Source organism: Bacterioplanoides sp., assembly GCF_965219715.1.
Classification (GTDB): domain Bacteria; phylum Pseudomonadota; class Gammaproteobacteria; order Pseudomonadales; family Oceanobacteraceae; genus Bacterioplanoides.
In genome coordinates this window covers 3,782,844-3,839,036 of sequence record NZ_OZ244785.1, presented here as the reverse complement: position 1 = coordinate 3,839,036, position 56,193 = coordinate 3,782,844, and the positions used below count along the sequence as shown (strand labels likewise).

Here is a 56,193-nt window from a genome sequence, read left to right as displayed (position 1 = left end):
AAATCACACAATCTGATTGAGTTAACGATTCAGGAGCATCTAATGAGTAAGAAAATCAAAATTGTCAGCTTTAAAATTTGTCCGTTTGTACAACGGGTAACGGCCTTACTGGAAGACAAACAGATTCCGTACGACCTTGAATACATTAAGCTGAGCGATAAGCCCCAATGGTTTCTTGATATCTCGCCGACCGGACAGGTTCCGGTATTAATCACCGAGAATGATCAGGCATTGTTTGAGTCTGATGCGATTATTGAATACATCGACGAAACCACCGCAGCACTACAACCCAAGTTAACAGCGGAACAGAAAGCGCTGAATCGCGCCTGGAGCTATCAAGCCAGTAAACACTATCTGGCACAATGCTCAACCATGCGCAGCGTTGATAAAGCGACACTCGATCAGCGCCTGGGCAATCTGGCCAAATCGTTTGCCAAAGCCGAACAAGCGCTGGCCAGTCGTACATCTCAGGGCCGTTACTTTAACGGTGATGAGTTAAGCAACGTCGATATTGCCTGGCTACCGTTATTACACCGCGCCGATATTATTCGCCGTCATCGTTGTTTCGATATGTTGGATGGTTTTCCACGAGTGCAACAATGGCAACAAGCGCTATTGGCGACGGGCCTGGCGGAAAAATCCGTGGCTGATGATTTTGAATCGGCGTTCACTGACTTCTATCTTTCCGATCAGACTTACCTTGGTAAAGGCGAAGACTGCACAGACCCGGAAAGCCCTTGTGGTTCAACTCAGGGCAGCTCGACCTGTTGTTAACTAGCGGGAGTTAAAGGTATGCAATCGCAATGCTGCCAACCAAAACACCCGCTGGGTAAGCGGGTTTACGCCTTAAGTGAGCTGCTGATGAGACTGCAGCGCCAGCGGGCTGGCGACAGGTCAAATTGACATTTATGCCAGTGGCGGGTAGAACAACCGCCGACGAAATGCTTCAGGCTTCGTTCTGCCTCAGCAAGGTCAATCCGGTTCAGGACACGCTGTGAATACAATCACTATGTACATCCGTGTACATAGCCCTTTGGGCAGCTGCGCTGCACAAAACGGCTATCCTGCCGTTTTGTCCCTGTAAGCTCGGCTATCGCGTCCATGCGATAGACGGCCCTGAATCCAGACTCACCTTACCGGCAACGAACCCTCGAAGCTTTGTGGAACACCGGTGAAACTCCGGGGCTGTACCCGCAACTGTAACAGCAGAATTTTTCTCTGCTGAAGCCAGATACACAAACGTCCCTTATTGCTCTGCTGATGATAAGCACGAGCCAATAAATGCACCGGGCGGGAATACTCGGTACTGGACGGTATACCGGCAACGTCTTGGTTGCGGTGGATCTAAGCAGTACTACTTCTCTCCCTCAAGCCCAACTGACTTGAGGTACTTATGTTAACTCCTATACAGCTGTTGCTTTCCAAACAGATGTTGTTATTAAAACAGGTCGCTGTTCTGTTATTACTGATCAGCACCGTGTTATTCAGCAGCACACGACTCGTCCAGGCCAATACCGCCGACAATTCTGCGATTAAAAGTCAGGATTATCTGTTGGTATTAACCTCCCAGCGTAATGCAGAAACCGTCGCCGAAGCGGCACGTTTATTTAAACTGCAATATCCACAATTATCGGTTCAGGCCCGCACCGACGGTCAGATATATGAAACAGACAACAAACAACGTGCGCAGCTGATATTAAACGCCCGGGCGATTATTGGTGCCGGTTTATTTGGCCCGGCGGTGGCAGAGTTATCATCTCTGTTTAAACAATTTAAGAAGCAACAAAAGCCGTTACTGATTTTCAGCAGTGACCACCGTCTTGTTGGAGTGAGCGAACTGGCTGGGAAAAACTTCTTCAGCAACCAACAACAGGTTCGTGAACTGGGTAAACAACGCGCCACCGATAACTTCGAGACCTGGCTGAATGACATCAAACAACAAAACCCGGCCCAGGCTAATTGGTTACAGGCCCGCGCTTATTGGCAAGCGGGTGGTGCAGAAAACAGCAAAGAATTATTCAGTTGGGTTTTCCAACAAACCGGTGCAGAAACCCTTGCTAACGCTGCGGCGCCACAACCACGACTACGCTGGTTTGCTAACGGTAAAATCCAGAATCAACTGCCCGCTTTAACAGCAGAACCCGCCTCAGAAAAGAAACCACTGGTAGCCATTCTGGATCACGCCGGTGGCGGCCGCCCGGCAGATGCCGCGTTATTACGAAAGTTATGTGCACAGATAGAAGAACAAGGTCAGCAATGTATCGCATCGTTAGCCTACTGGGGTGAAGCCGGTGTAAAGGCGGTTGAACAACTGCTGCCCTACAAAGATCAGCTCAGCGTCATCGTTATGCTGCAGGACTTTGTTATTGGTGGCGGCGAAGGCCGTGAGCGTACCAATGAGTTATTACAGCAATTAAATGTGCCACTGTTAAAGGCGATTAAGTTACGTGACCGCAGCGCGCTGGAGCATCAATTGTCGGCCGACGGTTTAGCCGCAGAGAAGGTTTATTACCAGGTAGCCATGCCGGAACTTCAGGGCGCATCGCAACCGTTAATTATTGCCAGTGCCGGTGAGCAAAAAAACGATCAGATCAGCGGTATTCGTATCCAGGCGATTGAGCCGAAACAAGATGGCTTAGATGCGTTAACGTCACGTTTATCCCGCTGGGCAACACTGCAACAAAAAGCCAATGCCGACAAACGTATCGCCATTGTGTATTACAACCACCCTCCTGGCCGTCACAATATTGGTGCCGACAACCTCGATGTACCGGCGTCGTTATGGCAAATTCTGAATCAGTTAAAAGCCCAGGGTTATAACGTTGGCGAACTGCCCGCCTCCCAGGAAGCCTTGCTCGATCAGATGCAATTACGTGGTGTTAACCTGCCCCGTGACGCCAATGCGCTAAAAAATATGTCAGACCAGATCCAAACCATGGCGCCGGTGGATTATCAGAGCTGGTTTAATCAGTTACCGGATTCCGTTCGCAACGAGATGATTAATGGCCCGTTTGGTTTATTACACGAGCAATTAAAAGCCGCCGTTGTTGCTAAAAAACCAGAACTGGCCGATGGCCTGTTACACCACACCTTTGAAGAAATGCATCACTTGTTAGAAGGGGTTGATCACAAAGGCCGCGAGCGTGCATTGGCGTTAATCGAGCAGTTAGAAGTGTGTTACGTACGTACCGTCGAAACCGCCGAACAAATTAATAACGGCCAATACCCGGCTTGTTTAGATAAAGAAGCGCCACAGTTAATTACCGCATTACAAAAAACCGGTATCGAAGGTTTAGGTGGCTGGGGCCCCGCTCCCGGTAAAGTGATGACCTTTAATAATCAGCTGTTATTACCGGGCCTGCAGTTTGGTAACGTGTTTATTGGTCCACAACCACCACGCGGCTGGGAAATTAACGAAGAGCTTTTACACGCAAACCTGGCGTTCCCACCACCTCACCAGTACCTGGCGTTCTATCACTTCCTGCGTAACAAATTTAAAGCCGATGCTTATGTGCATTTAGGCCGCCATTCGACCTATGAGTTTTTACCACGCCGCAGCGTTGGCCTGGGTGAAGACGATTATTCACGCATTATTGGTTCCGACATTCCGGGTGTTTACCCCTATATCGTTGATGGTGTGGGTGAAGGGATTCAGGCCAAACGCCGTGGTTTAGCGGTGATGGTTGACCACCTGACACCACCGTTGGAAAGCACGCCGCTGTATGACGAGTTATTGCAACTGCGTCAGTTAATCGAAAGTTTTGAAGCCAGCCACGGTAGCGGTAACGAAGCCGTTGCCGAACGCCTGGTACAACAAATCGTCGAGAAAGTAGATCAACTGGAATTACGCGATGAACTGGCACAAGCCATGTCTGCCGAGCTGGCAGTAATGGGGATCAGCTTTGAGGAAGTTGACGACGATATGCTGGTTCACGAAGTGGGCCATTACCTGACGGACTTACAGGAACGTTTTATGCCGTTAGGCCTGCATATCTTCGGCAAAAACTGGAACGACAATGCCGTCGAAATGATGCTGCAGTCGATGCTGGGTCGTCACTCAGATAAAAATGGCAAACCACTAACTGCTGAGCAAAAAGAAAAACAATCCGGCTGGAAAGATCTATTAAAACAATCACCGGATGCTGAAATGGCTGCCCTGATTAATGGCTTAAATGGCCGTTATGTGGCACCGGGCCAGGGTAACGACCCGATTCGCAGCCCGGATAGTTTGCCAACCGGACGTAACTTCTATGCACTGGATTCCAGTTTAATTCCATCTAAACTGGCCTGGCAGCTGGGTAAAGAAATGGCTGCCGATGCACGCAAAAATAATCCACAAACGGCCGATAAAAACGAAGCCATTATTTTATGGGCTTCTGATGTCGTGCGTGATGAAGGTGTGATGATTGCCTTTGGCCTGGATATGTTAGGTCTGGAGCCGGTATGGAACAGCCGAGGCCTGGTAAAAGGATTAAAACGTCAGACACTGCCCGAAGGTCGTAGCCGTCGCGATATGGTATTTACCAGCTCAGGTTTATTCCGTGATTTATATGGCCAGCAAATGTCATTGTTAAATCGCGCAACGTTAATGGCACTGGATGCTTCGTCCGATACCATTCGCAAAGATTACCCGGCGTTAACCCTGGCCTTATCTGAAGCGCTTAGCCTGTTAGGCAAGGATGCAAAAGGCGGCTCGGAATCACTGGAATTTAACCAGGTCGCTAAACACTGGGTTAATCAGGCGCGCGTATTATTGCGTGATGGCGTAGCCGAGAAAAAAGCTGGCATTATCGCCAGCATGCGGGTATTTGGTGATGCACCGGGCAGCTACGGTGCCGGTATTAACCGTATGGTGGAACGTTCCGGTGCCTGGGAAAATCGCAGCGAACTGGCCGATGTCTATATTCGCCGTATTGGCCACAGCTATGGTTTAAAAGACTTTGGCGCTCCGGCACAAAAAGCCTTTAAAACTCTGCTCAAAGACGTAGAAAACACCTACTTCGGTCGCTCCAGTAATTTATACGGCTTAATCGATAACAACGACGCCTTTGATTATCTCGGTGGTTTAAGCTTGGCAGTGGAATCCGTTAGCGGCAAAGCACCGAATAACTTCGTGCTGGATCACAGCGACCCACAAAACTTTAAAGCCCGCCCGTTAGGGTTAGCCTTACGTCAGGAATTACGTGGCCGCTTCTTAAATCCGGAATGGCTGAAAGGCCTGATGGAACACGGTTACGCCGGTGCCCGCACCATGGGTAACGAATTCCTCGAATACCTGTGGGGCTGGCAGGTGACGAACCCAACGTTAGTCGGCGACTGGGCCTGGGAAGAAGTCAAAGCTGTGTATATCGATGATAAACACCAGCTGAAGCTGGATGAGTTTTTACAGCAAGGCCATAACGTTCATGTAAAAGCTAATATGCTGGCTATTATGTTGGTGGCGATTCATAAAGATTTCTGGAATGCCGACCAACAAACCGTACAACAGCTGGCGAGTGAATTTGCAGAGCTGGTTGCTAAAAACGGTTTACCGGGCAGCGGTCATACCGATCCGGATAACCCGATGTTAGGTTGGCTGGAACAACACCTGAGCAGCGAGCAATGGCAGGCACTGAAACAACAGATTGACCTGGCTCGCCCGGTTGATGAGGACGCAGGGCAAGAAACGGAATATACCCGTATTGCTGAACTGGAGGTTACCGCAGAAGAGCTGGCAGCTGCGCAGCAGCAAGCTGAAGAGCCTCAAAACCAGCAACCAACTGAACAAGCTACTCAGCAAAAGCAGGATGAACAACAAAACGATGCTGAAGCTAGCCAACAGCAAGCCTGGATACAATTTGCCCTGGTTGTGTTTGCGATATTTGTTGTGTTGATTGGTTTTGTCCGTAGCAGACGGCTGTAAGCCTTAGTCCGCCTATTAAAGCCTCTGAATCATCTTACGGCTGATTCAGAGGTTTTTACATTAATAAATCGATCGGGCTGGTCGTACCGGCAAAGTGCTGGCCTAACATATATCTGAGTGGTGGAAACATCACTATGGCCGAGTAATTCCTCACGGTTCGAATGTCTCGCCCTGCACGCAGTAATTCAGTTGCAAAACTGTGCCTGAAGGTATGGCATGAAATCCGTTTGGATGACAAACCTGCATTTTTTACTGCTCGTTTTAATGCCTTTCTGGGCACCGACACATCCAGGTGATGACGACATAAAACTCCTGTTGTTGGATGTTTACACAACCTGCTGGACGGGAAGATAAACATCCACGCAGCTTCTCGATATGCTGAGGGATATTTACGTCCTAACGCTCCGGGCATGGAAGGCCCAATTCCCTGCTTATTATCTTCTGTCTGAATATACAAAGCCCGCTGAAAATATTCTTCAATAATGGGTTTCAGTTTATGTGGCAATATCGTGACCCGATCTTTGGCACCTTTTCCATCAAATATGGAGAGCGAGCCTTGATCAAAATTAAAGTCTTTAATTCGCAGACGTAAACATTCAGAGATTCTCAACCCTGATCCAAACAGCAGGGAGAAAATCAGCCGCTCCCTCGGTTCACAACATTTAAGAATCTGATTTACTTCTTGTGAAGATATAACAATTGGTAGGTGCCTGGGGCGCGTAGCAAAGCTAAAACCAAGCTCCCCCAGGGGTTGGTTCAAATAGTTGTTATAAAGGAATGCTAAAGCATTCAAAGCAACCTTCTGTGTGTTGATTGCAACATCACGCTGATTTGCCAGAAAGTTCAAAAACAAGATGACTTCTTCCGGCCCCATAGCAGAAGGATGCTGAAGCCGATGATAACGAATGAAAAAGCGAATCCAATAAACATATGTGTTCTCTGTACGAATGCTATAGCCGTGAAGCCGCATGTACTGGCGGATTTCTGTCAAAAACTTACTCTTGGCCATACGCTTCTCCAAATGTAAAGAGATACTGTTTAAACATACAGTATGATTTCTTATTTTCAAGCCATGACACTGTAGTTCGTTTTCGTGCTTGCCCGCATTCCCCTCTGGTGATATTTTAAACACTAAAGAAATCAGTGGCTTACGGACGTGGTTTACAAGATAGTAGACATCCCGTAGCCGAAATAGTGTGCGCGCACGCTTTTCTGGAAAGGAGTTGTCTTGCTAAGGAAGGTTTCTCAATGAAATCAGTTAGTTACACGACCAGTCTCGAAAGACTCTCGCCAGAATATCAGGCACGCACACGAATAAGCTGTTATGCGCAAAGGGATAGAATGTGATTAAACAGATAGTTGAAATAAGCACTCTTGCTGTAGCGGTTCTTGCATTAGTCTTGTCGTCCGTAAGTTATGTTAGAGAAAATGAAAGAGCCGAAACGATAGCGGAGCGTGAAGAGACTCGGGCTCGTGCACAGGTAAAGCCTTTACTATACATTGTGGAACGGAGATATGATGCCGGTTATGGGGTAAGGCTAAAAAATGCCGGAGTAGGTCCTGCATTTATAACTAATGCAGTTTTCCAAAAAAATGGACAGAAAACTCATTATCTTGTAAATCTTTTTTATGGGCTTGAAGTCGAGAAATGGGATGATTATGTTTCTTTACCATCCGGAGCGATACTAGAGCCAGGAAAATCATGGGATCTTGTAAAACTATCTAGTAAAGATCTAAAACCCCAATATTTGAAATTCGAGAAGGGCATCGAATTTGAGATTCAATACAAAGATATCTACGGCAACCCAATGGAAGTAGTTAAAGGTACACTTAGCGGAGAATAATTCGCGCATAACAAATCCTTCAAGCCGACACGCAAAGCGTGCGGCTTAAGGAGGCGTTACATTTCAGGTAGGAATCTGAGAATTTGAATTACTACGAGCTAACAGACGATATTAACTTTCCCAATAGGTGGTACTTGGGAGATATCGCTTTTGCAGATAACTGGGAGTTAGCGCTGAAACTCGACCCTGAAAGAGAGTATGAAATTGAAGTTTGTCGCGATGGTTCAGAAATGGATTACACGTGCAATGAGGCATATGGAGTAAGTGTTGTAAGTAAGAAATTTAAAGACGCTCTTTCTAGTGTTGCTGATATTGAATTTGCTAAAGTAAATATTATTGGTAAAAAAACTGACAGTGAGTTCTATATTATGGCTGTGCCGAAAGAGCTTGCGTGCATTAATGAAGAGGCATCAGAATTTCAAAAGTTCGAGGTAAACGACCCTGTTCGTCCTGATAAAGCTGGTGAGTATCGGGGCTTCTTCAAAATGGTGGTCGATCCTATGAAATGTGAAGGCTCCAATATTTTTAGAATTAAGGGCTTTAGCATAGCTATTGTCGTAAGTGATCAAGTAAAACAGAACTTAGAATCAGTAGGGATTTTAGGGGCAGAGTTCAAGAGCTTATAGCAAGTAAAATGTAACAAGTCAAAGCACGCGGACTTGGTAAAGCTGTCACCTTTTTTGTTCCAAAAAAGCCGCCAACTTCACCAAGCCGGTGTTTGAGGCGTTAGCTGAATCAGGAATCCGATGAATGTTAAGATTACTAGACTTGGAGAATCAGCATTGTTCATTGAAGCTTGTATATACTCTTAGTGACGCACTCAAGAATGACCCAGAGCGTATCAAGTTAGCTCAAGAGTTAACACTAGATGAATCAAGGCCTCACATGGGATTGAAGGGGCGGCATGGTTTATTTGGTAGCGATGAATGGTGGAACTCTATATACAGTAAAAAAATGAAGCTTAAGTTTGTATCGGGCGTGATATCAAGAACCTATTACTCTGGAATGGATTCCGATAGAAGGAACAACGCATATGAGCTAACTCTGGCTGACGGCTCTCTTCATCAAGAGGGCTTCTATTACAATGATACAAAAGATAAATATTTATACGAGATTGGGAAAAAAGTTTTAATTGTATATGCTCAGGACGAATTGAAAAAAGACAATGGGAGAGGGAAATATTCCGAGACACCTATAGAAATAGCCATTTCATATGATATTGTCCCACTAGAGACGAAACCAGCTAACAAGTTGCTGCAACGGATCAAAAAAAGCTTCGCTTTTTTTACCCGTTGACCAAAGCGTTATGTAGCTTTAATTATCAAGGATTGAACTTTGTTTGAAGAATTAAGATGCCCATCTAAAACTTGTTATGGCTGGGTGTGTGAAGTAGAAGAATCTCCTTCTTCAAAATTTTATGGTTGCGGTAGCTGTGGGCATGTTTGGCACAGCATTGAACAGCTTAATGTAGCTATCGATAAGATTATCTCGCAGTATAGTTATCGTAAGAATGTTTATTCTAAGTCTGGTTCAAACTGGCAAGCAGTCGATCTCGATGATGAACCTGAAGGTTACGAAGAATTAGTCGTTTCAGAGTGGGATGATGAATAGCAACATAACAAAAGCATGTTGCGTAAACCACTGCGTGGTTCGGACGGTTTTTCCGCTCGTTCCTCGCTACAAAACCGCCACAAATGCTAGGCGTTATGCATAAAAATACTGGTAGAGCTTTGACATGATTTCAGGTTTTACGATTTCCGGGTATGACGATGATAGGCCTGAATGGTCGGATTTTATTGATCTTAATAGTATTCCCGATGATAAGTACTGGATTAGATCTAACATTGTGCCGAACAAAGGTGAATACAAGATCGTTAATTCGGATCAATCATTAAAGAAATTATACCCTCAAAGATTTTGGACTCTATTTTCACCTGCTCTGTCATTTTTCAATGGCTGGGAAGATCACCCTGAAGAGATTGAGGAGTCATCCTTGGCTTGCTTGGAGGTATCCGAGGAAGTTAATAAGAACAATGGATATTGGTCCAGAGTCGAGATTATTGATGCTATAGCTGTTAAAGATGTTTCTTCTACTTTACCTGAATATAGTGGTGCTACGAGTCATCTTGAGAGAATACAATCCTTAGATGTCTTAGAGCATACCGAGCTAAACGATGAATGGTTTTACTTTTGCGGTAGGGATTTGGATCATGATTATCAGGGAAACTGGATACTCATTCATAAGCGTGAAAGGAAATACCATCTTGTACTTTATGGTGCTTGGGACTACTCCAATGAAGATAGATTATATTTAGGTAATGTTCTACTTAGTGAAGGTTTCTTTAACAAGCTTCGAGAGCACGTCAAAAATGCATAACAAAGCCAGCCAATTCGCCAGCAAGCTGGCTGGACTCGTTACACTCGCCATTGCTGGCAGGCGTTATGAGGTATAGGAGAGAGTCATCCACACCATAGCATCCAATATATTCTGGGGATTATCATATGAAACTTGAGTGCCCTGAATGTAAAAATCGATCAATCGATAAAGGGTTTCTTAATTTGAGAGCAGCCCTCTATTGTACTAATTGCTTTGCTCGTTACGAATATAAAGAGACTCGCCCGTGGCTCCTACATGTCACATACATCCTTTCGCTAAATTTGGGAATATTCTTAGGCCTTTATTCCTCAAGTTGGATCGTTTTTGGAATCACAGTATTTATCCCAGTAATTCTGGTAGATATGGTTTTCCCTAGTAAAAAACAGTTAAATTTAGTAGGTTTAAAGGCAATTCTAAAAAATGACAAAAACGACTCATAACAAAGCCAGCCAATTCGCCAGCAAGCTGGCTGGACTCGTTTCACTCGCCCCTGCTGGCAGCGTTATGAGTCTTAAGATGTTCTTAATATTTAGAGGAAAGCCGAGTATTGATAGTTGTCGTGACGGCGGTAGTATTGTCGCTAGCTACAAAACACTCTTCGGCAGTAAATACATTTTGACACTCCCAATTAAGTGGGGGGGCACCAGAGAAGATATGAAGGTTGTTGCCTATAGAGAGCCGAAACTTGAAAAACGTCTAACTCAAAAGAAAATATCTAAAGTGAGTGGAAAGCCATACTTCATGAGTTCTCTCTTAGAAGTGGACTTGAGTAAAAAAGATGCTTTGAAAATCGCAATTAGAATTCGGAAAGCTCTTACTAATACCGATAGCTATGATTTAGCATTGGATCTAGTACATGGAATAGAAAGTAATGGTCATTTGCGTGACTCATAACAAACAGTTGGTGAACGCACCTTCGGTGCTGGGACGGTTAAACTTCGCTCGTTCCTCGCTACGTATCACCGCCCCACAACAAAAGCGTTAGGCTTCTAGAAAGATATGGCTAAAGTAATCTATTTCTTTGACAGAGACGATAAATATTACCAGTTGTCGAACTTCGCTGGTTTTGGCTTCAAGCTAGATGGCTATGAATGGCGGACTATGGAGCATTACTTTCAAGCTATGAAGTTTGAGGGTACCCCTCAGTTCGATAAAATTCTTAATTCCGGGTCACCAAAGCAAGCAAAGGATTTGGGGCAGTCCAGGGCTACCCCAATTCGCTCTGATTGGGATCTGGTAAAAGAAGAAATAATGACTCGCGGGCTTCGTGAAAAGTTTAAAGACCCAGAATTAAGAAAAATTCTATTAGGTACAGGAAAAAAAGAACTAATAGAGAACTCGCCCTATGACAAGTATTGGGGTATTGGCCCAAATGGTAAAGGCAAGAACAGGCTAGGCGTATTGTTAATGGAACTAAGAACGGAGCTTAAACGTGAAAAAGCCTAACAAGAGCATCATGATCGCAGCCTTCGGCTGCTGGGACGGTTTGCATTTCGTTCGTTCCTCACTGCATGACAACCGCCCCATATGCTGGCGTTATGTGTAATCAGGCTCTGAGATGAATCAAGAAAAAGTAAATGCAGCAGCTATCGCTGCAAAAGAATTAGCAGACTTCATGCAGAGAATGGAAATGCCTCGCTGGTCTGAGCGTTACAGAAATATTGAAAACGAATTATCAGCAGGAAATGTTGAAATCGCAGTCAACTTAGAGTCAAAAATTTTCAAGGGCGGCATGGGTGGCTTGTATGATCTTTATATTTCTGTTGGTAACGGCCACCCAACAACTGACCCAGATGCAGATAATGAACTTTTAAATAAGCTAACAGGCAATGTGGCTACAACATTTTCAGCATTACGTAAGGTGTTAAAAGGGTATGCCAAGTAAACACATAACAAGCAAAGGCAGCATCGCCCTACGGGCTGGACGCGCTAACGCGCGCCGCTGCTTTGGGCGTTATACCGAAGAGATAAAATGGACATTATTGAAGAATACGAGAGAAAGGAATTAGAGCGTATCAAGGCTGGTTCTGTGGATGGTGCACATTCCACTACTTATATTGAAAGAGTGAAACATCTAAAAAGGGAAAAGAATCATGCAGAAGCAATAGCACTACTTTTCAAACTCATTGATGCAACGGAAAGAGAATCTTCTATTACTGGTTTAGGCGTCGCTCCCTGGTATTACGAGCAACTAGCCATTCTTTATCGCAAAGAAAATTTCATTGCAAAAGAGATTGAGATTCTAGAACGATACAATAACCAAAATAAAGCGACTGGGGCTAAACCTTCAAAACTAAACTCTAGACTTGAGAAAGCATGAAGAAGTATCGAATCGAATACAGAGAGAAGTACCATTACTCACCTGTAAGCTATTGGGTTCATAAGAACATGGAAGATTGTCACTGGATGCGTTCAAAAACATTCGAACCTCCCTTGCCTAAATCGATTCCATGTAAAGGCTACCCTTATCTTGTGATTGATGCTCTGGGAACAGAGTTAACTTTCTCATCAATAGATGAAGCCAAACATACATATGATGTATTATCTCAGCGGAATATGCCTTCGACACAAGAACTGTGCATAAAAAGTGGGAATGATGCTGGCCCCAACTCACATTGGTTGAGTCGATTTCCTAGCCATCTTAAGCCGTGGAGAAAAAGGGAAAGGTATCTAGGTGTACTGAAAAGTGGAATCAATGAATTTAAATCAGTATATAGCTAACAAGTTTAGGCAGTCGACAGCCAAAATTGACACGCTTTTTGTTCCAAAAAGCACGCCAATTTAGTCTGCAACTGCTAAAGGCGTTAAGCATCTAATCGGATTATGAACATTGAATCGGAAGCAAGAGAATTCAAAGAATTAACAGGAAGAGAACTTCCACTTTCTTTGATTGAACTTTACAACGAAAAAGGCAATGGGGGCTTTGGTCCTGAATACGGGCTGCTTGGGATTATCTCAGGTCATAAAACTGACCTAAAAGATTCTATGCTGAGCCTTTATCAGAGCCTTTGTTCAGGCGATCCAGATGATCCCAACTGGCTGTGGCCCAAAGAGTTAGTTCCATTTATCCATATTGGTTGTGCTATTCACTACTGTATTGATACTGCCAATAGCACCAACAGGGTTGTTGAATTCGATCCAACTGATTACGACCCAGAAATCGGCCCCAAAGACCACTTTAAAGAAATTAGTGGGTCATTTAGTGAATGGGTGACAAGCAATGTATAAATGCTTAAAAAGTCAATTAATTCCGCGTCTTCGGCGCCGGACACAGCAAGCTACGCCGGTTATTGAGGCGTTAAATGAAATTAGATGAGTAGTAGACGAAAAAATGTTTTGATGCTGATAGTGTGGTTAGTCGGCTTCGGTTCGCTATTAGTATATCTCTATGTGAATTTCACTTTGGCTTATCTTGTTATTACTATGCTAGTCATCTTTACCATGGTGAAGCCGCCGCCTGATTTTGAGCAGCAATGGGGACTTTGGCTCGGGATCGTTATTCCGATATTTGGAACAATTGGATATGCGATCGCAACTGGGTAGTATTAATCCACTTAACAAAAGGCTCAAGACATTGGACGGCGCAAAGCACCGCCCCTTAGTCTAGGCGCTAGTTGATAAGGAATAGCCGTGACTATCGAGCAATTAGAAGTGATAGACATCCTTGGTTTTGACGAGATGTCAGCAACGCTAGTAATTTCTGACCATCTAGAATGGGATCAGGAAAATGAAAAACTGTTACTTATTCAAGAGAAAATCAATAAATATTTAACCTTCATAAAATCAGGAGAGTTATTAGAAAAATACCCTGAAGCGGAAGGTAAAGAAGTAGAAATCCAACTAGTGTCTAGGTATGTTCCTAATAATGAATTGGCGGAGCACTTTTTAAACAAGGTTTCTGAAATTATTTCAGAGGCTGGGTTTCAATTTAGACATGAAATTAAAGAAAAAACTAACAAAACCAGCTAGTATGGACGCGCTACGCGCGCCCCTGCTGGCGCTACTTCTAAATCTTAGAATCATCAATGAAAAAAATTCTACTTTTACTATGTTTTATTTCAGGAACAGTAATGGCCGAAGGATTATTTCTCCATTCCTATAATGAGAACTCTAAACGGTTTGCAATTCTCGATGAGCAAGGCGATGTTGCATTTCTGTACTTATCTGAAATTGGTAAGCAAAGACCAGAAAGAGACTCAGTTGCATACATGCTCACCGAGCCCCAAAAAGGTATAGATTGGCAGCTGCTCGCAAATGAAGGGTTACCACCTCAAATATCAAAAGAATTGGCCTCTAAAAGTGCAGTAATAAGTTTAACGAAAGAAAGCGATTTGTCTTTTCATTGGTCAAATGATGGACATGCAGTGGCTTTATTATACAAAAAAGACCCAATCACATTTGTTACTATCAACGATAAACTAGGTTATTCCAAAGCAGTAATAAAAGATATCGGTTTAGCAAATGCTTGGAACCAAGCAAAGTATGAAAGCATTTTCAAATAAACACGCATCTAACAAAAAATCCAGGTGATGCCTACGGCGCACCTGAATTTGGCGTTATGTGTCTATACAAACGATGAAGTACTTCCTGATATTCACAATCTCAATGTTTGCTCTGGTTTCACGTGTTGAATCCATGGAGTTAGATTCACTTAACCTAGGTAGTGGAAGAATCGTCTTTTCTAAAGAAGATCTTACCAACCGATTTGGCACTGGTATTCAAAACTATACCGACTACGAATGCGGTTTTAACTCAAATGACCAAGCAGGCGCCCCATACTACCAACTTAAATATGACCAAATAATCTTCATTGGTAGCGATACGTACCCATTTATCCTGGAAAACTTTACGTTCACAGAATCAAACAAGCATGTGCTTAGCTACAATGATAGCCCTCTCAATCAATCTACTACCGTAACTGAATTCATTGAGATATTTGGGAAATACGCCAAAGAACACTTCCAAGAAAACCCTAAATCTGATTCCATACTGCTTTTCTTTGAAAATGCAGATGATGGGGTGAGATTCAATTTCAGCAATGGAAAGCTTATTTCTTATGAATATTGGTCTCCTTGCTAAACCACACATAACCAGTCAGTACGGCAGACTGTAAAAGGCGCGGACTGCTGACGGAGGCGTTAACCACGTAAGGAAACATATGATGCAATATCTATCCCCAATTATTTTTCTATCAATATTGTTGCTTGGCTGTGGCAGCGATGACATCTCAGAACCAACAGTTAACCTACCTTCAGAAAAGCATGAAGAATCTGTAACTCTAAGCAGCTTTAATTTAAGCGATGAATACATCTATTGGGAAATTAGAGTTGGTAACATGTCACACCAGGAACCAACTGATGACAGAGTTATCGCAAAATATGACGAGGAAATATATTCAAATCTGACTCCGACAGAAATAAGCCTCTTAGAAAGTATTGATAGCGTTACCGGTTTTGATGCTCAGTGCGCCCCATCGTATTGTCCAGTATTTGGCGTGGCTCTACTTTCAAATTCTGCCGTAGCCATCGAATCTAAACAGGATTTACTGAGATTTTTTGGTGACATAGATACTGTAGCTGAACTATCGAGGTGGATTTCTTCCAATAATTATTCTCTGAAGAAGTATGAAGTAACAGATTATGGTTACAGGGTAATTGCCAGCTGGGATAATAATTGTGGTAGAAGAGGTGAGGACTTGATTAAAGTCTTTAAAGACGGAACGATAGAAAAGATTAAAGAGCTTTCAAGTGAAAGCTATAATGGTTGCGTCTAGCAAATGGCTAACAAATTGCTGTTACGGGTAGTCTGCTGCTCAGACCAAACTACGGCCTCTACATTTATCTGCCGCAAAGCACGACGTTATAACTTACAAGGAAAAAACTAATGAAATGGATACTCTCCACAATATTTATCATTTTTTCGACCAAAACCTTCGCTGGTGAACCACCAGAGTTATGGTCTTCAATCAAAGACCTGGATAAATCTAAAGAAGCCTGTGAAATTCAGAGCTCTTTCATACTTCAATCTATTGGCCTGGAAAATCAGATAGAAAACAAGTACGGAATCTACGGCAACGTTAAATCAAATCGTGTGGTTGTTAAATGCATCGCCATATCCAGTGATAAAAGTAAATTAATGGTGGCCGTAGCAGGAAACGACCGTAAATCCGTAGAAGCTGTTCGCAATAAACTAGTCAAATCGATAAATTAAAATCAGGTTATAGCCATACGATGTTGTCTGCCTGACAAGCTATCGGGCTTGTTTCACTCAATAACGCTGACAGACGTTATATACAGGGAGTAAAGAATGTCAGGAAAATACCCAGAAAAGATAAAAGAGCTACCGCTATACGATGGTCGTTTTGATGCCTACAAGCTGGAGGCGAAAGATAGTGATGTGCTGTTTGCCTCGTACCCGGCAGGTACAGAAATTCCACCCCATGATCACGATACAGACAATCATGGAGTGATCACACGGGGCGAGCTGATCCTTACGATGAACGGAACAACAGAACGGGTCGGAGTTGGACAGTGGTATCATGTCCCAGCAAATACGATGCACTCTGCTTCATTCGAAGTTGAAACAGATGAAATAGAAATCTGGTTTAAAGCCAAAGAATAAAGAGGCGCAGGACAGTGTCGGCAACCAAAATCGATGGAAATGGTTATTACATAATGGCAAAGAGGGCCGACAAAGAATGGGGCCATGCTCTCGAAGTAGATGTCTTTGATTTAAATGATAGCCTCCTCGGAAGAATTACATTCGGCTGCCATCCGGAATTCAAAGATTTCGAAAAATATCAAAGCTATAACACCGAAAGGTTAATCGAGATTGCCAGCAAGCGAGTGGCTCAGGGTCTTCTAAGTGCTAAATACCAAACAGCCTGGGCCGAGGGCCTTACATTATTAGATCGTTTCAATGGTACATACGAAAATGTTAAAAAGAACATGTAAGAATAAACACTTAAAGAAGTGCCCGGTATGTAATAGGGAGTCCATAGATATTGGAACCTTCACTTCGAAGCAGCAGGTTGATTGCACTGAATGCTTCGCACGATTTGAGTATGCGGAAACCAACGCATTTGCTAATAACCTTACACTGCATATGATGGCCGGCGCCTCTCTTTTGGCTGGCCTACTCTCAGCAAATTGGTTTGTATTTTTTGGTACTTTGACTATTTCAATACTTCTCAGTCACCGATATATAGATAATAAAAAGAAGTTAATCCCGTCGCTATTAACAAGCAAGATATTAGAAAGAAAGCATAAGGACGAGGGTAAGTAGTATTTAAGCAATAACCTCTTCTTACTGGTACAGCCAAACTCTGGCGCAGGTGGTAGACTCCCTGCTCATCGCCCTTTTATCCCCAGGCAGAATCTCGTGACCATTTTTACCTCGTCTGTTACCCAACCCTTAACACGCCTTTTACTGCTATCCAGCCTGCTGCTAACTGGCTGTAGCACTTTCTCTAACGATCAAACCGAAGAGACGGTTTCAGATATACCAGCCTCTGCTCAAAGCACAACCCCAAGCACTGCCACAGGCAACTGGACCGAGCTACAAAACAGCGCCAACTTTATTGCTCAGCGTAATGGCCGCTTCTTTAAGGTTCAGCTGAAAACACCCCACCGTGTTATTTCCACCAGCTCGTATAACGGTGGTGAACAAACCGACCTGAACTATCTGGTGAATCACCAAAGTATGGAAGCCCGCGCTGATATGCGTTGGGTAAACCGGGTACTGCAGAACTCTCCCGAGCAATATCAGCAGTTAATTGCCGATGAGATTGGTATCCCGGCGGATAAAATGGCGTTGATGGGCACTGCCGCCAATATGCAGCTGTTAGCCCACCAGCAGCAAATATTCACTCCTGATGGCTCTTCACCTGATGCTTCGTCCGCGTTGGTAATTGATGTGTACGCCACCGCCGGTGTGCGCGGTAACGCTATGCGTGCGGGTGATCCAACTTCCTGGTATGAAACGCCCGAGGGCAATAAAAAACATTCCCCTAAAAAGCATGGCTCAAAAAACTCTCCCCAGAAAAAATCAGAAAAGAACAAAAGCGATATGCACGGCACCATCAATATTATGGTGTTAATCAATCAACCGGTTTCTGCCGGTGCAATGAATAAACTGCAGATTATTACCACCGAAGCCAAGTCGGCGGCGATGAATGAGCTGGCCGTCAGCAGTCGTTACACCCGCCATTTAGCGACAGGTACCGGCACCGATCAGATGATTATTGCCAGCCCGCTGGCCAAAGACGGCGAATATTCATTAAACAGCGGCAGCGGTCATTTAAAACTGGGGGAACAAGTCGGCAGCGCGGTACGTAAAGCAGTATTACAGGCGCTGGTCTGGCAGAACGGTTTACCCACCTCTGCCCAGGCCACTATTTATAATGCCCTGGGTCGGTTTGGTGGTCGCAACCGACTCACTGAAAAAAACCTGATGTCGCGTTTATTACCGTATTTACCCGAGGCTGAACAAAAACAGGCCGAGCGTAACCCCTACTCCTTCTCCCATGAAAATCGCGTAGTCGCCAGCGCTTATGCATTAGCCAGTGTATTAGATCGGTTCGCTTACAGCACCCTAACGCCAAATGCCAAAAACGAAACCATTCGTGATTTCGTTGCCCAGGCAGCAGTTGCGATATCCGGCCGCAGTGATCGTTATGCGTTTTATTGGCAACAGCTTAACGCCCCCATTTCTGTGACCAATGTAGAACAGAGCGAACATCAAGCGGTGGAATTATTTATTCAGGCACTGGCCATTGGTTGGCTGGATAAATGGCCGGAAAAACTGCTCTCCGCTCAGCAAACATCAAAGAAAATCGCCTTTTTACACCTTGATCCTAAGCTGGGTGATTTAGACGGCAACACGCAGTTATTAACACAAGCCATTCAACAAGCGGCGGCCGCCGGAGCCGAATGGATTTTAACGCCGGAGCTGGCACTGTCGGGTTATCGTTTTACTCTGGCCATCGGTGAAGACTGGATTCAACCCGCACCGGATCAATGGACCCGGCAACTACAAACACTGGCCGACGACCTGGATGTGGTGTTATTCCTTGGCCATGTTGAGCAAGCCAGCGACGGTAATAAATACAACACCTTATTTGTGATCGGCCGCGACGGTGAGATTATCGGCAAACACCATAAAATTCAGACCATTCCGGTATCAGAAGCCTGGTCAACCAAAGGCACAGAGCCACAACTGGTCACAGTGGATAACCAACAGGTGGGGTTATTAATCTGCGCCGATGCCTATCGCGATTCACACGCCAATAAGCTGAAACAAGCCGGCGCCGATCTGATTATTTCTGCTGCCAACTGGGCACCGGGCGAGTACGGCCCACGCGATAGCTGGCGCCAGCGCTCGCTGGAAACCGGCCTGCCACTGTTTGTTAATAACCGCACCGGGCTGGAAGTCCGGCCTCCTGTTGAAGGAACAACCAGCCAGTTCGATTTACGTCAGGCCATCAGTGCTGTGGCGTATCAGGGCAAACATCAGGTTGAGCATCAGAACTCCGGTAACAGCATTCTGTTGGTTAATTGGGACTTCGAAACTCAGGCACTGGTCAGCCAGCGCAGTTTTGAGTTGATGACGGAATAACGCCGCCGGGCGAATACTTATCATCTGTTACCTCTCGCTAGCACCTGTCACCTTTTGCTAGCACTCAGACACCTTTTGCGAGTGCCTGTCATCATCCGATTGCCTAACATTTAACCATCAACACACAGCCACCCTCGGCAACACGTTACGGTTAATTCGGAGTCTGATATGACAAACACAGCATTAGTTACTGGCGCATCCAACGGCATTGGCCTGGAACTGGCGCGTATTCACGCAGAAAAAGGCGGCGACCTGGTATTAGTGGCCCGCTCGCAGGATAAGCTTGAAGCCCTGGCGACTGAACTGCGCCGCAAGCATAAAGTGAATGTCACCGTGATGGCGGAGGACTTATCACAACCGGATTCCGCAGAACGTATCTTCGCCCAGACCGAACGACTAAACCTGCAGATCGACACTCTGATAAACAATGCAGGTTTTGGTGGTCACGGTAAATTTCACCAGCGTAAACTGGCCGCCGATCAGGCGATGATGCAGGTGAATATGGTTACCCTGGCAAACCTCACTCATCTTTATCTGCAAGGTATGGTGCAACGTAATCGCGGCCAGATTCTCAACATCTCCTCCACCGCTTCTTTTATGCCGGGGCCGTTGCAGGCGGTGTATTACGCCACCAAATCGTTCGTTACCTCTTTCAGTCAGGCCATCGCTGAAGAATTACGCGATACTGAGGTCAGCGTCACCGCTTTATGTCCGGGTGCCGTAGCAACCGGTTTTGTTGAAGCCGGCGACCTTCATGGTCTGGATGTTTTTGATAATGCCAAATCACCACGCTCAGTGGCTGAATGTGGTTACAAAGCGATGGAAAAAAGCGAGCTGGTTGCCTTTAATGAAACCGGGCTGAAAATTATGCTGACCTGGATTACGCCACTGTTACCGCGTAAAACCTTATTGAAGATGTCGTATAAATTAATGGATAAAACTGCATGAAACGCGCAAGCAAGTTTGTTGTTTCTCCCGGCTGGAAAGTGCTGTTAAACGATATGCAGATTGATCTGCAGGAAGCGCTGGCACACGCCAGGCTTCCCGCCGATCTGTTTCATCGTGAGCAGTCATTCCTGACCCCGGTGGAATATTTCAGCTTGTGGCAAGGCATCGAATACGCCGCCGGTGACCGACCACTGGCCATGTTGCTGGCGGAAAACATGTCGGTGGAATCGTTTGACGCGCCTATATTTGCCGCCATTTGCAGCCCGGATTTAAACACAGCGTTAACCCGCATCAGTCAATATAAGCCGTTAATTGGTCCTATGATTATGGACATCCGTCAGGACATTCAGCGCACGGAATTGCGCATTCGCTGTTACGGCTATCAGGGCAACTTGCCAGAAGCGTTGGCATTAACCGAACTGGTGTTTTTTACCCAGCTCGGGCGACTGGCGACACGTCAGCAGATTATTCCTGAAAAAGTGATCCTGCCTGAATTACCGGCCGACATCGAAATCTATCAGCAATATTTTGGCTGCCCACTGAGCCAGGGCGATGAAGTAGCGGTATTTTTTGCCGCCAGTGATGCCAGTCGTCCATTTATGACGTCTAACGCCGCCATGTGGGATTTCTTTGAAGCCGGACTGAACCAGAAACTGGCGGACCTCAACCACAACGCCAACACCACGGAGCGGGTGAAAGCGGTATTAATGGAAGCCCTGCCCGCTGGCCAAAGCTCAGCCGAATACGTTGCTGAACGACTGGCAATGAGCAAACGTACCTTGCAGCGTAAGCTCACCAGCGAAGCCGAAACCTTTCAGTCAGTATTGCAAGCCGTACGCGCCGAGCTGGCCGACCATTATCTGCAGAAATCCAATATCCCACTGGCCGAGATCTCATTCTTATTGGGTTTTCAGGAAGCCAATTCTTTTATACGTGCGTTTACCGGCTGGAAAGGAGTTTCTCCCGGCAGTTACCGCGAACAGCAGCACTAAGCGTTACAGAAGGTTTCCGGCTCTCAGAAACAAATAGCTAACGGTTCCGACATGCACGACAGGTAGTTTGGTGTAACCACGTCAGTCCTGACAATTTTACTGTTCTAAACTGGTAACTGTTTTTAGCAGTGAGGTTTCGCTATGCCTGAACGACATAACCCAATTCGCGCGCTATGGTCTTCAGGATTGCTGCTGATGTTTCTCTCCCTCCCCAGTCTGGCATTGGATGTTCGGGTCAGCGACTCGCGCGAACATAATTTCTATATGGACGCACTGGTCTGGGTACTGGATAAATCCGGTATCGATTACCAGCTGATTCATACCGACCACCCGGTTTCGACCCAGCGCCGCAAAGTGAACCTGTTGCTGAATAACGAAATTGACGTGATCTACGCCGGTACCACCAACGACCTCGAGAGCCGCCTGTTGCCCGTTCGGGTTCCGGTGACTCGGGGATACATCGGCAACCGCTTATTACTGATCAATAAACAGTTCCAGCCTGATTATGACCAGGTCACAACGCTAAACCAGCTCAAGCAACACACGGCCGCGCTTGGCTTTGGCTGGCCAGAGGTGGAGATTTTTCGCGCCGCTGGATTAAACCTGAACGAACGGATTTACGATGAGATTTTTGTCACCCTGAATGAAGGCAGCCGTTATTATTTTTCCCGTGGTTTACTGGAAATTTATCCGGAATTAATGGGTAAACGAAAATGGCTGAAAAACCTCAGTGTCGAAAATCACCTGATGCTGAAATATAAATCTGCGGTTTTTTTCTTTGTGCATCCGAATAACAAAGCACTGCAAACAGCAATTGCTGAGGGCTTTCGCAAATCTTATGAAGACGACAGCTATCTCGAGTTTTTCTACAACCACCCTCATATCAAGGCCTCGTTTGCCAAAGCCGACCGGCGGCAGCGCACCGTGTTAAGCATCAACAATCCGTTCTTCCCACAGGCATCCGAGAATATTCCCGACAAATACTGGCACACCAACGAGTCAGTGGTTAACGCACAAACTCAGTAGGCTTTTCCAGTTCATAAATCACCTCAGTAATGGCCTCCATACGTTCCTGCATGGCGGCCTGAGCATCGGCCAGGCCGCGGTTGTAAAAGTATGCACCCAACTCTTCACTGATAAAGTCGAGCAGAAACTGCGCCTGAAACTGCCCCAGTTCCTGATCAAGCTCCTCACTGAAGTACATTTGCAGTTTCTTTCCCAGAATTTCTTTTTCGTCTTTAGAAAACTCAATATCAGACACAGGCCTGTCTCTCCACAATAAACACAACCACAGCTGGCCGTTAGGCAAGCGGGTTTAAAAAGTAACGATATTTCGGGAACCCGTTAGCCTATAGCTACTCTAATCCCGCAATTGAAAACGGCTTTGAGTATGCCACACTCAAACAGAGTCTGACGGTTTAACTCAGCGTCAGAGGCCATTACGGGAGACTCCAATGACATCATTCAGAATTCTGCGTCCACTGCTGATATCCCTCAGCCTGGCTCTGCCATCATTAGCACTGGCGGATGATCACACCAGCTCCGGCAGCAATACCCATCACAACGGCGAGCTGCGTCATCAATCCGGTAAACCTCAGGTATGGCATGCTGAAACCGGACAATGGACCAACCCGGAGCGCTTTTTTGAACTGGAGTTAATCCGCCTGAAAGGACCCACCTACGGAACCCGCAGCGGCGACAATTACCCGGATTATGATTCGGTAGAAGAATGGCAAACCCTGGTGGATAAACTGCCGGACGGTCGTATCTGCCCCATGGTGTTTTTCCACAACCGCTGGCGCCGCCTGCCGGATGTGTTAGCCCTGGACGAAAGCCTGCGTAATTATGATGGCTGCCGCGACGTATTTAAATTCTGATACTCATCAGTGATATATTCGCCGTGACCATCTGGTCATCGTTAAACCGATTGGCTGACATAACAGCTGTTGAAATAACTGTTTCTGAAATGACTGCTTCTGAAATAACAGAGAGACAAAACCATGAGCCAGATTCTCAGTTCTGAAGAAATAAATAACGCAATTGCTGATCTCAATCAGTTGGCGACAGCAAACTGGCAACTGGCTGATGGCAAGCTGTGCTGCCAGCTCAAATTTAAAGATTTTATTCATGCTTTTGGTTTTATGAGCCAGGTCGCCATCATTGCTGAAAAAATGAATCATCACCCGGAATGGCTTAATGTTTACAACACAGTAAATGTTCATCTGGTGACTCACGATGCTGGCGGTATTACCGCAAAAGACACGGAACTCGCACGGCGTATTTCTGAACTGTTGTGAGCAGTGCATCCCCCCTCGTATGCGATTATACTTGCGTCCAAATCCGATATGACTGAGGTTTCAGATGCTGTTTTTCCCAAACCAACAAGAACTTGATTGTATTAATGATGAGGGGAAAATCCTCGGAAAAATTAAGTTTAACGGTGCCGAGGATAAGCACAATTTTTGTCTTGATAACGATGCCATTGTTTTATCCGACAGTGAAAAAGCCAAAATTGAAGAACGCCTGGCGGGTCTGGATTCTGGCAAATACGACATCCCGATGCAGGATGACGACTGAAGCATCCGCCCGCCACTAACAAAGCCCAGCTGCTATGAGTAAGTCGCTGTTCTGGCGTAACCCGGATATCCCACAGATTGAACTGCGTCGGGTAGAAGACGGTCGTAAAGTCAATTATGCCCCGCACAGCCATCAGCAATGGTCGATTGGTGCGATCACGCATGGTGTCGCCCGTTATCAGTACCGTCAGGATAGCTATGCCATTGCCGAGCAGGATCTGGTGATGATGAATCCTGAGTGGGTCCATAGCTGCAATCCGGTGGATAACCAGCCCTGGGCTTATTGGATGATGTACGTTGATACCGACTGGCTGACGCAATTAAGTTTCGAGGCCGGTTTGCTGCAACAACCACATTGGCAACCCATTTCCCGGGCAATGATCCGGCCACAGGATCACAGCCATCTCTGGTACCAGGATTATTGTCGTGTTGCTGAAGCCTTTATTGATGACAACAGTGATTTGCTGGAGAAACAATCCCTGCTGATCGATTTTTTATTGTCACTGATGAGCTGGCTGCGGGATGTGTCTGTTTCTGTGGCAGACTCACAGCAGCCCCAATTACAGAAGCCAGAGCCTCTGCCGCCACAAGCGTTACGTCAGGTCGCAGCATTACTGGAGCAAAATCTGAGCGAGACACCTCAATTATCGCAATTAACGGCTCTGGCAGACTGCAGTGAAGGTCATTTGATTCGCAGTTTTAAACAATATTTTGGTCTGACACCCCACGCTTATTTAATTAACCGCCGCATTCAATACAGTCAGCAGCTGTTAAAACAGGGAATGGATATTGTCGACGTTGCCCAGCAGCTGGCCTTTTCAGACCAGGCACATTTCCAGCGCACCTTTAAACGATTAACCGCCACCACACCCGGGCAATATCTTAAAAACGGTTAACCTATTTTTTGAACCAGTTTTTTTGAACCAACTTTGTTAAACCAGCCTTTTTAAACCAGGGCCTGTTAACACTATTTCGATCACGCTGTTATGACTGAAAATCTTTCAATCAAGGCGCGAAGAGTGATGTTTAACGGGTTAAATGAACGATAAGCAACACAGAGTGAAAGATTTTCAGGCATTACCCGAAGGGCTGGAGGCAGTTTTTCCTTGAGCTGTGTTATTCGTTACTTATTTAACCCGTTAAACGACGTTCCTCATGCCTTGCTCATGAAAAAACTGACTGCCAGCAGCAAAGGTCTAAATAGTGTTAACAGGCCCTAGCGACGCTACTGCGCTGATAAACAGCAAAAGCGATAAAACACGGTTAAAGCGTTTAATTCGCCCGGGCTGTTGTAGCCAACGGCGAAAATACGCACCGGCTAATACCCAGCAAGATAAAGACAACCAACAAATTGGGCCGTAAAGCAGAGTGAACAACCAGAAATCCTGACTGGTTTGTGCATACGCACTGATGCCTGCCGCAGAGGCCAACCAGGCCTTTGGATTCAACCATTGCATCAGAAATCCGGTCCAGAAACCGGGAATCGCCGCATCCTCCGTATGCACAACATCACCACTGCGAAACAACATCCAGCTGAGAGACAGCAAAAATGCCACACCGGCCCAGCGCAGCCACTGATAAAACACCGGCAGTTTTTCAAACAGATTACTCAGCCCCAGTCCGACCAGAATAAACAACAACAGAAAACCAACCGTCGCGCCGGAAACAAAGATCAGTCCAAACCGCAGTGGATAACGACCACCACTGCTCAAACCAACCAGGTTCACCGGCCCGGGAGAAACAGAAGCTGCCAGCGCAAAGGCTGACATAGAGAAGATAAGAGAAAACGACATACTGCCTGATACCTGTAATTAACCAGTAACAACAGGCAGTGTGTCGTTATAACGATTGGCTGTATTGAATAAAACTGATACGGCCTGTTAACACGATTCAGGTTTTCGCAGCTCCAGGCACCGGCGCATCGGTTTCATTCAACAGCTCAAGTACACGTTCGCGTAAATCGTCTGCTTTGACGTTTTCCGGTTCAACCGCCGCCGTCGCAGTTAACGACACCTTTGACCAGAAACGTTTTGGTTTAGTGGTTAACGCATGACCATCTTTATGGGAAAAGAAGCTGCCCCATAAACCGTCCAGTGCCATTGGAATCACAGGTACCGGCGTTTCTTCAATAATACGTTCAATCCCTTTTTTAAACTCATCCACTTCGCCGTCTTTAGTAAGTTTTCCTTCCGGGAAGATACATACTAACTCGCCGTTATCCAGTTCTTCTTTAATGCGTTTAAATGCGGTTTCATACATTTCCGCATCGGCTTTGGGAGAACAAATCGGAATCGCCTTCGCCAGCTTAAAGAAGGTTGTTAAACCTTTCATTTGAGAGATATTTTTATCCATCACAAACCGGATCGGACGCTGATACGTACCGGCAATTAACAAGGCATCGACATAACTGACGTGGTTACACACCAGCACCGCCGGGCCTTCTTCAGGAATATGTTCCAGGCCTTTGTGGTTTACACGATACATAGTGTGGCTGAGAATCCAGATGCAAAAGCGTAAAACAAATTCAGGTACCTGGGCGTACACATAAGTGGCCACCACCAGATTCATAATGGCCAACACCAGGAAATAGTCACCAATCGACATTTCCAGTACCGCCAGCAGCAAAATACCAACGCCGGCACTCACCACCATAAACAATGCATTTAATACGTTATTGGCGGCAATAATCTGAGCACGATTTTTATCATCACTACGCTGCTGAATCAGTGCCTGCAACGGAACCACAAACAGGCCACCAAAAGCGCTGACCAGAGCGATGTCGATCATCAGGCGCCAGTTTGCAGAGTTTTCGATAAAGGCCATCGCCGTCATACCGTCAACTACCTGAATCTGATCAATGGCAAACCACAAATCAATGCCAAATACGCTCATACCAATCGAACCAATCGGCACAATACCCAGCTCAACTTTATGGCCCGAAAGCTTTTCACATAACAGTGAACCCGCGGCCACCCCGAGAGAAAACAGCGTCAGTAATACAGTTACCAGTTGGGTAGAGCCGCCGAGATATTCTTTGGAGAAATTCGGGAACTGAGTTAAGTAGCTGGCACCGATAAACCAGAACCAGCTGATGGCAACAATCGACAAATACACGGCACGATTTTCACGTGCCTGGCGAATGGTATTCACCAGCTCGGTAAACGGATTCCAGTTAATATTTAATTCCGGATCATTCGCTGCTGCGGTTGGAATAAAGCGACTGGTGATTAATCCGAGAATGGCGAAGCCAACAATACCAGCAGCAATCCACTGAGCACTGTTCTCGAAATCAAATAATAAACCCGCACAAATGGTACCGGCGAGAATGGCAATAAAGGTGCCCATTTCCACCAGCGCGTTACCACCCACCAATTCTTCCTGTTTCAGGTGCTGCGGCAATAACGCAAATTTTACCGGGCCAAAAATTGCCGATTGCAGACCCATTAAGAACAGCAGCGCCATTAATCCCCAGACGTTTCCGGCGAGAATCGACACCGCAGCCAGCGACATAATCACCACCTCTAAGGCCTTGGTCCAGCGAATCAGCTGGGACTTTTCCATCTTGTCGGCAATTTGTCCGGCCACCGGAGAAAACAGAAAAAACGGCAGTATAAAAATACCGGCTGCCAGATTGGTCAGCAGCGCACTGTCGTCGTTACTGGCAATGCCACCAAAGGCAATCATCAGCAACAGTGCATTTTTGTACAGGTTATCGTTAAACGCCCCTAACGCCTGGGTTAGAAAATAGGGTAAAAAACGACGTTTTGATAACAGGGTAAACTGACTGTGTTCACTCATGGGTGATTCCTTTTACTGTGTCCTTGTTAAACATCTGCCTGGTTCGACCAGGCCATAACGTAGTTGCGGATTAATGACTCAATCATAGCGCCAGCATCGGTCAGGCTATCAGCGAATAATTTATCGTCCAGCGACAAACTGCATACACCATGTACCGATGCCCAGATAGTACGTGCCGCTTGCTGCACTGTGGCGGCATTGGCCTGTGGCGCAACCTGAGTTAGTGCCTGCTCAACCGTGTGGAACAGGCCATCAATGCGTTGCTGCTGCCAGTCCGGCACTTCTTCACCTTCAGGTAGTCTGTGCTCGAATAACAATTGCCATAAATAACGATTCTGCTCAGCAAACTGCAAGTAACTCTGGCCATAGGCCAATAACCGCTGTAACGGCTGTTGCTTATTTTCCTGCTGCTCAGCAGCCGGCTGAAGCGTCAGCTGCGCAGATAAACTGTCCAGCGTTGCCGCATTCACACTGAGCAGCAGCTGATCATAACTGCCAAACACATTAATCAGAGTGCCCGGTGAATAACCAATGCGTTGTGCCAGCTTACGCAGGCTCATATTGCCCAGCGGTTGCTCCGCTAAGTGCTGCTGCAGTGATTCAATCGCCAGTGTCTGAATCTGCTCGTGGGTGTGGTCTTTTCTGCGTGCCATATCGTTCGGTTTACAAGAAGCCGTTTATTTGATGCCAATCAGTATAATGAACACCGTTTAAAATTCTAGCTTTATTTTGAACAGTGTTTATAATCCATTCCAGATTGAGTTGTTTTGTACTCTGAACATCAGCAATTTGAACATCAGAGCAGGAGTTAATTCACATGGGATCAAGCAGCATGAAAACACAACAACGATACACCCTGGTTAATCGCATTCGTCGTTACAGTTTAGGCCTGGGGTCACTGGCCATTGCAATCGCCAGTGGCAGCCAGCTGGCGGTAGGGTTATTGGCAGGTTTATATTGTTTACGCCGCCTGCGCGCTTTCCGCGGCATCATGAGCTAATCAGCAACGAGGCTGTTATGAAGGTTACCCGTCAACAGTTAACGAATGCCGCCAGCGCCAATATTATTTCGGCGCAACAAGCAGACGATCTTTATCAGTTTCTGCAAACTCAGGATCAGCACAGTGCCCGTTTCAGCTTTACCCATGTGTTGTATTACCTGGGTGGCTTAGTTGCCATTGGTGCCATGACCTTATTTATGAACCTGGGGTGGGAGACCTTTGGTGGTGCAGGCATCGTGTTTATCTCACTGTTTTACGCTGCGGTGGGATTGTTATTCAGCCACAGGTTTGCTGCCAAAAACCTGATTATCCCAGCCGGTATTTGCGCCACCTTTGTTGTCAGTCTCACACCACTGGCGATATACGGCTTACAGCAATGGCTGGGTGTCTGGCCGGATGACAGTGTGTATCGCGACTATCACAGATACATTCAGTGGCACTGGCTGTATATGGAGCTGGGTACCTTAGCGGTTGGTTGCGCCATCGCCTGGAAATATAAATACCCGTTTTTGATGATGCCGATAGCCGTCACCCTCTGGTATATGAGTATGGATATCGCTGCGATGTTGACCGGCGGCGACTATGACTGGGAGCTGCGTAAACTGGTATCTATGTACAGCGGCCTGCTGATGATTGGTTTAGCCTTCTGGGTTGATATCCGTTCACGCCACAGCGCTGACTATGCCTTCTGGGTTTATATCTTCGGTGTGATGGCCTTCTGGGGTGGTTTGTCGCTGCAACATTCAGACAGCGAGCTATCGAAGTTTCTGTATTTCTGCATCAACCTGCTGATGATTTTCACCGGTGTATTAATTGTTCGTCGTGTGCTTGTGGTGTTTGGAGCCATCGGCAGCTGCATCTATCTCGGTCACCTGGCATCAACGATATTCCGCGACAGCTGGTTATTTCCGATTTCACTCACTGCTATTGGCCTGGGCATTATTTATCTTGGTGTGCTTTGGCAGAAACATGAACGCGATATCACAACCCGGGCTCAGCGGTTTTTGCCGCGCCCTCTGCGTGAATTATTAGCCAGCCGGAACTGACAACTCAGGTCAGCAATGGTAGCCTTGGCTACCGTTTTTATCCGACGATTAATCGTTGTTATCTGACCTATTGAGCATTATCCATGAGTGATTTCCAACAAGCTAAAGAGACCTTCCTGCAACAGCTGAACAGCAACGAACATGTATTCGCCACCACGCTGGAATTTATTGAGACCTGGTTCGATTTCACCCCTTCTGCGTTCCAGAACGGTTCTGTAGCAAACGCGGTTGATCAGAATCAGGGCAGCTGTAAGGTTTTCGCACTGGCTGAATTGCTGGAACTGACTCAGGAGCAGGCACTGCGTTGTTTTGGTGAGCACTACCGTGACGTGGTTGCCACGCCGGATGCGGATAACCACCACAACCTGCGTCGCTTGTTAAAAGAAGGCCTGGCCGATATCAGCTTCGATAGCTTCCCTCTGACTCAGAAAGCCTGACATCATGAGCAACAGCACGGATGTGAAGCTTAAAGCCGGACTGGTACCACTGACGACCTTAACCTTCAGTGGTGCCGACCTGGATCAGGTACAAAAGCAGCTGGCGAGAAAAAAGGCGGAAGCACCCGCCCTGTTTAACAACCTGCCTTGTGTACTCGACCTCAGTGGTCTGGAAGCGGTTGATCTTGCCGCGCTGAAAGATATTTGTCGGAATTCCGGTTTATTAGCGGTCGCCGTTAAAAACTGTCCTGAGGCCTTGCTGCCTCAGCTCAGCACTCTGCAGCTGGCTGATCTGGGCCGCGGACAAACCAAACAAGCCCCCGCTACCACGCAAAATACTGTAAAAAATCAAACAGTTACTGAAGAAAAGCCGCAACGTGCCGTTAAGGTACACAGCGCTAATGTGCGCTCCGGGCAACAGCTCTATTTTGATGGTGACCTGTTTATTCTGGGCATGGTCAGTGCCGGCGCTGAAGTGATTGCCACCGGTGATATTCATATCTACGGCGCCCTGCGTGGCCGCGCCTTAGCCGGTGCCAAGGGTGACGAAGCCGCTGTCATCAGTGCTCAGCAGTTCGAAGCCGAACTGGTGGCCGTTGCCGGACAATACAAGCTGTTTGAAGACCAGCACGAACAACACAAACAAGCCGTGGTGATCCAACTCAATCAGAGTGCCGTCGACGACAGCGCTAACTTGAACATCATGGGTGTTTCATAAATACTGCTGGCAGTTTTTGAATTCAGTGAATCGCACCGCGATCCACGACATTAATAAAGGAAGTTCACGCCTTGGCTAAAATCATCGTTGTTACCTCCGGTAAAGGCGGAGTGGGAAAAACCACCTCCAGTGCAGCCATCTCAGCCGCATTGGCGATGAAGGGAAACAAAACCGTCGTGATCGATTTCGATGTGGGTTTACGTAACCTGGATCTGGTGATGGGTTGCGAGCGTCGCGTGGTCTATGACTTCGTTAACGTGGTACAGGGCGAAGCCAGCCTGAAACAAGCACTGATTAAAGACAAACGTCTGGAAAATCTGTTTGTTCTGCCTGCCTCACAAACCCGTGACAAAGATGCTCTGACCATCGAAGGCGTGGAAAAAGTCCTGGCTGACCTGGCTGAAGACTTCGATTACATCATCTGTGATTCTCCGGCGGGTATCGAACACGGTGCACAAATGGCACTCTACTTCGCTCAGGAAGCCATCATTGTTACCAACCCGGAAGTCTCTTCAGTACGTGACTCCGACCGTATTATCGGCATCCTGCAAAGCAAGTCGCGCATGGCGGAGCAAGGCAAAACGGTGAAAGAACACCTGTTGCTGACCCGTTATAACCCGGAGCGGGTTGAGCGTGGTGAGATGTTATCCGTCGAAGATGTGGAAGATATTCTGGCAATTCCATTGCTGGGTGTGATTCCGGAATCAGAAGCCGTATTAAAAGCATCGAACCAGGGCATCCCGGTAACCCATGATGAAGACAGTGATGCTGGTCAGGCTTACGATGACGCAGTTGCCCGCTATCTGGGTGAAGATCGTCCCCACCGTTTCCTTGAGAAGCAGAAAAAAGGCTTCCTGAAACGTGTCTTTGGCGGCTAAGGAGAGCAGCTATGAGTTTGATGGACATGTTCCGTAAGGAACAAAAAACTTCCGCCAGCGTCGCTAAAGAACGTTTGCGCGTACTGGTAGCCCACGATCGCTTACGTAATAACGGTCCGGATTACCTGCCACAGTTACAGCAGGAAATTCTGGCGGTGATTCGTAAATATGTTGCCATTGATGATCAGGACGTTAACGTTCAACTGGAACAACAAGGCCAGACTTCGGTACTGGAACTGAACGTTACCCTGCCCGACGACCAATAACCTCAGAATTCCATTCTCACATGAATACGCTTATTGCCAGCTGGACCCAGAAATCCTGGGTTCAGCGCTTCGGCCTGCTACTGGCCATCATCAGTTACGGTTTGCTTTACCCGGGAGTGATGGAGCCCATCATGACTCTGAGTGCTTCCGTTAGTTTATTTGGCTTAAAAACCCAGATGTTCCACGAAACCCGCTCAATCTGGGAAACCGTCGAAACTCTGCACAATCTGGGTTACACCGCGGTTGCAATTGCGATCGTCACCTTCAGTGTGGTGATTCCGGTCGGCAAAGCGCTGATGATTATTTTCACCTGGTTAAAACCATCACCGGGACGCTGGCGCTTTGTCGCTGCGATCAGTAAATGGTCGATGGCAGATGTGTTTGTTGTGGCGATTCTGGTGGCCTTCTTCACCGCTAAAGCCACTGCTGAGCTCGAAGCTGAATTGCTGGTAGGCTTCTACTGGTTCAGCGCCTTCTGTTTATTGTCGATCTTATCTGGCCAATTGCTGGCACATCAGTCCTCAACGGATAAATAGCGCGATCTGTATGAATTTACTTTTAAAGCAGCAACAGGATGTTGCGGTAGCATCAAAGGCACAGGGATGTGCCTCTGATGCGGCGGCTAAAAGTAAGTCCATATAGAAAGCGTGAATACAATCTTCTGCTAAGCTTTTAGTAATTCTGTCAATTTAAAAAGCTTATGACTTCCAACACCACTGTTGCTCTGCACCACATTCTTCTTAAAAGCCCACTACTGGCAGACGATATCGTTAAAGAGCTGGAACTGGGTGCTGACTTTGCCGATCTGGCGAAAGAATACTCTGCCTGCCCATCTGCTAATAATGAAGGGTTTGCTGGTTACCACAACCTGGATACGTTGCCGACCGGCATTGTTAAAGCGCTCAGCGCCTGGGACGGAGGAACGCCTTACACCAAACCGGCAAGGACTCAGTTTGGTCTGCATATTCTTAAGCCCGTCAGTAAACTGGAGCGTCAGGTGATTACAGATGATGGCGCTGATGAGTTCTCTAATGAAGAAGGTGAGTTCTCAGGTGAAGAAAACAGCCAAACGCTGGACAATCAGGGGTCAGCAGAGTCCTGATTATCCAGAAACGCGACCAGCGCTTCGCGGGCACTGCGGGCAACATAACTGCCCGCGATGTGAATCGAGTCCACCAGCATCTCGATTCGCTGATTAGCCAGACTGATCAGCACATGCTGACCTTCGCTCTGCACATCCTCTTGCCACTCATCTTCTTCTGCTGAAAACCCTTCGGCATCATTCATTACGAACACACCCACCTCAGTCATCCGTCCCATCTCATCGTATTCGATACGTTCGTACTCATTGTCTGAATCCAGCTCAATGGCACCGTGAGTTTGCAACTGAAATTCAATTACAGCAAAACAGCGCGGAGCAGAAAGAAAATCACGTGCCTGTTCGTACACAATTATGCTGCTGTCAGTGTTATTGCCACCATTTATTAACACTATATTTTCTGAGGTTATTTCAGAGGAAGGGTGAGATGATTTTGGTACTTTAGTTAGCATTGCCAATCTTTAAAATATAATAAAAATAGTGGAAATAATCGAAAATTATAAAAAAGCTATTTTGCTCATTTAGAAGCTAATTTACTACTGTCTTTCCGAGAAAAGGTGAAATCTACACCTATACTGCAATGAACTATTAACGGCCAAAATCCTGATGGGGGAAGCCATGAAGTTTGCCCATAAAATTGTCATTACATCCAGTGTAATTCTGGCAATTTCTTTAATAACTTTATCATTAAATCAATATTTTAATGTAAAACAACAAATTGACAAGCAAGTCAGTGACAGCGTGGATGAAATTGTTACTGCGATGTCGATGAATATTCAGGAAGTTATGGCAACTAAAGCGGATCTTACCGCTTATTCTGTATCCCAATTGGGTAGCAACTTCAGTGACGAACATTTTCGTGAAGTGTTCAGCCAGCCGATTATTAAAAAACACTTTTTGTTAGCAGGCTTAGGACGTGAATCCGACGGCTCTTTTATTGGTAATGATCCGAACTGGAGCCCATCCAATTACGACCCGCGTAAACGTATGTGGTATCAGGAAGCCAAAAGCCAGGGAAAACTGTTATTCACTGCTCCTTACGCTGACGCGGCAACCGGAGAGATTCTGATATCCACCGCCATGCCGGTTTACGAAAGCGGACGTTTCTACGGCGCTATTTTTACTGACGTTAGCCTTAAAGGTCTGGCAGAGATCAGTAACCGCGCCAATTTATTCGGTGCCGGTTATGCCTTTATTGTCAGTGCCGATGGTGATTTTATTGCTCACCCTGAGGCCAAATATAATGGCAAACCTATGTCGGAAGTATTTGGTAGCCAGCTGAATACAGCCAGTTCCGAGCCTGTTGCAATTGAACTGAATGGCAAAAAAACCTGGGTTCAATTCAATTCATTAGACGGTCTGGGTTGGCACCTTGGCGTCGCTCTTAATGACGATATTGTTCACGCATCGATCTACAGCCTGCGTAACGACGCAATCATTTATTCGTTAATCGCCATCGCTCTCGCTATTGTTGTTCTCGGAGGCATTATTAATAAATTAATGCAGCCGCTGCGTGAATTAAACGATGCTATGCGTGATGTAGCGACTGGTGAGGGCGATTTAACCCGTCGCCTGAAAACCAACTCTGATGTCGAGTTTGCCAGTCTGGCGAAGAACTTTAATATCTTCGCCGAAAAACTGCAGGATATGATCCGGCGGGTGAAAGAAATTGGCGACAACATTAACGACAGCACCGCCCGTGTTGCTGCAGGTGCAGCCAGTTCTGCATCGGCAATGACCCAACAAAGCGAAGAGGTTGAACATCTGGCGACGGCAATGACCGAAATGGCATCAACCGCATCAGAAGTTGCTTCAAATGCTCAAAGTGCTGCAGAAGCGGTACAAACGGCGGACGATGCTGTTGGTCGTGGGGTTGAAGCCGTGAGCCATACCGTAGACTCCATCGCGAATCTATCGGAACAAATCGAGCAAGCCGTAGATAAGGTTCAGGAACTGGAACAGGACACCGCAAGTATCGAATCCATTCTTGGTGTTATTAATGAAATTGCCGGACAAACCAACCTGCTGGCTTTGAACGCCGCGATTGAGGCTGCCCGTGCGGGTGAGTCAGGTCGGGGTTTTGCGGTAGTAGCCGATGAAGTTCGTAGTCTTGCCGCCCGAACTCAGGATTCTACTTCTGAAATTCGCGACAAAATCGAGAAACTGCAGGGTGGAGTTGCCGCAGTGGTAAGTGTGATGGATCAAAGCAAAAACACCACCAACGACACCGTTGAACGAGTGGAAATGGCCAATCAAACCAACGCTGAAGTGCGTGAGAGTATTCGTAAGATCACGGATATGAATCTGCAGATTGCCAGCGCTGCGGAAGAACAAAGCCTGGTTGCCGAAGAAATGAACCGTAACACCTCAAACATCAGCAGCCTGTCGCAGCAGGTGAAAGAAAGTGCCGCTAACGCCGCCAGCTCAATGGAGCATCAGGTTGGCGAGGTTCGAGAACACGAACGCCTGCTCAACCAGTTTGTTGTGTAACGCCTTTATACAGCGGCTCAGCTCTGAGCCGCTTTTCTGACAGCACCGGGGGTTTCCCCGGTGACTTGTTTATAGGCCTTACGAAAGGCCGCTTCCGATTCGTAACCACATTGCTCGGCAATATCCAGCATCGACCGCTGACTGTGCTTCAACAGCGTTGTTGCCTCACGCATACGCCACTGACTGAGATAGCGCATGGCCGGCATGCCCACCATTTTCTGAAAATACGCTGCAAACGATGAGCGACCCATCCCAGCCTGCTGGGCAAGCGTTACCAAAGTCCAGCTTTGCTGGGGCTGATTGTGAATCGCTGCCAACGCTTTACTGATCTTCGGATCAAACAAAGCGGCCAGTAAACCCTCTTTTAATTTGCCCGAGTCGATCTGTTGGCGAATCACCTGTACAAACAGTAAATACGCCAGCTGATTCACCACTGCCATAAAACCCGGTGGCCGCTTCTTTAATTCCGCCACAATAAATTCAATCAATGCCCGTAACATAGGCTGAGGGCTCTGGTCACTCAGATCCAGTATCACCACATCATCCAGGCTGTCTAACAATGGCCAGGCAGCTTTGTTGCTGAAGTCGAAGTAACCACAAATCATTTCGGTGGTGACCGCCTGCGTCTCATCAAACCCAGCATTCACTAACTCTGACTTAGGCGGCAGCTCACTGTGAGAAATAATATGCTGCTGATCGCGGGGAAACAGCACCATATCGCCAGCATTCAGTACCCGGGGTTCACAGCCCTCAATATGTAACCAGGCACGTCCGGAACTGATCAGATGAAAAGGAATATGACGCTCCCCGGATGTATCGACGGCCCAGGCACCACAAAAGCGTCCACTGACGTATACCTCGCCATGAAGCTGTAGCCCCATTAGCAAGGCGCTGAGTGCATCTGGTTCACCCAACCAAACATTTGGACTATCAGACATATTTTACGCACTCCTGAGCATTATTAATCCAAATATATCCCACTATATTGTGTACATCAGCTGGTCACAACCAGATTGTTTATCTACTAAGCACAGGAGCTTAACCATGAAAAACCCACTGACTACACTGCGCCAACTGTTCGCTGTTGTTGTATTAGCCACCATTACTCTGACTCAGGCTATTGCTGGCACTCCAATCACCCGCGATGACGGTGTGACTGTAATTAATCTGGATGAATACAATGGTTACTTCGCCGCCCATGAAACCGTTGCAGGCTTAAAAGCCGGTGAGTACGAATTCGTCATCACTAACAAGTCGGACAAGCTGGTTGGTTTCCAGATTCAGGATCTTGAGACCAAGAGCAACCTGGATATGTTCCCGCTGGAACCAGGTGAGAAGCGTATTTCCCGCGTTACCATCGGTAAAGAAGGCGTACGCTACCGCTGCCCGATTAACCCAACACCTTGGTATGACCTGGATGTAATTAAGTAATTCAGTCTGCTATTTCATATTCCTTCCTTTGCGCCCCACTGAGTTCAGTGCGGGCGCTTTTTTTCGTACATACGAATCACAGCGGAATACTGATACATCACAGGTTTTCGCCGTCTTTACGCATTATGACTGACCTGTGCAGTCGTTTTTTATATAGTGGCAGCAGTTACAACGATACTGGAAACTGCAATGAGCATTGAGAACCTCACACCTGAACAGCAACAAGCCATCGAAGCCGCTACGTTTCGCCGTTTACTGCAACATCTGGACGAGCGCAAAGATGCACAAAATATCGACCTGATGAATCTGGCTGGCTTCTGCCGTAATTGTTTAGCGAAGTGGTACAAAGCAGCAGCTGAGCAGGAAAATGTTGAAGTTGACTACGACCAGGCGCGCGAACGGGTGTACGGAATGCCTTACAGCGAGTGGAAAGAAAAACATCAGCAAGCGGCAACCCCGGAACAGCTGGCTAAATTTGAGCAGCAAAACAGCAAATAAAATTTGCTTGTTTTCAATCACCTGATTTTCACATCAGGCTTTCATAAAGCATTAAAAAAGATCTGACAGGAAAGTGTATGCGTTATTTTATTGTGTGTTTCGCCCTGCTGTTCAGCAGTGTCAGTCTGGCTGACGACGATCATCGCTTTATTCAGGTTACCGGTAACGGCAGCATCAGTGCCCTGCCAGATTATCTGCAGCTTAATCTGAGTATTGAAGCAACCGCCAGTGACCTGAAGGCCGCTAAAAAACGGGTCGACAGCGCCATGAAAAAATTGCTGAAAACCACTAAGTCTCTGAACATCGCCGAAAAAGATATTGATGCGGCACACATCAGCAATCATCCGCAATACGAGTGGCGCAACAATAACCGTGAATATCGCGGCGAACAGGTTAACCGCAACGTCACCATCACATTACGCGATAAAGAAGCCTACGCTGAGCTGAGCCATCAGTTGCTGAATATCAGTGCAGTGCGCATTCATGGCAGCCAACTGAAATTTAATGATCGTCAGGCACTGCAGAATCAGGCCTTTGCTAACGCTGTTGAAGCTGCACGTAAAAAGGCCGCTATCATGGCCAAAGCCAGTGATAACACTCTTGGTGAAGTATTATCGATTCAGGAGCAAGGCGCGCACTCTCCTCAGCCGGTTTACGCCATGGCGCGCATGGAAAAGATGTCGATGGATGCTGAACCCGCGCCAATGCTGATTCAGAAACAAACCATCGAAGCCTCTGTTGTTATCCGCTACGAGTTAAAATAAATGTCTCAGTCAAATACTGCACCAGCCAGCATCGTTGCCGGTCGCTACCGCCATTACAAAGGTATGGAATATCAGGTGATTGGTCTGGTTAAACACTCAGAAACGGAAGAAACCCTGGTGCTGTATAAAATGCTGTACGGCGATTTCAGCAGTTGGGTTCGTCCATATTCTATGTTTGTTGAAACCATCGAAATAAACGGTGAAATCAAACCACGCTTTGAACTGATTGAGGCCGACAGCTGATTTATGACGCCTGCAATTAACGCCGCGAAAAAAGCCAAAGTCGGCTTTACATTGCATGAATACCAACACGATCCCAACAGCGAATCGTATGGTGAAGAAGCAGCGGAAGCACTTGGGCTGGATCCGGCCCAGGTGTTTAAAACCTTGTTAGTTAGTCTGACAGGCCACAAGAGCCCGCTCGCAGTTGCGGTCATTCCGGTCAGCCATCAGCTCAGCCTGAAAGCAATCGCCAAGGCCGTCGGCGCGAAAAAAGCTGAAATGGCCGATCCAAAAGTCGCCGAACGAACCACTGGCTATATCGTTGGTGGTATCAGCCCGATTGGGCAAAAGAAAGCGCTGCCAACGGTCATCGACAGCAGTGCCGGGAATCAAACCACCATCAATGTCAGTGCAGGTAAGCGTGGACTGGAAATCGAACTAACGCCACAGGATCTGGCGAAACTCACCCGCGCACAGTTCGCCAATATCGTCGCACTGTGATTTTTTATTAAGTCCGCAATTACGGACACGTCACTCCCAACCTTTCTCTGTAATCTGCCCACATCTGTTTCCCGCAGTGAGCAACTATTCTGCTCGCTGCCTAAAACGCTGTGAGGTTGTTATGTCCGTATTTAAAAAGCTGATGAACGCGGCTCTGTTTTTGAGCCTGTCTGCTGGAAGTTTCGCTGCTGATAGTGCCAAGGCAAAAGATCTGGTGCTGGCGTATTACCAGCATTCCAATGCCCTGGAATACGCCGAACTGTTACCGCTATTCCAACCCGAAGCGAAAATCGACATCACCTGGAAATACGGAGCTGGCCACCCGGATGATGAAGTTTCCACCACGGTAGCCGAGCTGGATAAGTACCTGGATGAAGAGACGATCCGAAAATCTTCCGAGATGATGGCCAGCTATAAAGAGCTGACCGCCAAAGAAGAAATTACCAGCGTCAACGAAGACAAAGATGAAATTCTGGTGGAAGCTATTCAAACCGTGAGCTACGAGATCGAAGGCTATCAGGGCACATCCAAACAAACCGATTTGTTTGTTTTAAAACAAGTAGATGGCCAATTGAAAATTACCGAGATGGAATCGGTTCTGGAGTTCTGATTAACCACTAACCTGTTCTTCCCTTTTGGTGTCGGCTCTCTGGGAACGGAGTCGGCACCTTTTTTTATTCACACACTCAGCACCACCTCCGATCGTCACCAGCATTTCATTAAATCGCAAACTCCTGCTATTACCCTGACCCAGATCAGAGCAAACAATAAAGAATCTCATTAACATTAACGTTTTTAACAACACTCCTGATGCATAACCAACGCTTTATGAATATCCAACGTTACTCACTGATTTGGCGCAGCCTGCACTGGCTTTCCGCTGTGGTTATTTTGTGGGCAATTGCCAGCGGCTTTTATCTGGCCCTGTTCGACGTCAGCGACGCAACCCATCATTGGATTGCAGATACCAATGTTGCCACCACATTAGTGTTTATTCCCTTTTTTACGCTACGCATGCTGATTGCCTGGCACTCAGAAAAACCTGAAACAAAAAACCTATCACCACAGCAACAACAACTGGCGCATCGTGGTCATCAGTTAATTTATCTGGCAGTGATTTGTGTGCTGATCAGCGGTGTATTAATGATGGAGCGGCCGATGCCATTTTTTGGTATCGCTGAATTCCCGGCATTGCTGGAAAAAGGAAATCTGACGCAGTTTTTCTTCTGGTTTCACCGTTGTTCCAACATTGCTCTGACTCTGTTGGTGCTGGCGCACCTGGCCGCTGTGGTAAAACACCAGCTCGCTGGTGTGCCGGTGTTACGCAAAATGGTTTAACTGACTTTTGCTAACTGCCCTTCTCGCCAGAGTTGTGGCAGGTCTTTGATCGAGTTGATAACGTATTCCGCCTTAATGACGCCTTGTTCATCCTGCTGGCGATATTTACCGGTTCGTACCAGACAGCCATGAATACCACAGTTTTTTGCCGCCATAACATCAGTCATCAGATCATCACCCAATAACAAGGTGTCCGCGGCACTCACGCCCATTTTTTGCAGAGCCTGCTGGAAAAAAGCCGAGGCCGGTTTTCCCATTACTAATGCCGATTTACCACTGGCATACTCCAGCGCTTTGATAAAGGGCCCGGTATCCAGCTGTAAATCTTCACCATTGCCGTAATAACGTGACATCCCCAGTGCCACCAGCACCGTTTCCGGAGACTTCATCAACACCCGGAAAGCATGATTCAGCGTGAAGTAATTCCAGTTAGCACTCATATCACCAATGATGACACCATCCGCTTTGTGGTCATCAAAACTGGCAACATCATCAAATTCGTGGCGAATGGCATCCGGAACAAACAAGGTCATTTTTTTACCCGGGTGTGCAGCAATCCAGTCTCTGGCTGCCGCTGCCGGGGTATGAATCTGGTCGGGAGTGCAATGTATGCCCAGACTGGTTAACCGTGCCCCGATCTGCTGGCGCGACATTGACGTTGTGTTAGTCACAAATAAGTGAGGGATATGCTGCTCACGCACCCATTGCAGTGTTTCAACTGCGCCGTCGATTGCTTTGCCCTGCTGATAAATCACACCATCGACATCAAAAAGAATTGCCTGCATAACCATCACCCCGCAGTGAGTTTCTTTTAAACTAGCTCAGGTATTTGGTTAAAAATATAAGATCCAAAACGAAAAAAGGCTGTCAATTACGACAGCCTTTTGTTGAGTTACACGCGGTAAAAATTAAATGCCACACTCCGTAACTTTTTGCTGATCAAGCAGAGATTCATACCGCTTATCGGTCAGCGTCATAAAGAAGCATTCAAACGCTTTAATCCGTTCCGGAGTCAGGATGACGTCATTACCACCCAACAACTCATGCTCAATATTGCGATTAACTTCCGGTGCTTTAAACGCCTGACCCGTTTCCGGATTTATCACGGTATTAGCCAGCTGAGGATCGTTCTGCTGACGCGCCCGGATTTTGGCATGCTCGTAAAAGTTCAGCACAGCTTCCAGTGTATCGAACACACCGTTGTGCATATACGGCGCGGTCACGGCGACATTTCGCATGGTTGGCACTTTGAACTTACCTTCGTTCGCCGCTTTTTCAGCTTGTGGCACCATAGGATTCAGCGCCAGACCTAAATCAACAAAGTCTTCAGCAACCCCATTAACCGCACGCAGATCGGTATTTTCCGGCACACCAATATTGTGATATTCGAAGCTGGTAAAGATCTCACCTCTGTCAGTGTTTGAGTTACGCAATTGGTGACATGCAGCACAGGTAAAATCTGATGAGAAAAACAGGGTTTTGCCACTGGCCGCCAAACTATCTGGCTCGTAGAAATATTCGCCTTTCAATGACTTGTCATACTTAGAATCAAACGGGTAAAACTCGCTGCGATTTCCAGACTCGAATTTACCGATGCTGTCTGCCATCGCTTTATAGGCAGTCTCAATGTCATCAAACACATTATCACCATACAGCGTCTTAAAAGAGCTGATGTAATGCTGGTTTTCCTGCAAACGAGCTACTGTCGAGGCTTTATCAGCCATCCCCATCTCTGCCGGATTCGTTGGTGGTCCGCCTGCCTGAGCGGCCAGATCAATCGCACGGCCATCCCAGAATTGTCCACCTAAATAGCCATCATAAGCACCAACACCACTGGTTCTCTGACTCGGCGCACGCTCTCGTGAACCTTTTTTAAAGTCTGCGCTAAATGCCATATAAGCTGCTGTCGGAGCATTCCGATCGCCAATTGAGGTGCCATTGGCCCCAAGAGAAGCCGGAGGAAACTTTTGATTCAGACTACTGATGTTACAGCGATCATCAACAAACCCTTTTTCGGGATTATGACAGCTGGCGCACGACTGGGTGCGGTTAAACGAAAGGTTAGTATCAAAGTAAAGTGCTTCACCCAGCACCTGCTTGCTGTCTGCCGTACTGCTCAATACCAATCCTGTTGGAGCCGCGCCTGAGCTATCGCAGGCCAGCGGCGCCGCTTTGGGTTGGTCATTACTGTCGTTATCTTTGTCGCTACCACAAGCCGCCAGCAGCAAACTCGTGCTGACAAGCAGCGAAGGGATCAGGTACTTCATTGAGTTACACCAGAATAAATTAACCACACAATTTTACTCGTTATTATTTAGTGCGACTAGGAGTGATTATTGATTGAGATCTATTTTTATACAAAAGCCTAGTTGCTAATCATTCTTATTTGTTTTACTGTGCGCATCATCAAAAACCCAGATAATTGCCATGGCTATTATCTGCTCCATGATTCAACACAGGAACACGATCATGAAACTGACTAAGTTAGCCGCATGTATTGCCGCGTCTACACTGCTGATCGCTTGCGGTAGCGACAACAAGAGCAGCAACAACGACAAGCCTCAGGATACTTTCAAAATTCCTGCACAAGTAACTGCTGCTAAAGATTCAATCAGCATCAACGTTGCTAACGTTAAGAAGCTGGTAGATACCAATGCAAACATCGCGCTGGCAGCTTACGAAGATTCTGTTACAACCGCCAAAGCACTGAAAACAGCTCTGGCAGCTCTGAAAGCAACTCCAACTGCTGACACACTGAAAGCAGCTAAGCAAGCATGGTTAGTAGCTCGTGAGCCATACGGTCAGACTGAAGTTTACCGTTTCCGCAGCAGCCCGATTGATTCGACGTCTTACCCGGAAAACACTAACGAAGACGGTCCTGAAGGCGCTATTAATGCATGGCCTCTGGGCGAAGCACTGATCGACTACGTTAAAGTGAATACTTCTGACTTTGGCGATGATCAGGTTGGTGTACCAGCAAACCAAGCTGGCGTTAACGGCAATGGCGCTTTGACTGCAGCACAAGCAGCTGCCAACACAGCTAACAACATTATTGGCCAAAGTGCGATCACCATTGACGCTGACCTGCTGGATAATAGCGCAACTGAAGCCGCGGGTGAGCGCGACGTTATTGCCGGTTACCACGCGATTGAATTCCTGCTGTGGGGCCAGGATCTGAACACAACTAACCAGGCTGTAACTGACGGTACTGACCGTGATAAAGCAGTGAACACTGGCAACATGGGTGGCCAGCGTCCGGTTTCTGATTTCGTTTCAACTCAAGCGGGTGACAAAGCAGCTCGTCGTCATCAGTACCTGGAAGTTGCGGTAGACAAACTGATTGCAGACCTGGAACAAGTACGTGATGGCTGGAAAGCTGGCGCGGCTTACCGCACTGCGTTCACCACAGTTACTACCGAAGCCGAAGCGAAAAAGCGTCTGGAAGAAATCCTGACCGGTATGGGTACTTTGTCTGAAGGTGAACTGGGCGGTGAGCGTATGCAAATCGCTTACGCTGGTAACTCTCAGGAAGATGAGCATTCTTGCTTCTCTGATAACACTCACCGTGATGTGGTTCTGAACGCACTGGGTGTCGCTAACAGCTATTACGGCGATTACGCTGGCTACGACAGTACGCTGAATGGTACTGCTAACGTAACCACCAACGCAGTTAAAGGCTACGGTTTCGACGACTACCTGGCTGATGCTAGCAAAGCAGCGATGGCAACAGGCGTTAAAGCGTTCCTGGATCTGACACAAACCAGCTACAACAAAGTTGATGCAGCGGCTCGTGATGGTAAGCCATTCGACGTTCTGATCATGCCAGCTAACCGTAACGCAACCAACCCGGTTCGCGAGACTATCCTGGCTCTGAATGCACAGTCTACTCAGTTACAGAACCTGGCGACTGGCCTGGGTCTGGGCGAAGTTGTTGATCCTAAAGCATCTAACTGTAACACTCAAAACCCTGACGCAGCTTGTCCTGAATAAGTGTTACAAAACCTGATAAAGGCCGGGCATTGCCCGGCTTTTGCCGTTAAGGCTAACCGTATTAGCGAGCGTAAAAATGAGAAATCTACTGATTTTCTGTGGTTTTTTACTGCTTGGCACAGCGTGTAGTACTGATAAAAACAACAAAGAAGTACCAACCGTTCAACCAGCAGAACGCAAACCTGGTGGCGATACCACCGTTTCAACCTCTCCTTTCGTCAGCTTTGAGCGACCGGCTGCGAATCTGCCTGTCGAGCTGAAACCTGATTTTCATGCCGGTAAAGCGCTGGCCAACCAACCCTGGGTGAAAGCACCGACCATTACCACCATGCGCGATGGTTTAGGGCCACTGTATAACGCCCGCACCTGCCTGATGTGCCATATCAAAGGGGGTAAAGGATTTGTTCCTGACTCCGGCGAGATTCCGGTATTAAGCTCTCTGGTACGTTTAAGTGTTCCGGGCGACGCCAGCGAGCACGAAGGTGTTGTACCACACCCGGTTTATGGTGATCAGGTTCAGGGACAATCGACGTCGCTGGCTCACCAGTTACGCCACTCGCAAAAAGATAACGATAAGCTAAAACACGATATAGCCCCGGAAGCCTATGTATTTATCGATTGGCAAATCTCAGAATTCCATTACCCGGACGGCAATCGCGTTACCCTGAGAAAACCGCAATTACGCTTTGAAAAACTGGGTTATGGCGAGCTCGGCGATAATACCATGACCAGCCTGCGCGTTGCTCCTGCTATTCACGGCATGGGATTACTTGAGTTAATTCCACAGCAGGATATCGACGCTCTGGTAGATGAGGATGATTCAAACAAAGACGGTATTTCCGGACGAATTAATTACGTCTGGGACATCGAGAAAAAACAAACCGTCGCAGGTCGATTTGGTCTGAAATCCAACAAAGCGTCCATCAAAATGCAGGTTGCCGGTGCCTTTAATGGCGACGTTGGTATCAGTACTACTCTGTTTCCAAATCAACCGTGTAGCCCTGAACAATCCGCGTGTTTGAGTGCACCAACCGGTAACGACGTACAAAATGTCGAACTGGCAGATGATTTATTGGATCTGGTAGTGAATTTCAACCGTAACCTGGCGCCGGTTGCCCGTCGCAACGCTAATGACCCTCAGGTATTACAAGGCCGGACCCATTTCTATCAGGCAGGCTGTCACCAGTGTCATAACCCGAGTTTTGTCACCGCAGAAAGTGAAGAACGTCCGCACCTGGGAGAACAAACCATCTGGCCCTATACCGATTTACTGATTCACGATATGGGCCCGGATCTGGCCGATGGCCGACCAGACTTTGAAGCATCCGGCTCAGAGTGGCGCACTGCTCCGTTATGGGGAGTAGGTGTACTGGAACAGGTCAATGGCAGTAAAGCACTATTACACGATGGCCGGGCACAAACCATTGAAGAAGCAATTTTATGGCACGGCGGTGAAGCCGAAACAGCAAAATCGCGCTTCGTACAGTTTGAAGAAGCCCAGCGGGAAGCGTTAATTGCGTTCGTTAAATCACTGTAAAGTTGATTTAGAGACGACATTTAAAAGACATCGGACTGGTACAATTCCGGCCCGCTTTATCTTTGGAAACTTTATTTCGTTATGACAAATGATCAAAGTCGCCGCCACTTTCTGAAGTCGATGACACTGGCTGGTTTTATGCTGCCAGGTCTTGGCGTAAGTGCAGGTGCCGGTATTTGGCAAGCGCATAAACAATCCAGACCAGATCAGTATGAGCGTTGGATCACTGCGCAGGGAAAAACACCTGAGCAATACGGCATGGGAGCAATCAGCCCGATTCAGGCTGATGCCATCAACGTCTCCAGTAATTTTCGTGGCCATGGTATCTGCCAGCACCCAACACAGCAGCACAAGGTTGTAATGGTATCGCGCCGTCCCGGTACTGTCGGCCTGGAAGTGGATTTACTCAGCGGTGAAAGCCGCGAATTTCACAGCCCGGCCAACCATCATATGCAGGGGCATGGTGCGTTCAGTGCCGATGGCAATTTATTATTCACCAGTGAATCGGATTTCCAATCCGGTGCCGGAAAAATTATTGTCCGGGATACCCACAACTATAACGTTGTGGCTGAATATTCCAGCTATGGCATCGGTCCACACGAAATTAAGCGTATGCCGGATAACACAACTCTGGCCATTGCCAATGGCGGATTGTTAACGCATCCGGAGAGCGGCCGGAAAGTCCTGAACCTGGACTCGATGCGTTCAACACTGAGTTATATCGACATTAATTCCGGCGAGTTAATCAGTGAACACCAGGTGCCGGAAGACAAAGCCAGTATTCGTCACTTTGATATCGCGGCAGATGGCACCGTCGCTTTTGGCATGCAGATTCAGCGCCGCGCCATGTCGGATAATCATCTGGTGCCACTGGCCGGTGTGCATAAACCCGGAAAAGATATTGAGTTATTACAGGCGCCGGAAAGCTTAACTGTCGCTTTAAACGATTATATGGGCAGTGTTGCTGTCGATTCTCACAATCGCCTGGCAGCCTTTACCAGCCCGCGTGGAGACCTGGCCATGTTCTGGCATCTGGACGATTTGTCGTTACAGGGATACCACAAATTCCATGACGTATGTGGCCTGGCTTTAAATGCAAATGGCAGTCACTTTGTGCTGTCAAATTCAGCCGGTAAGTTACGTCAGATAAATACCAAAACTCTTCAGGAAGATCGCGATCTGCGCCTCGATTTTCCTGCCATGGCCTGGGACAACCATATGATGTCCGTACGGTTAACCAGTTAAATGTCAGGTAATATTATGTTGAAACACACTTCAAAATTAATTGCGACTGTTACCACCGCAACGTTACTAAGTTCTTGTGGTTCTGAGTCCAGTACCCGAACTATTGAATACTCAGGCCTGAATCAGGCGCTTAGCCAGGTCATTACTCTGGTCGTAGAGCCTGCGGCAACAAATTTTTTAAACCAGACCAGACAACTGGATAGCCTCAGTAATGCATTTTGTAGCACAACTACTGAGCCGAATCTTTTGGCGGTACAAAACCAGTGGAAGGCAACCGCAAAATCCTGGTACGAATTATTGCCCTACAATTTCGGGCCAATGATTAATGACGAAGTCCTGCCTGAATATATCTTTATTGATTCTCTCAGACTGCGAGGCACAAACTATACGCAGACAGTCCGTAACGATATTGACTCCATGCTGGCAGCGAGTAATGCGTTAACGGACACAACATTCAGAAATAAAAACTTTCAGTTTGTTGGCTTGCTTGCTACTGAACTGGCGGTTTTTGAACGCGCTAGTGACCACGATAAAGAAATCGGAAACATCTTATCCGATTTCACCACCCAATCCCGAAAATGCCAGATATTACAGGGCTATACAGGGCAACTTGTGGCACGTGCGGAAAATATCTCTAACGGCTGGAGCAGTAACTACCAGAATACAGGCTCCAGTTACCGTAACTTATTGCTCAGTGGTGGCCTGAGTCAGATCGCCGGAGAAGACAGCAGCAGCACCAGTGCAAAGTTAATTACATCAACAAACGAATATATGGATTACGTTCATAAACGTACCATCGTTAACGATGTGGCCGTGGTGTCTGGTTACACCTGGAACCTGATGTTAGCAGGTCTGGAATCCTTTGAACGAATGGTCGAAGGCAGCGCAGCAGGTACAACTGAAAGTTTTGCCAATATTCTGGAAAAAAATGCAGCAAATGATTTAACGGTTATTCGTAATAATATTGCGACAACCAAAACAGCGATCAGTGAGCAAAACGCAACCAACTTCTATGCTGCTACGTTGGCACTGGATGGTAATATTAAACGTGAGTTAAAGGATGGTCTGGGTATCGACGTGGGCCTGAACTTTTCTGACGGTGACTAAAATCAGTCTGATTAACGTCTTCTGAAAATAACCCGAAGCGGCTTGCCACTTCGGGTTATTTTTTATCGGTCTCACAAGAAACTCTACCTATCAGAACAACGTCATCTGCTGCCCTGCCATTTCAGCAAAGCTTTCACCGGTAAAATGAAAAATGGCATCAGCTACCGGCAGCATTTGTTTTTCCAGATAGTGACCGTAATCCACAGCAGCATCATCTACTTCAATGGGTTGCGGGCCATTCTGACAAATACGATACTCAATCCAGCCGCCACGTTCGGCAAATCGTGCGGGTAATCCCTGAAGTCGTCGCCAGGTTTCCAGTTTGGCTGCCGCCTGGGCATGTGGAGGAATATTTTTCTGATACGCAGCCAGAGGCCGACGTAAACGTTTTCGGTAAATCAGCTGTTCGTCTAATTCACCGGCAATCAAAGCTTTCACCTGTTGTTTAACCCAGTCACGATATGGCTGTTTAAAAAACACCCGGCGGTATAACTCTTTCTGAAAATTACGGGCTAACAGTGTCCAGTCGGTTCTTACGGCTTCCAGTCCCTTAAAGACCATTTCAGCATCACCAGTCAGACGATTCTCAATCAGCCCGGCATAGCGCTTTTTACTGCCGGTTTCTTCACCACGAATCGATGGCATAAAAAACTGCTGGTAGTGAGTTTCATATTCCATTTCCAGATAGCTCTGAATACCAAATTCACGCTGCAGACGCTCTTGCCACCATCCGTTCAGCTCGCTCACCAGGTGCTTGCCGATTTCATCTGCCTGCACGGAACTGACCGATTGCTTTAGCCAGACAAATACCGAGTCGGTATCGCCATAAATAACGTCATAGCCCTGTTGTTCGATCCACTGGCTACTTTCCAGAATAATCTGATGGCCACGTTTAGTAATGGAACTGGATAAGCGGGTATCGTAAAAACGGCAGCCTTCCGACCCTAGCACGCCGTAGCAGGACGCCATAATGACTTTAATGGTTTGCGACAAAGGCTGGTTATTCTGTGCTTTGGCTTGCTCGCGCCATTCGCCAAGCTGACGAATTAAATCTGGTAAGACGTTTTTCTGTTTGTGAAAAACGCCATCAAAGAATCCATTCACTAATTGCTCATCGCTCTCGCCACACCATTTGGCTTTTAACCCCTCAACTAATCCCATCGGATCAATTTTGAAGGTGCGGATAATCGACGGATAAAGGCTTTTAAAATCCAGAACCAATACGTGTTCAAATAACCCGGGACGTGAATCCATCACATAACCACCCGGGCTTTTTTGTGCGTGGTAACCTTCTTCGATATTCGGTGCAACAAACCCCTGACGGTGCAAACGTGGTAAATAGAGGTTTTCAAAAGCGGCCACCGAACCACCCATACGGTCCATGGTCAGTCCGGTCATATGACTGCGTTCAATAGCAAAATTATACAGATCGGCTTTTTCGAAAATACGCCACACCAGCTCACAATCTTTCAGGTTGTAATCCGCCAGTGCTTTTTTATCTTCGATAAAAAGGTGCTCGATATCACCGCCACGATCGTCACCGTGGAGCAGTTTGCCGTCTCCGAGGAAATGACCGGCCACGGCATCCAGCGCAAAACTCTCGAACTGATACGTTGCATTCTTCAGCAGGTCGATACCATCTAATACAACCCGTCCGGCGATATGTAAAAAAATCCGGTCAATATTTTGTTTGCTGGCACGCCACGACAAATTCGATTGATCACGACCGATGGCAAAGTCGATTTTGTGTTCGATAAATTTGCGCCGTAAAAATCCGAAATCAAATTGGATAACGTTCCAGCCAATCATGACATCCGGATCATAATCCGCGATTATCTCGAGGAAACGTTTTAATAACGCCGCCTCATCAGCAACCAATTCAAGTTGCTTGTCCGACTGCTCAGGCTCACCAATCATTACAACGTGCTGAAAATCATCCGCGTAAAAGCCAATTGAAAATAACCGGTCTGGCTGTCCACGACGTGGGAAAGAGGTTTCAATATCGATGGATAACGCTTTTAAATCCGGCTGAAAGCGGGTGGGCTTAAAGCGCGCCTGATCAATCTGGCGATAACCAGTCGCGTTGCGTAACTCTCCTGAAATCAATGCAGCGCCATAAACAAAGCGCTCCATCAAAAAACGATCGGTAGGACGAACGTCCACTTCACGGCAGATAATACCCTGCTCTGCCAGAACATCGCGCCAGCGGTAAACATAATGATGTGGTAAATAGCAGGCTGCGGCGGGCTGAAAGTCGAACGATTGCATCGCCAGAGCTTCGACCCGAACCGGCCAGTTCAGAGTGTCGGCAACTTGTTGCGCCCGGGTTTGCTGTGCTGCATCGATAAAGCACACCGCGGCCTGCTCAACTTTGGTACGCAGCGGCCCGTCTGCGGTGCTCCACCAGAAACTCAGCCGGGTTTGTCCGGTTGCCGGGTCTTCATCCCAGGAAGAGGTTAATAAAAAGCCAGAAAGCACCGGATTCATGAAATTGTTTCTATACTGAACATCAGGCGGATAAGCCGCCCAGTTTAATTAAGGAGCACATTTATGACCACTCCCAGCATCAGCCAGGATCCAATGTATCAGATGCTGCGTCACGATGATGTCAGTGGATTTAACCAAGCCAGGGAGCAAGGCCAGCAATGCAACTTGCGCAACTGCGACCTGCGTGGCCTGGATTTGCGTAACCTTAATGTGGAAAACATGGATCTGACCGACGCTTACTTCCGTGGCGCCGACCTGCGCGGCATTGATTTTCGCAGCTGTGTTCTCGATGGTGCCAGCCTCGCAGACGCCAAAATCAGTGGCTGTTACTTTCCGGTTGAACTCTCGGCAGCAGAGATATTGTTATCAGTAACGCACGGTACCCGATTGCGCCATCCTGTTGAGAAATAGGGATTTTTTCCTGTCAGCTGTCGGCCGGTGGCAAATAACCTCGGCTTTCAGGTTCAAGCAAGCCAGCTTTTACGGTACATTGGGCTTAAAACGACTCCACTCCATCGCCACGAGCACCATGAGGGAAAAGCATGTACTTGCCGGGTAAAACATCCGATGCCGTCGAGCAACTGCTTCACAGACTGCGCCAGTTAACCACTGCATTACTTGAAGGCTTTGACCTGCAACAGGACTCGATCACCCTCGAAGGGGTCGAAAACCTCTACGAACTGTTCGATAAAGATCAGCTGTTTTTAGTTCAGGATGGCATGTTGCACTTCTGCAAGAACGGTCAGAATCTGGCCAGCTTTGATGAAGGCGACATTGTTGGCATCTCCGCCTCTTTTGATATGCCCGCGCCGGTTTTACGCTCGGACGAATACGTTGAACTCGTTCCAATCGATCGCGATCGCTTGTTGCGCCACATCTATTCCGATAAACGCCGCCAGCATTACTGGAGCCACTTCCTGGTCTGCCAGAATTCCCTGTTACTCGACTTCCTGTCTGACATGGTTAAAGACCAGGTTCGGCCAACCGCGGGTTTCCAGAATATCAGCGAAGGAGAAGTGATTATTGCCCAGGGGGATGCCGCTGAGCATGTGTACACCATCATCACCGGTGAAGCGGATGTTTTCGTCGATGATGTGAAAGTGGGTGAGATCGGCGAAGAAGAAGTCTTTGGCGCAATGGCTGTATTTACCAAAGAGCCACGTTCAGCCACAGTGATTGCCCGTACTCCCTGCACCATCATGGCAGTGCCGCAGGAAGATTTTATTTTGCTGATAGAAGCCCAGCCCCAGGCGGCAGTGAATCTGATTGAAAACCTGGCAAGGCGTATTACTGCACTGAATCAGCAACTGATCGAAAAACATTAATCTCGACTACCCATTCCCAAAGCCCGCTCTCTGCGGGCTTTTTTGTACAAATACGCAGTGACTTCTATAAAAATGTACCTTTTTACGCCATTGCTAAAAATAAATGAGAATCACTATTGATTTCATTAGTGAGAATCACTATTGTTTGCATATCGGCGTTAGAGATAGCGCTGAAGTTCACATCCAGACTCATCATCCGGATGGTGATCTCTCTCATCAAGCTAATCACGGTTGCTTGGCCGCTCCATTGGAGCGGCCGTTTTTTTATCTGCAGCTTATTAAAATCCCATCTTGTTTTAATACCAGCCTTAATTACGGCCAGCACGTCGTTGTTGCGTCCACGAATTCTTTCATCGTGTAATGATCAACTTTTGAACAACCATCAACCTAAATAACCTTTTTGAGAATATTTCTCATTTAATGCTTGCAGACCAAATGAGAATAGGTATTATTTACATATCGACGGCAGAGATGCCTTCGGTGTTCAGCATCCTTACTCATCATCTGGATGGTGATCTCTCTCATCAAGCTAATCACGGTTGTTTGCCCCTCTCTCTTCGGAGATGAGGGGCGTTTTTTTGCCTGTCTGAAACCCAATTCCTGATCTTAAAACCGGTTTCGCTAAGCACGCCATATCGATCAACAATTGACCAGCGGTAAATCTGAGCAATTTATTCGAGAATATTTCTCATTTAAAGCTTGCAACTCAAATGATAATGGTTATTATTTACACATCGACGCCAGAGATGGCATCGGTGTTCAGCATCCTGACTCATCATCTGGATGGTGATCTCTCTCATCAAGCTAATCACGGTTGCTTTGCCCCTCTCTCTTCGGAGTTGAGGGGCGCTTTTTTATCTGCCATCAGCACATCGCAATTCAGATCAGATCCAGCTTAAAACACCTTGCTCCAAACGTGTCTCAACCTGAAAAACATCACTGACTTTTTCCGCTGTAAGTACTTGTTCCGGTGCACCATCTGCGGTCATCTGACCACATGACAGCATTAAAACCCGGTCGGCGTAGCGCAACGCCAGGTTCAGATCGTGCACCACCATCAGTACCGCTTTGCCTTCTGCTTTCAGCTGCTGAACGCGCTGAATACACTGACGCTGATGACGCAAATCGAGCGCACTTAGTGGCTCATCCAACAGCCACAAGCAACTTTCCGCCTGATGCACCTGTATCCAGCTGCGGGCGAGCTGCGTACGCTGTTGTTCGCCGCCGGATAACAAACGTACTTCCTGATCAGCCAGATATTCAATATCCCAGTCGCTTAGAGCCTTAGCGGTTGCATCACGCAGTGTGACGACAGACTGGCTGTGGGCCAAACCTCCCAACTCAACCACTTCCCGAACACTTAACGGAAAACCCATCTGGCTTAACTGAGGCACCAGCGTGATGTGCCTGGCCCACTCTTCTCGGGTCCAGCCCGAGGAGTTTTGTTCGGCAATGGTCACGGAGCCGGTGTCTGGACTGTTCAGTCCTGCTAACAGACTCAGCAAAGTCGATTTACCAACACCGTTGGGCCCAACCAGCATGGTTAGCTCGCCTGCATTCAGGTCGAAACTGATATCCCGCAAAATATCGGCTTTGCCTTTTCTGAGGCCGAGACCAGAAGCCGTTAACACGACACCGGATTTTTGGCCTGGAGTTACCATGACAAACGCCTCTTCTCACGTAATAACAGACTGATAAAAACAGGCGCTCCCAACAGCGTGGTGACAATGCCAATTGGCATTTCTGCCGGAGCAACGATGGTGCGCGCCAATGCATCGGCTGCGACCAGAAGACAACCTCCGATAACAACGGCCAAAGGTAATACCCGCTGGTGCGCCGCACCGGTTAACAACCGGGCGATGTGGGGGCTGATTAAACCGACAAAACCAATCACACCACTGGCAGACACAGCGATCGCCACCATCAACGCAACCCAGATCACTGCTCGCCATTGCATTTGAGTGACAGACACACCCAATGAGCGGGCTTCTACTTCTCCCAGCAATAACGCATCCAGCTGGCGCAGGCGTTTTGGCCAATACAACAAAGCAGCAACCAGCACACCTGCAAGCGCGCTGATCCAATACCAATTGGCACCGGATAAACTGCCCAGTGACCAGAAGGTAATCTGGCGCAATGCACTGTCACTGGCCATATAAGACAGCAAACCAATTAACGCGTGGGCCAACACATTAATTGCGATACCTGCGAGAACCAGAAAGCTCATGGCGTGCATCGAAGCGCCACTCAATCCCATGCGCATCACTACCATCAGGGCAAACATACCACCGAAAAATGCCATGGCCGGTTGCAGCCATAGTGGTAGCGGCATGGTGGAGCTGATCACCACAAAAACAGCCGCAGCAACCGCTGCACCACCAGACACACCAATCAGGCCCGGGTCGGCTAGCGGGTTGCGTACCACCCCCTGGATCAGCACACCGGCCCACGCCAGTGCAGCACCAATCAGAAACGCCATCAGTACGCGGGGTAAACGAATATGCAGCAGAATGGTTTGACCGGCATCTGCCTCCAACAGCCAGTTAAGACTCTGACTGCCCGACAACACACCCAGAATCAGAAACAGCACGGGTAGCACCAGACATAAGGGCAAGATATGCTGACGGCGAATTAAAGCAGATTGGCTCAATACCAGGTCCTTAAAACATTAGGTCTCTGGCCACAGCAGCAATCACCAGAATAAGGCCAGACAGATGACAAATTGGCAGACATTGTGCCACATCGACGCAATAGCGGAAGGACAGAGTAAAGGCTTCGAGACAGAAGGCCAGGCGATATTTGTCGTACGACAGGGAACTCAATATCACGTCTACCACAATTCCTGCCCTCACCTGGGCATTAACCTCGAGTGGCAGGACGACCAGTTTCTCGATATGGATGGTCAGTTAATTCAGTGTGCGATGCACGGCGCGTTATTTTTGATTGATACCGGGATGTGTATAGCGGGCCCTTGCCAGGGACAAAGGCTCAAGGTGGTTGAGCACAGAATTAATAATGGGCAACTGGAGGTAAGTTTGGGTTAAACCTGAGCCTCCTGACGTCAGAAGTGCATCACTTTTCAGCCACCGAATCGAAGGTACATCCATGTACCTGCGATTCTACCGCGACATCCTGTCGCTGCTTCATAAAAGTGATGAACTCCTGAAGTTTGAATGGGATGCTATTTATTCAGCTTCTCTTCAATATTTTCTTTCAGATCACCAACAGTATCTTCAAGCAGATCAGAGCCCGCATCTTTCATCTGATCCAGCAGAGAATCAGACTTAAACGGATTCGAGAAAGGGTCGCGATCATTCATCACGTTGTACATCACAGCACCACCAGCAGCGGCACCAATAATCAGAACCAATAACGTACGTTTCATAAAATTTCCTTTTACACTGTTTAGAACGCTCAGGGGTGACCCTAAAGCAGAACCGGAATACGGCGCTGAATCGCCATGCCGTTTTCTCCGAAGTCTACCCGATAGGCTAATACTTCAACACCCTGTGCCACCACTTCACGCAACGCCTGACCATATTTCGGATCGATTTCATCCGCCGGGCGTACCCGCTCAATACCTTCGTGCGACACACAGAACAATAACACGGCGCGATAACCTTGCTGATGCAGAGCTAATAAGCGTTTCAGATGTTTTAAACCACGATCGGTTTTGGCATCCGGGAAAGAACCGATACCAGCGCTATCTCCTGAAGAATCATCCAGAAGGGTCACACTTTTCACTTCAACATAGGCTTTGTG

65 protein-coding genes and 1 riboswitch (1 of these 66 cut by a window edge) are annotated in these 56,193 nt (G+C 47.2%); of the genes, 50 read left to right on the top strand and 15 right to left on the bottom strand.

Going from position 1 to position 56,193, the window contains the following annotated elements; all coding sequences use genetic code 11:
- The first annotated feature begins 42 nt into the window (after positions 1-42).
- Positions 43-774: a glutathione S-transferase family protein gene (locus ACOQOZ_RS17855; protein ID WP_420589509.1), complete on the top strand. Its 732-nt coding sequence runs from the start codon at positions 43-45 to the stop codon at positions 772-774.
- A gap of 388 nt (positions 775-1,162) precedes the next feature.
- Positions 1,163-1,235: riboswitch (cobalamin riboswitch) on the top strand.
- 158 nt (positions 1,236-1,393) lie between these two features.
- Positions 1,394-5,902 (top strand): cobaltochelatase subunit CobN, encoded by a 4,509-nt coding sequence (locus ACOQOZ_RS17850; RefSeq protein ID WP_420589508.1) that lies wholly within the window; start codon positions 1,394-1,396, stop codon positions 5,900-5,902.
- 55 nt (positions 5,903-5,957) lie between these two features.
- On the opposite strand, the gene ACOQOZ_RS17845 is transcribed toward ACOQOZ_RS17850, so the two are convergent.
- Entirely contained in the window at positions 5,958-6,911 is a 954-nt protein-coding gene (locus ACOQOZ_RS17845; RefSeq protein ID WP_420589507.1) for an integron integrase, read from the bottom strand.
- 334 nt (positions 6,912-7,245) lie between these two features.
- Between ACOQOZ_RS17845 and ACOQOZ_RS17840 the strand changes: the two genes are divergently transcribed.
- The 21 genes from ACOQOZ_RS17840 (at position 7,246) to ACOQOZ_RS17740 (ending at position 22,704) form a co-directional block, all read left to right on the top strand.
- Entirely contained in the window at positions 7,246-7,746 is a 501-nt protein-coding gene (locus ACOQOZ_RS17840; RefSeq protein WP_420589506.1) for a hypothetical protein, read from the top strand.
- Between the two features lie 134 nt (positions 7,747-7,880).
- Positions 7,881-8,372, top strand: a complete 492-nt coding sequence (locus tag ACOQOZ_RS17835; RefSeq protein WP_420589505.1) for an imm11 family protein — start codon at positions 7,881-7,883, stop codon at positions 8,370-8,372.
- A gap of 124 nt (positions 8,373-8,496) precedes the next feature.
- Positions 8,497-9,042, top strand: coding sequence for a hypothetical protein (locus ACOQOZ_RS17830; protein ID WP_420589504.1), 546 nt, complete (start codon positions 8,497-8,499; stop codon positions 9,040-9,042).
- A gap of 39 nt (positions 9,043-9,081) precedes the next feature.
- Entirely contained in the window at positions 9,082-9,357 is a 276-nt protein-coding gene (locus ACOQOZ_RS17825) for a hypothetical protein (protein WP_420589503.1), read from the top strand.
- A 124-nt stretch (positions 9,358-9,481) separates the two neighbouring features.
- Positions 9,482-10,123 carry a hypothetical protein gene (locus ACOQOZ_RS17820; RefSeq protein WP_420589502.1) on the top strand — a complete coding sequence of 214 codons (642 nt, stop codon included), beginning with the start codon at positions 9,482-9,484 and terminating at the stop codon, positions 10,121-10,123.
- Between the two features lie 420 nt (positions 10,124-10,543).
- Positions 10,544-11,017, top strand: a complete 474-nt coding sequence (locus tag ACOQOZ_RS17815) for a hypothetical protein (RefSeq protein ID WP_420589501.1) — start codon at positions 10,544-10,546, stop codon at positions 11,015-11,017.
- A 105-nt stretch (positions 11,018-11,122) separates the two neighbouring features.
- Positions 11,123-11,569: an NADAR family protein gene (locus tag ACOQOZ_RS17810; protein WP_420589500.1), complete on the top strand. Its 447-nt coding sequence runs from the start codon at positions 11,123-11,125 to the stop codon at positions 11,567-11,569.
- A gap of 112 nt (positions 11,570-11,681) precedes the next feature.
- Entirely contained in the window at positions 11,682-12,008 is a 327-nt protein-coding gene (locus ACOQOZ_RS17805; RefSeq protein WP_420589499.1) for a hypothetical protein, read from the top strand.
- Between the two features lie 87 nt (positions 12,009-12,095).
- Positions 12,096-12,443, top strand: a complete 348-nt coding sequence (locus ACOQOZ_RS17800; protein WP_420589498.1) for a hypothetical protein — start codon at positions 12,096-12,098, stop codon at positions 12,441-12,443.
- Between the two features lie 503 nt (positions 12,444-12,946).
- A complete protein-coding gene (locus tag ACOQOZ_RS17795) occupies positions 12,947-13,351 on the top strand; it encodes an SMI1/KNR4 family protein (protein WP_420589497.1) in 405 nt (134 codons plus the stop codon).
- Positions 13,352-13,753: 402 nt separating this feature from the next.
- Entirely contained in the window at positions 13,754-14,092 is a 339-nt protein-coding gene (locus tag ACOQOZ_RS17790; protein WP_420589496.1) for a DUF6572 domain-containing protein, read from the top strand.
- 101 nt (positions 14,093-14,193) lie between these two features.
- A complete protein-coding gene (locus ACOQOZ_RS17785) occupies positions 14,194-14,625 on the top strand; it encodes a hypothetical protein (RefSeq protein WP_420589495.1) in 432 nt (143 codons plus the stop codon).
- 133 nt (positions 14,626-14,758) lie between these two features.
- Complete coding sequence (locus ACOQOZ_RS17780; protein ID WP_420589494.1) at positions 14,759-15,202, top strand: hypothetical protein; 444 nt, start codon at positions 14,759-14,761, stop codon at positions 15,200-15,202.
- Between the two features lie 79 nt (positions 15,203-15,281).
- A complete protein-coding gene (locus tag ACOQOZ_RS17775; protein ID WP_420589493.1) occupies positions 15,282-15,896 on the top strand; it encodes a hypothetical protein in 615 nt (204 codons plus the stop codon).
- A gap of 110 nt (positions 15,897-16,006) precedes the next feature.
- Positions 16,007-16,333 carry a hypothetical protein gene (locus ACOQOZ_RS17770; RefSeq protein WP_420589492.1) on the top strand — a complete coding sequence of 109 codons (327 nt, stop codon included), beginning with the start codon at positions 16,007-16,009 and terminating at the stop codon, positions 16,331-16,333.
- A 96-nt stretch (positions 16,334-16,429) separates the two neighbouring features.
- The gene (locus tag ACOQOZ_RS17765) at positions 16,430-16,744 is read left to right on the top strand and encodes a cupin domain-containing protein (protein ID WP_420589491.1); all 315 of its coding nucleotides are present in this window, start codon (positions 16,430-16,432) and stop codon (positions 16,742-16,744) included.
- 14 nt (positions 16,745-16,758) lie between these two features.
- Positions 16,759-17,076 (top strand): hypothetical protein, encoded by a 318-nt coding sequence (locus ACOQOZ_RS17760; RefSeq protein WP_420589490.1) that lies wholly within the window; start codon positions 16,759-16,761, stop codon positions 17,074-17,076.
- A gap of 427 nt (positions 17,077-17,503) precedes the next feature.
- On the top strand, positions 17,504-19,738 hold the full coding sequence (locus ACOQOZ_RS17755; protein ID WP_420589489.1) for an adenosylcobinamide amidohydrolase: 2,235 nt from the start codon (positions 17,504-17,506) through the stop codon (positions 19,736-19,738).
- A gap of 168 nt (positions 19,739-19,906) precedes the next feature.
- A complete protein-coding gene (locus ACOQOZ_RS17750; RefSeq protein ID WP_420589488.1) occupies positions 19,907-20,686 on the top strand; it encodes an SDR family NAD(P)-dependent oxidoreductase in 780 nt (259 codons plus the stop codon).
- A complete protein-coding gene (locus tag ACOQOZ_RS17745; protein WP_420589487.1) occupies positions 20,683-21,678 on the top strand; it encodes an AraC family transcriptional regulator ligand-binding domain-containing protein in 996 nt (331 codons plus the stop codon). Before ACOQOZ_RS17750 ends, ACOQOZ_RS17745 begins: the two co-directional genes overlap by 4 nt.
- A 141-nt stretch (positions 21,679-21,819) precedes the next feature.
- Positions 21,820-22,704 carry a hypothetical protein gene (locus tag ACOQOZ_RS17740; RefSeq protein WP_420589486.1) on the top strand — a complete coding sequence of 295 codons (885 nt, stop codon included), beginning with the start codon at positions 21,820-21,822 and terminating at the stop codon, positions 22,702-22,704.
- Here ACOQOZ_RS17740 and ACOQOZ_RS17735 read toward each other — a convergent pair.
- Positions 22,685-22,939 carry a DUF2164 domain-containing protein gene (locus ACOQOZ_RS17735; protein ID WP_420589485.1) on the bottom strand — a complete coding sequence of 85 codons (255 nt, stop codon included), beginning with the start codon at positions 22,937-22,939 and terminating at the stop codon, positions 22,685-22,687. The two genes, ACOQOZ_RS17740 and ACOQOZ_RS17735, sit on opposite strands and share 20 nt — an antisense overlap.
- A 193-nt stretch (positions 22,940-23,132) precedes the next feature.
- On the opposite strand from ACOQOZ_RS17735, the gene ACOQOZ_RS17730 reads away from it, so the two are divergent.
- From ACOQOZ_RS17730 to ACOQOZ_RS17715, 4 genes are all read left to right on the top strand, one after another.
- Positions 23,133-23,555: a hypothetical protein gene (locus ACOQOZ_RS17730; protein ID WP_420589484.1), complete on the top strand. Its 423-nt coding sequence runs from the start codon at positions 23,133-23,135 to the stop codon at positions 23,553-23,555.
- 123 nt (positions 23,556-23,678) lie between these two features.
- Positions 23,679-23,975 carry a 4a-hydroxytetrahydrobiopterin dehydratase gene (locus ACOQOZ_RS17725; protein ID WP_420589483.1) on the top strand — a complete coding sequence of 99 codons (297 nt, stop codon included), beginning with the start codon at positions 23,679-23,681 and terminating at the stop codon, positions 23,973-23,975.
- A 64-nt stretch (positions 23,976-24,039) separates the two neighbouring features.
- Positions 24,040-24,255: a hypothetical protein gene (locus ACOQOZ_RS17720; protein WP_420589482.1), complete on the top strand. Its 216-nt coding sequence runs from the start codon at positions 24,040-24,042 to the stop codon at positions 24,253-24,255.
- A gap of 34 nt (positions 24,256-24,289) precedes the next feature.
- Positions 24,290-25,150 carry a helix-turn-helix domain-containing protein gene (locus ACOQOZ_RS17715; RefSeq protein ID WP_420589481.1) on the top strand — a complete coding sequence of 287 codons (861 nt, stop codon included), beginning with the start codon at positions 24,290-24,292 and terminating at the stop codon, positions 25,148-25,150.
- Between the two features lie 300 nt (positions 25,151-25,450).
- On the opposite strand, the gene ACOQOZ_RS17710 is transcribed toward ACOQOZ_RS17715, so the two are convergent.
- The 3 genes from ACOQOZ_RS17710 to ACOQOZ_RS17700 all read right to left on the bottom strand — a co-directional run bounded on the left by ACOQOZ_RS17710 (position 25,451) and on the right by ACOQOZ_RS17700 (position 28,705).
- On the bottom strand, positions 25,451-26,047 hold the full coding sequence (locus ACOQOZ_RS17710) for a LysE family translocator (RefSeq protein WP_420589480.1): 597 nt from the start codon (positions 26,045-26,047) through the stop codon (positions 25,451-25,453).
- 97 nt (positions 26,048-26,144) lie between these two features.
- Positions 26,145-28,052 carry an MFS transporter gene (locus ACOQOZ_RS17705; RefSeq protein ID WP_420589479.1) on the bottom strand — a complete coding sequence of 636 codons (1,908 nt, stop codon included), beginning with the start codon at positions 28,050-28,052 and terminating at the stop codon, positions 26,145-26,147.
- Between the two features lie 26 nt (positions 28,053-28,078).
- Entirely contained in the window at positions 28,079-28,705 is a 627-nt protein-coding gene (locus ACOQOZ_RS17700; protein WP_420589478.1) for a TetR/AcrR family transcriptional regulator, read from the bottom strand.
- A gap of 164 nt (positions 28,706-28,869) precedes the next feature.
- On the opposite strand from ACOQOZ_RS17700, the gene ACOQOZ_RS17695 reads away from it, so the two are divergent.
- The 8 genes from ACOQOZ_RS17695 (at position 28,870) to ACOQOZ_RS17660 (ending at position 33,499) form a co-directional block, all read left to right on the top strand.
- A complete protein-coding gene (locus ACOQOZ_RS17695) occupies positions 28,870-29,052 on the top strand; it encodes a hypothetical protein (RefSeq protein ID WP_420589477.1) in 183 nt (60 codons plus the stop codon).
- Positions 29,053-29,069: 17 nt separating this feature from the next.
- Positions 29,070-30,098: a DUF2157 domain-containing protein gene (locus ACOQOZ_RS17690; RefSeq protein WP_420589476.1), complete on the top strand. Its 1,029-nt coding sequence runs from the start codon at positions 29,070-29,072 to the stop codon at positions 30,096-30,098.
- An 83-nt stretch (positions 30,099-30,181) separates the two neighbouring features.
- Entirely contained in the window at positions 30,182-30,535 is a 354-nt protein-coding gene (locus ACOQOZ_RS17685; protein WP_420589475.1) for a HopJ type III effector protein, read from the top strand.
- A gap of 4 nt (positions 30,536-30,539) precedes the next feature.
- Positions 30,540-31,253, top strand: a complete 714-nt coding sequence (gene minC / locus ACOQOZ_RS17680; protein ID WP_420589474.1) for a septum site-determining protein MinC — start codon at positions 30,540-30,542, stop codon at positions 31,251-31,253.
- 71 nt (positions 31,254-31,324) lie between these two features.
- Positions 31,325-32,131 (top strand): septum site-determining protein MinD, encoded by an 807-nt coding sequence (minD, locus tag ACOQOZ_RS17675; RefSeq protein WP_420589473.1) that lies wholly within the window; start codon positions 31,325-31,327, stop codon positions 32,129-32,131.
- An 11-nt stretch (positions 32,132-32,142) separates the two neighbouring features.
- Positions 32,143-32,397: a cell division topological specificity factor MinE gene (minE, locus tag ACOQOZ_RS17670; protein ID WP_420589472.1), complete on the top strand. Its 255-nt coding sequence runs from the start codon at positions 32,143-32,145 to the stop codon at positions 32,395-32,397.
- A 20-nt stretch (positions 32,398-32,417) separates the two neighbouring features.
- The gene (locus ACOQOZ_RS17665; protein ID WP_420589471.1) at positions 32,418-32,933 is read left to right on the top strand and encodes a paraquat-inducible protein A; all 516 of its coding nucleotides are present in this window, start codon (positions 32,418-32,420) and stop codon (positions 32,931-32,933) included.
- Between the two features lie 164 nt (positions 32,934-33,097).
- On the top strand, positions 33,098-33,499 hold the full coding sequence (locus ACOQOZ_RS17660; RefSeq protein WP_420589470.1) for a peptidylprolyl isomerase: 402 nt from the start codon (positions 33,098-33,100) through the stop codon (positions 33,497-33,499).
- Here the strand turns inward: ACOQOZ_RS17660 and ACOQOZ_RS17655 are convergent.
- A complete protein-coding gene (locus ACOQOZ_RS17655) occupies positions 33,478-33,846 on the bottom strand; it encodes a hypothetical protein (protein WP_420589469.1) in 369 nt (122 codons plus the stop codon). The two genes, ACOQOZ_RS17660 and ACOQOZ_RS17655, sit on opposite strands and share 22 nt — an antisense overlap.
- Before the next feature lie 268 nt (positions 33,847-34,114).
- Between ACOQOZ_RS17655 and ACOQOZ_RS17650 the strand changes: the two genes are divergently transcribed.
- Positions 34,115-35,986 carry a methyl-accepting chemotaxis protein gene (locus ACOQOZ_RS17650; RefSeq protein WP_420589468.1) on the top strand — a complete coding sequence of 624 codons (1,872 nt, stop codon included), beginning with the start codon at positions 34,115-34,117 and terminating at the stop codon, positions 35,984-35,986.
- Positions 35,987-36,003: 17 nt separating this feature from the next.
- On the opposite strand, the gene ACOQOZ_RS17645 is transcribed toward ACOQOZ_RS17650, so the two are convergent.
- Complete coding sequence (locus ACOQOZ_RS17645) at positions 36,004-36,924, bottom strand: AraC family transcriptional regulator (protein ID WP_420589467.1); 921 nt, start codon at positions 36,922-36,924, stop codon at positions 36,004-36,006.
- Positions 36,925-37,030: 106 nt separating this feature from the next.
- On the opposite strand from ACOQOZ_RS17645, the gene ACOQOZ_RS17640 reads away from it, so the two are divergent.
- The 7 genes from ACOQOZ_RS17640 to ACOQOZ_RS17610 all read left to right on the top strand — a co-directional run bounded on the left by ACOQOZ_RS17640 (position 37,031) and on the right by ACOQOZ_RS17610 (position 40,740).
- Positions 37,031-37,417: a hypothetical protein gene (locus ACOQOZ_RS17640; RefSeq protein ID WP_420589466.1), complete on the top strand. Its 387-nt coding sequence runs from the start codon at positions 37,031-37,033 to the stop codon at positions 37,415-37,417.
- A 189-nt stretch (positions 37,418-37,606) separates the two neighbouring features.
- A complete protein-coding gene (locus tag ACOQOZ_RS17635) occupies positions 37,607-37,915 on the top strand; it encodes a DUF1244 domain-containing protein (protein ID WP_420589465.1) in 309 nt (102 codons plus the stop codon).
- A 77-nt stretch (positions 37,916-37,992) separates the two neighbouring features.
- Positions 37,993-38,679 (top strand): SIMPL domain-containing protein, encoded by a 687-nt coding sequence (locus ACOQOZ_RS17630; protein ID WP_420589464.1) that lies wholly within the window; start codon positions 37,993-37,995, stop codon positions 38,677-38,679.
- Positions 38,680-38,922, top strand: a complete 243-nt coding sequence (locus ACOQOZ_RS17625) for a DUF1653 domain-containing protein (protein WP_420589463.1) — start codon at positions 38,680-38,682, stop codon at positions 38,920-38,922. It begins immediately after the preceding gene.
- 3 nt (positions 38,923-38,925) lie between these two features.
- The gene (gene ybaK, locus ACOQOZ_RS17620) at positions 38,926-39,402 is read left to right on the top strand and encodes a Cys-tRNA(Pro) deacylase (protein WP_420589462.1); all 477 of its coding nucleotides are present in this window, start codon (positions 38,926-38,928) and stop codon (positions 39,400-39,402) included.
- 121 nt (positions 39,403-39,523) lie between these two features.
- Positions 39,524-40,012 carry a hypothetical protein gene (locus ACOQOZ_RS17615; protein WP_420589461.1) on the top strand — a complete coding sequence of 163 codons (489 nt, stop codon included), beginning with the start codon at positions 39,524-39,526 and terminating at the stop codon, positions 40,010-40,012.
- A 218-nt stretch (positions 40,013-40,230) separates the two neighbouring features.
- The gene (locus ACOQOZ_RS17610) at positions 40,231-40,740 is read left to right on the top strand and encodes a cytochrome b (RefSeq protein ID WP_420589460.1); all 510 of its coding nucleotides are present in this window, start codon (positions 40,231-40,233) and stop codon (positions 40,738-40,740) included.
- Here ACOQOZ_RS17610 and ACOQOZ_RS17605 read toward each other — a convergent pair.
- On the bottom strand, positions 40,737-41,525 hold the full coding sequence (locus ACOQOZ_RS17605) for a TIGR01458 family HAD-type hydrolase (protein ID WP_420589459.1): 789 nt from the start codon (positions 41,523-41,525) through the stop codon (positions 40,737-40,739). The genes ACOQOZ_RS17610 and ACOQOZ_RS17605 overlap by 4 nt on opposite strands.
- A 123-nt stretch (positions 41,526-41,648) precedes the next feature.
- On the bottom strand, positions 41,649-43,007 hold the full coding sequence (locus tag ACOQOZ_RS17600; protein ID WP_420589458.1) for a cytochrome-c peroxidase: 1,359 nt from the start codon (positions 43,005-43,007) through the stop codon (positions 41,649-41,651).
- A gap of 202 nt (positions 43,008-43,209) precedes the next feature.
- Between ACOQOZ_RS17600 and ACOQOZ_RS17595 the strand changes: the two genes are divergently transcribed.
- The 4 genes from ACOQOZ_RS17595 to ACOQOZ_RS17580 all read left to right on the top strand — a co-directional run bounded on the left by ACOQOZ_RS17595 (position 43,210) and on the right by ACOQOZ_RS17580 (position 48,619).
- Positions 43,210-44,730 (top strand): imelysin family protein, encoded by a 1,521-nt coding sequence (locus ACOQOZ_RS17595; RefSeq protein ID WP_420589457.1) that lies wholly within the window; start codon positions 43,210-43,212, stop codon positions 44,728-44,730.
- Between the two features lie 76 nt (positions 44,731-44,806).
- On the top strand, positions 44,807-46,267 hold the full coding sequence (locus ACOQOZ_RS17590; protein WP_420589456.1) for a di-heme oxidoredictase family protein: 1,461 nt from the start codon (positions 44,807-44,809) through the stop codon (positions 46,265-46,267).
- Between the two features lie 81 nt (positions 46,268-46,348).
- Positions 46,349-47,512, top strand: coding sequence for a DUF1513 domain-containing protein (locus ACOQOZ_RS17585; RefSeq protein WP_420589455.1), 1,164 nt, complete (start codon positions 46,349-46,351; stop codon positions 47,510-47,512).
- Between the two features lie 15 nt (positions 47,513-47,527).
- The gene (locus tag ACOQOZ_RS17580; RefSeq protein WP_420589454.1) at positions 47,528-48,619 is read left to right on the top strand and encodes an imelysin family protein; all 1,092 of its coding nucleotides are present in this window, start codon (positions 47,528-47,530) and stop codon (positions 48,617-48,619) included.
- A 90-nt stretch (positions 48,620-48,709) separates the two neighbouring features.
- Here ACOQOZ_RS17580 and ACOQOZ_RS17575 read toward each other — a convergent pair whose 3' ends face one another.
- Positions 48,710-51,106 carry a DNA polymerase II gene (locus tag ACOQOZ_RS17575; RefSeq protein WP_420589453.1) on the bottom strand — a complete coding sequence of 799 codons (2,397 nt, stop codon included), beginning with the start codon at positions 51,104-51,106 and terminating at the stop codon, positions 48,710-48,712.
- A gap of 63 nt (positions 51,107-51,169) precedes the next feature.
- Between ACOQOZ_RS17575 and ACOQOZ_RS17570 the strand changes: the two genes are divergently transcribed.
- Both ACOQOZ_RS17570 and ACOQOZ_RS17565 read left to right on the top strand, forming a co-directional pair.
- Positions 51,170-51,517 carry a pentapeptide repeat-containing protein gene (locus ACOQOZ_RS17570; RefSeq protein WP_420589452.1) on the top strand — a complete coding sequence of 116 codons (348 nt, stop codon included), beginning with the start codon at positions 51,170-51,172 and terminating at the stop codon, positions 51,515-51,517.
- A 131-nt stretch (positions 51,518-51,648) separates the two neighbouring features.
- Positions 51,649-52,431, top strand: a complete 783-nt coding sequence (locus ACOQOZ_RS17565; RefSeq protein ID WP_420589451.1) for a cyclic nucleotide-binding domain-containing protein — start codon at positions 51,649-51,651, stop codon at positions 52,429-52,431.
- An 82-nt stretch (positions 52,432-52,513) separates the two neighbouring features.
- On the opposite strand, the gene ACOQOZ_RS17560 is transcribed toward ACOQOZ_RS17565, so the two are convergent.
- The 3 genes from ACOQOZ_RS17560 to ACOQOZ_RS17550 form a co-directional block, all read right to left on the bottom strand.
- Positions 52,514-52,756, bottom strand: a complete 243-nt coding sequence (locus tag ACOQOZ_RS17560; RefSeq protein WP_420589450.1) for a hypothetical protein — start codon at positions 52,754-52,756, stop codon at positions 52,514-52,516.
- 559 nt (positions 52,757-53,315) lie between these two features.
- A complete protein-coding gene (locus ACOQOZ_RS17555; protein WP_420589449.1) occupies positions 53,316-54,092 on the bottom strand; it encodes an ATP-binding cassette domain-containing protein in 777 nt (258 codons plus the stop codon).
- Positions 54,086-55,081: a FecCD family ABC transporter permease gene (locus tag ACOQOZ_RS17550; RefSeq protein ID WP_420589448.1), complete on the bottom strand. Its 996-nt coding sequence runs from the start codon at positions 55,079-55,081 to the stop codon at positions 54,086-54,088. The genes ACOQOZ_RS17555 and ACOQOZ_RS17550 overlap by 7 nt, the downstream gene beginning before the upstream one ends.
- Positions 55,082-55,145: 64 nt before the next feature.
- Here ACOQOZ_RS17550 and ACOQOZ_RS17545 point away from each other — a divergent pair, with 64 nt between their 5' ends.
- Complete coding sequence (locus tag ACOQOZ_RS17545) at positions 55,146-55,475, top strand: Rieske (2Fe-2S) protein (protein WP_420589447.1); 330 nt, start codon at positions 55,146-55,148, stop codon at positions 55,473-55,475.
- A gap of 137 nt (positions 55,476-55,612) precedes the next feature.
- On the opposite strand, the gene ACOQOZ_RS17540 is transcribed toward ACOQOZ_RS17545, so the two are convergent.
- Both ACOQOZ_RS17540 and sfsA read right to left on the bottom strand, forming a co-directional pair.
- On the bottom strand, positions 55,613-55,816 hold the full coding sequence (locus ACOQOZ_RS17540; RefSeq protein WP_420589446.1) for a hypothetical protein: 204 nt from the start codon (positions 55,814-55,816) through the stop codon (positions 55,613-55,615).
- Between the two features lie 41 nt (positions 55,817-55,857).
- Positions 55,858-56,193 carry the final stretch of a DNA/RNA nuclease SfsA gene (sfsA, locus tag ACOQOZ_RS17535; RefSeq protein ID WP_420589445.1) on the bottom strand. The gene runs 393 nt beyond the window's last position, so the window shows 336 of its 729 coding nt (coding positions 394-729); its start codon lies off the right edge, out of view; its stop codon occupies positions 55,858-55,860.

Bases quoted from the DNA above. Each gene is read 5' to 3' on its own strand.
- ACOQOZ_RS17855 (WP_420589509.1), top strand. From the start codon at position 43: ATGAGTAAGAAAATCAAAATTGTCAGCTTTAAAATTTGTCCGTTTGTA.
- ACOQOZ_RS17850 (WP_420589508.1), top strand. From the start codon at position 1,394: ATGTTAACTCCTATACAGCTGTTGCTTTCCAAACAGATGTTGTTATTA.
- ACOQOZ_RS17845 (WP_420589507.1), bottom strand. From the start codon at position 6,911: ATGGCCAAGAGTAAGTTTTTGACAGAAATCCGCCAGTACATGCGGCTT.
- ACOQOZ_RS17830 (WP_420589504.1), top strand. From the start codon at position 8,497: ATGTTAAGATTACTAGACTTGGAGAATCAGCATTGTTCATTGAAGCTT.
- ACOQOZ_RS17820 (WP_420589502.1), top strand. From the start codon at position 9,482: ATGATTTCAGGTTTTACGATTTCCGGGTATGACGATGATAGGCCTGAA.
- ACOQOZ_RS17815 (WP_420589501.1), top strand. From the start codon at position 10,544: ATGACAAAAACGACTCATAACAAAGCCAGCCAATTCGCCAGCAAGCTG.
- ACOQOZ_RS17810 (WP_420589500.1), top strand. From the start codon at position 11,123: ATGGCTAAAGTAATCTATTTCTTTGACAGAGACGATAAATATTACCAG.
- ACOQOZ_RS17805 (WP_420589499.1), top strand. From the start codon at position 11,682: ATGAATCAAGAAAAAGTAAATGCAGCAGCTATCGCTGCAAAAGAATTA.
- ACOQOZ_RS17800 (WP_420589498.1), top strand. From the start codon at position 12,096: ATGGACATTATTGAAGAATACGAGAGAAAGGAATTAGAGCGTATCAAG.
- ACOQOZ_RS17795 (WP_420589497.1), top strand. From the start codon at position 12,947: ATGAACATTGAATCGGAAGCAAGAGAATTCAAAGAATTAACAGGAAGA.
- ACOQOZ_RS17785 (WP_420589495.1), top strand. From the start codon at position 14,194: ATGGCCGAAGGATTATTTCTCCATTCCTATAATGAGAACTCTAAACGG.
- ACOQOZ_RS17780 (WP_420589494.1), top strand. From the start codon at position 14,759: ATGGAGTTAGATTCACTTAACCTAGGTAGTGGAAGAATCGTCTTTTCT.
- ACOQOZ_RS17775 (WP_420589493.1), top strand. From the start codon at position 15,282: ATGATGCAATATCTATCCCCAATTATTTTTCTATCAATATTGTTGCTT.
- ACOQOZ_RS17770 (WP_420589492.1), top strand. From the start codon at position 16,007: ATGAAATGGATACTCTCCACAATATTTATCATTTTTTCGACCAAAACC.
- ACOQOZ_RS17765 (WP_420589491.1), top strand. From the start codon at position 16,430: ATGTCAGGAAAATACCCAGAAAAGATAAAAGAGCTACCGCTATACGAT.
- ACOQOZ_RS17750 (WP_420589488.1), top strand. From the start codon at position 19,907: ATGACAAACACAGCATTAGTTACTGGCGCATCCAACGGCATTGGCCTG.
- ACOQOZ_RS17745 (WP_420589487.1), top strand. From the start codon at position 20,683: ATGAAACGCGCAAGCAAGTTTGTTGTTTCTCCCGGCTGGAAAGTGCTG.
- ACOQOZ_RS17740 (WP_420589486.1), top strand. From the start codon at position 21,820: ATGCCTGAACGACATAACCCAATTCGCGCGCTATGGTCTTCAGGATTG.
- ACOQOZ_RS17730 (WP_420589484.1), top strand. From the start codon at position 23,133: ATGACATCATTCAGAATTCTGCGTCCACTGCTGATATCCCTCAGCCTG.
- ACOQOZ_RS17725 (WP_420589483.1), top strand. From the start codon at position 23,679: ATGAGCCAGATTCTCAGTTCTGAAGAAATAAATAACGCAATTGCTGAT.
- ACOQOZ_RS17720 (WP_420589482.1), top strand. From the start codon at position 24,040: ATGCTGTTTTTCCCAAACCAACAAGAACTTGATTGTATTAATGATGAG.
- ACOQOZ_RS17715 (WP_420589481.1), top strand. From the start codon at position 24,290: ATGAGTAAGTCGCTGTTCTGGCGTAACCCGGATATCCCACAGATTGAA.
- ACOQOZ_RS17710 (WP_420589480.1), bottom strand. From the start codon at position 26,047: ATGTCGTTTTCTCTTATCTTCTCTATGTCAGCCTTTGCGCTGGCAGCT.
- ACOQOZ_RS17705 (WP_420589479.1), bottom strand. From the start codon at position 28,052: ATGAGTGAACACAGTCAGTTTACCCTGTTATCAAAACGTCGTTTTTTA.
- ACOQOZ_RS17700 (WP_420589478.1), bottom strand. From the start codon at position 28,705: ATGGCACGCAGAAAAGACCACACCCACGAGCAGATTCAGACACTGGCG.
- ACOQOZ_RS17695 (WP_420589477.1), top strand. From the start codon at position 28,870: ATGGGATCAAGCAGCATGAAAACACAACAACGATACACCCTGGTTAAT.
- ACOQOZ_RS17690 (WP_420589476.1), top strand. From the start codon at position 29,070: ATGAAGGTTACCCGTCAACAGTTAACGAATGCCGCCAGCGCCAATATT.
- ACOQOZ_RS17685 (WP_420589475.1), top strand. From the start codon at position 30,182: ATGAGTGATTTCCAACAAGCTAAAGAGACCTTCCTGCAACAGCTGAAC.
- minC (WP_420589474.1), top strand. From the start codon at position 30,540: ATGAGCAACAGCACGGATGTGAAGCTTAAAGCCGGACTGGTACCACTG.
- minE (WP_420589472.1), top strand. From the start codon at position 32,143: ATGAGTTTGATGGACATGTTCCGTAAGGAACAAAAAACTTCCGCCAGC.
- ACOQOZ_RS17665 (WP_420589471.1), top strand. From the start codon at position 32,418: ATGAATACGCTTATTGCCAGCTGGACCCAGAAATCCTGGGTTCAGCGC.
- ACOQOZ_RS17660 (WP_420589470.1), top strand. From the start codon at position 33,098: ATGACTTCCAACACCACTGTTGCTCTGCACCACATTCTTCTTAAAAGC.
- ACOQOZ_RS17650 (WP_420589468.1), top strand. From the start codon at position 34,115: ATGAAGTTTGCCCATAAAATTGTCATTACATCCAGTGTAATTCTGGCA.
- ACOQOZ_RS17645 (WP_420589467.1), bottom strand. From the start codon at position 36,924: ATGTCTGATAGTCCAAATGTTTGGTTGGGTGAACCAGATGCACTCAGC.
- ACOQOZ_RS17640 (WP_420589466.1), top strand. From the start codon at position 37,031: ATGAAAAACCCACTGACTACACTGCGCCAACTGTTCGCTGTTGTTGTA.
- ACOQOZ_RS17635 (WP_420589465.1), top strand. From the start codon at position 37,607: ATGAGCATTGAGAACCTCACACCTGAACAGCAACAAGCCATCGAAGCC.
- ACOQOZ_RS17630 (WP_420589464.1), top strand. From the start codon at position 37,993: ATGCGTTATTTTATTGTGTGTTTCGCCCTGCTGTTCAGCAGTGTCAGT.
- ACOQOZ_RS17625 (WP_420589463.1), top strand. From the start codon at position 38,680: ATGTCTCAGTCAAATACTGCACCAGCCAGCATCGTTGCCGGTCGCTAC.
- ybaK (WP_420589462.1), top strand. From the start codon at position 38,926: ATGACGCCTGCAATTAACGCCGCGAAAAAAGCCAAAGTCGGCTTTACA.
- ACOQOZ_RS17615 (WP_420589461.1), top strand. From the start codon at position 39,524: ATGTCCGTATTTAAAAAGCTGATGAACGCGGCTCTGTTTTTGAGCCTG.
- ACOQOZ_RS17610 (WP_420589460.1), top strand. From the start codon at position 40,231: ATGAATATCCAACGTTACTCACTGATTTGGCGCAGCCTGCACTGGCTT.
- ACOQOZ_RS17605 (WP_420589459.1), bottom strand. From the start codon at position 41,525: ATGCAGGCAATTCTTTTTGATGTCGATGGTGTGATTTATCAGCAGGGC.
- ACOQOZ_RS17600 (WP_420589458.1), bottom strand. From the start codon at position 43,007: ATGAAGTACCTGATCCCTTCGCTGCTTGTCAGCACGAGTTTGCTGCTG.
- ACOQOZ_RS17595 (WP_420589457.1), top strand. From the start codon at position 43,210: ATGAAACTGACTAAGTTAGCCGCATGTATTGCCGCGTCTACACTGCTG.
- ACOQOZ_RS17590 (WP_420589456.1), top strand. From the start codon at position 44,807: ATGAGAAATCTACTGATTTTCTGTGGTTTTTTACTGCTTGGCACAGCG.
- ACOQOZ_RS17585 (WP_420589455.1), top strand. From the start codon at position 46,349: ATGACAAATGATCAAAGTCGCCGCCACTTTCTGAAGTCGATGACACTG.
- ACOQOZ_RS17580 (WP_420589454.1), top strand. From the start codon at position 47,528: ATGTTGAAACACACTTCAAAATTAATTGCGACTGTTACCACCGCAACG.
- ACOQOZ_RS17575 (WP_420589453.1), bottom strand. From the start codon at position 51,106: ATGAATCCGGTGCTTTCTGGCTTTTTATTAACCTCTTCCTGGGATGAA.
- ACOQOZ_RS17570 (WP_420589452.1), top strand. From the start codon at position 51,170: ATGACCACTCCCAGCATCAGCCAGGATCCAATGTATCAGATGCTGCGT.
- ACOQOZ_RS17565 (WP_420589451.1), top strand. From the start codon at position 51,649: ATGTACTTGCCGGGTAAAACATCCGATGCCGTCGAGCAACTGCTTCAC.
- ACOQOZ_RS17555 (WP_420589449.1), bottom strand. From the start codon at position 54,092: ATGGTAACTCCAGGCCAAAAATCCGGTGTCGTGTTAACGGCTTCTGGT.
- ACOQOZ_RS17545 (WP_420589447.1), top strand. From the start codon at position 55,146: ATGACAAATTGGCAGACATTGTGCCACATCGACGCAATAGCGGAAGGA.
- ACOQOZ_RS17540 (WP_420589446.1), bottom strand. From the start codon at position 55,816: ATGAAACGTACGTTATTGGTTCTGATTATTGGTGCCGCTGCTGGTGGT.